Genomic DNA, 43833 nt, shown 5'->3' on the forward strand with positions numbered 1-43833 from the left:
TAAGGCATCGGTTTTTGGTACCGTGTATCGCTGGTTCGAATCCAGCTATCCCAGCTGATGAAAGTCGGTGAGCGAGTACGCTTGCTGGCTTTTTTGTTGCCTTTAAAACGACTGTCAAAAATTGTTGACACAAAAAGTAAGCAACGTTATTATAATATTCGGTGAAAAATGATTGGGATATGGCCAAGTGGTAAGGCATCGGTTTTTGGTACCGTGTATCGCTGGTTCGAATCCAGCTATCCCAGCTACTGAGGGCGGTGTACAGCAATGTATGCCGCCTTTTTTGTTAAATAACCGTAAATCCTTGCCAAGTTGAGTATGTTAAACTAATAGCTAGAGTAAAGGGATATAGATAAGGATATGGGTATGCTAAGCAATTATGATTTGAAGATGCGCGCGCGGTCGCGTGTTAAAGGACCGACCTTTGGCGTTTCGCTGAAAATATCATTGATTTTGATTTTGTGGCAAATTGTCTCAACATTCTGGGACGGTCAACGCACACCGGATCCAAGTTCTTTGGGCTTTGGTGAGTCGGTTCAGTATTTGTTCGGGATGTTCACAACAAGCATGGTGAGCGAAATCATCTTTGGTGTCTTTGGGCTAGGCACGGTGTGGGCATTTGTTGAATGGCGTCGATCGCAAGAAGCACCAGCAAATCCTGTACAAGCGAGTTTGAAGTTCTGGGGCCGTGAGACATTGGTTGACGTGGTTGTGTTGTATGGCCTACGTTTCTTGTTCACAGTATTGTGGACCTTCTTGTTGATTGTGCCGGGAATTATTAAGTCATTTGCTTACTCGCAAGCGGGCTTGATTTTCGCAGAAGACGTAAAAAACGGTGCTAAAATCACGAGCTTGTCAGAATATTTGACACGCTCACAAAACTTGATGCAAGGCTACAAGGGACGCTTTTTCTGGCTACAATTGAGCTTTATCGGTTGGTGGATTTTGGTTGCGCTGACCTTTGGGATTGCCGCAATCTACGTGATTCCATATTATAACGCAACGATGGCGGAATTCTACATAGAAGTGGTTCGCGAACGTCGTTATGGTGCGCGTCGCCCAGTCGGTGACACCGAAATGCCAGCTGACGAGAATGATGAACTATAATAGATAGCAACAAAAGGTTAGGGTTTACTCTAGCCTTTTATTATTGAGATTAAAGCGAGATTGAGACAATGAAGACGTTAGATGTACGAGGGTTGTATGAGCAGCTCTATAATCAAATGGGGCCCCAACGCTGGTGGCCGGCTGAACGCTGGATGGAAACAATTGTCGGCAGTATTTTAATTCAAAATGCGTCAGCCAAGACCGTCGATCCAGTCATTGAGAAGGTTGGACGTGAAACCGGCTTTGATCCACAAGTCCTGATCGGCTTATCACAAGAAGAGCTAGAACAACTCATTTTTGAAGCGGGCCTTTATCGTAGCAAGGCAAAGTATTTGCGAGCGTCATTAGAATTCTTTGGTCAATTTGATTTTGACTTGGCGCCATTGCAAGCATTGGACACTGCTGAACTACGCAAACGCATTCGCGCTGTGAATGGGATTGGTAATGAGACAGCGGATGTGTGGTTGGTATACATATTTGGTCGAGCCCAATTTATTGCGGATTCCTATTCACGTCGGTTAATGAACTTCTTAGGTGGTCCTGAAAAGTTGACCTATGAAAAGGTCCAAAAAGTCGTGATGAATAATTCTGATTTCACACCAGATGAAGCGCGTGAGTTTCATGCTCTGATTGACGAATTCGGTAAGTTGTACCTCCATAATCGCGACCAATTCTTAACGAGTTGGCTTCGTGATGCCAATTTCAATGAACATATTTTGAATCAATTTTAGTAAAGGAGCTCTTGATGGCTAAGAAAGTCGCTGCCTATAAGAAAATCCGACCACCGCGTGTGCGAGTTGGTCGTAATAATGATGCTGGTTATGCCATTCGGGTCGATGTGACGGATACACGGGCAGATATTTATCAGCTTTACACTCACCCGAAAGCGGATCAAAGGGTTCAAATCGACTTTTTCGACCATCAAGAAGTGGCCAGTCGGCGGATTTGGCAACAATTTATCCAGCAAAATGCGGCCCGGGTAACGGAACCAGATGTTGATTTGGTAAGCGTGCAATCTGCCCGACATTCGGGTAGTGTGTATGTGAGTTTTGTGCAGCATGCAAAGCCGGCCTACCAGACCCTCCGCATTGCGCATCATTTAGGGCCAAATTGGCAAAAACTGCCCGTTATTCAAACCCGATTTTTGCAACAAGCGACTGAAGCCGGTGATTGGGTACGCAAAGTGGTGGCTGGTCAATCATTCACACCATTTACGTTTGAAATGTACACCTGGTTACGCTGGTGGTCGCAACCTGGTCTGATGCAAACCCTCGAAAAGCACGGTAAGCATTGGCTTGTTGCCAAGGAGGATCAGCACGACGGTGTATCGGCTGAACAAGTTAATGTTGCGTCGCAGTTACAGCATGGTGCGCTAGTGGTACCACGTGGCGAACAAATGGTTGTTAGCGATACGGGGATTGCGGTGATGAATTATTTCGCCCGTTACTATGAAGCGCAGTTTGTGAAGGCGTACGGCGCTGAAAGTATTTGGCATGCTGATGCGCTGCTTGAGTCAGCTTCAGCGGACACGTTAGGACAGTTTAGTACTGCCAAGGTGAAAAAGCGCCAGTCTGTGAAGATTTCAAACCGTATACCGAAAGATTATCGTGGGGATCGTTGGGGATGACAAACGCTGAATTACAACAACTTGTTGAAACGTTATCGTTGGCTGATTTTGTCCGGCCGTTCCAACACCAAGCGACCTTTAACCGGCGCCTGCGGACAACCGGTGGTCGCTATGTGTTACAAACGCACAATTTGGAAATTAATCCCTTGATGATTGAAGAGTTTAACGAAGCAACGTTGATTGGCGTCATTAAGCATGAGTTAGTGCACTACCATAACCATATCCAAGGGCTACCTTATCAACATAAGGACCGTTATTTTCAAAACGAGTTACAACGAATTGCTGGGTTGAAATATGCACCGGCTACGTCGAAAGCCAAAGTGCGCCAACAAACGAAACATTTATGGGTTTATACCTGCAAAAATGGTCATGAAATTTACCGCCAACGCCGGATTAACGAATTACGATATGTCTGCGGGATTTGTGGTGCCCCAATTCGACTCACTGGTGAACTAAAACGTGACGTCTAACTGTTGCAAAAAGTTTCAAGCCTAAAGGAAACCCTAAAAGCAAGTAATATCGCTTGCTTGTAGCTAGAGAGTAACGTTATTATAGAACTTAGTTTTAATAAGTGAACTGAATGTAGGAAGAGAAGAAAAATGGGGCAAAATTCTGCAGGAAAGCGACGATATATTACAGGTTTTGATGGCTTACGTGCTATCGCTGTAATTGGGGTTATCGTATTTCACCTTTGGCCTAACCGCCTAACGGGCGGTTGGCTAGGGGTGCCGTTGTTTTTTGTGTTATCCGGGTATCTAATTACGGATTTGTTAATCCAAGAATATGATCGCAACGGACGAATTGACTTGATTGGGTTTTATCGACGCCGAATCAAGCGACTATACCCAGCATTGGTGGTGATGTTATTTGCCACAGCGACGATGATTGGGCTATTCGCACGCGATTTACTTTATAATTTACGCGCAATTATTAGCAGCAATATGCTGTACATATATAATATTTGGGCGACGAAGCACGGTGAGTCATATTTCGATTCATGGGGTGGTGCTTCGCCATTTACCCACTTATGGTCATTATCAATTGAAGGGCAATTCTACTTCATTTGGCCAATTATCGTCTTTATCGTGTTGGCATTGCGCATTAAGCGAACGAAGGTATCGATTGCAATTTTGGTTGTTGCCATGTTATCGGCGATTTGGATGGGAATTATGTATGATCCAGCCGATATTAATCGCGCTTATTACGGGACGGACACGCGTATTTTCGCGGTACTGTTTGGAACGGCCTTGGCGTTTACGTGGCCCTCAAATCGGATGAAAATGTCGTTGTCACCACGTGTGAAACGCAACCTGGACATGTTAGGTATCGGTAGTTTGGTACTAACGATTATTGGGTTCTTTTGGCTTAATGGTCAGTGGTCAGCAACGTACATGGGCTTGATGTTTGTCTTTACAGCAGTCATTGCTGGCTTAATTGCGATTACGTCGCACCCGGCATCATTCCTGAGCCACGCCTTGGATAACAAGGTGCTGAATTATCTAGGAACGCGTTCATATAGTATTTATTTGTATCAGTTGCCAGTCTTTGTGTTCTTCGACAAGTTTACGCATCATAACGATTCATTCATCGTGAACTTGTTGAAGATTGCGGTCGTTTTAGGAATTTCAGAATTGAGCTATAGCTATGTCGAAAACGTTTTCCGTCGTTTCAAGAAGCCAGCTATGCAACCGGGCGTAATGCTGAAGGCACGTTTCTTTGCGAGTCGCCAAGCGAAAATTATGGCAACTGTCGCAGCAGTGTTCTTATTGGGAACTGTTAATGCGTTGGCTGCCAAGCAATCAGCAAAGCCGCGCCCTGAGACGCAATTACAAAAGCGTCTTCACGCTAATGCATCAGAGATTAGTACGAAAAATAAGCGTGCACTTGCGGCTGCAAAGGCATCAAATGCAAAGAAGAAGTCGGCTAAGAAGAGTTCCGTCGCGGCAAAGCCGGTTGACCCCGCCTTGTTAAGCAAGTACGGTCTAACCAAGGACCAACTTGGCAAGATTAGTGGTAACGCGGTAACAGCAGTTGGTGATTCAGTCATGGTTGACGTCGCGCCAGATTTGCAAGAATTAATGCCGAATACGGTGGCCGATGCTGCAGTTGGTCGTCAAGCCTACTCAGTGCCAGGTATCTTGCAATCATATGCTGGTCGTGGTGTCTTAGCACCGAACGTCATCATTTCGATTGGTACGAACGGTACGATTGGTGAAGACGTCTTTAAGCAAATCATGAATACAGTCGGTGACCGCCAAGTTTACTGGGTTAATGGTTATGCACATCGTTCATGGGTTGTGACAAACAACCAATTTCTCAATAGTCAGGCCAGTCAGTACCCAAATCTGCACATTGTGGATTGGTATGATGCTGTTAAGGACCACGGTGATTGGTTGGGCGACGATCATGTCCACCCAAATCCAAATGGTTCGGTACAATACGCAGCTGAGATTGCTAAGGCAATGGCTGATAGTAAGAAATAATCAAGAAAACGTCTTTAGCAGGCGTTTTTTTGTTGTCAAAAAAGTAAGTCCGTGTTATTATTAACTGGTTAATTAACCGGTAAAGGAATGTGGCGACATGGCAACAGAGGAATATGCAGAACAGTTAGATCATTTTTTAAATGATGTCCGAGTGATGGCAGAAAACCAACGTGAAATCCTGTTGGGTGAGTCAAATTCGGCCATTACAACAACGCAAGGTCACGTCTTGATGCTGCTTGCTCAGAATGGCCCACAAACGAATTCAGAGTTAGCCCGCGCGTTGGGTGTATCTGGTGCAGCAATTACGAAGGCGATGAAGGGCCTGACTGGTGAAGACGATCCGATGGTCAACACCATTCCAGATCCCGATGATGGACGTGTGAGTCGCTGGTCGTTAACGGGCCTCGGCATCTCGATGGCTTCAGCCCACGCACAACGTCACCGTGAGACATTAGCGGAATATCAAAATGTCTTTGCGGTCTTTACTGAATCTGATCAAACGGCGATTAGTCATTTTTTGACGCTGGTCGCTGATCGATTGCATGGGGACACAGACGACTGATAATTACTGGTGGTTAAGATAACTTCAAGCTTGCGTAATTATGGTGAAATAGCGAGTTAATTGACTTGAGAGGAAGTGAGTTGGTTGGTAGACAACCAACTTAACGGAGGACATAGACATGAAGAAACAGAACCGTCGCTGGGTATTGGCAATCCCGGCCGTTGCCGTTGTAGCGATGATTGGTGGTGTGATTTATCAAGCCGCTACGAAGAATGCCACTGATTGTCAGTCCGGCAAAATTAAAGTTGTCGCAAGTTTAGATAGTTATGGTGAAATCGCAAAGGCGGTTTTAGGTAACCAAGGTTCTGTGACCAGTGTGATGGATGATCCAGATATGGATCCACACGAATTTGAGCCCACGACATCAGACGCTAAGCTATATCAACAGGCCAATGTCATCATCTCGAATGGTGGCGGTTTTGATAATTGGAGCTTGAACTTTGCAAAGCAAAATAAAGACGCCAAAGCGGTGTCATTAGCTAGGTTGTATCACTATACTGATGGCGGTCACGACCATGATGACGACGCAATTGGTAACGAACACTTCTGGTATAAGACAGATGCGGCTGAGCAGCTATCAAAGCAATTGGTTAAGACATATACGCAGTTGGAACCAAGTAAAAAAGCTTACTTCCAATCCAATGCGGCTAAATACATGGCCAGCTTAACCGACTTGCAGGCTATGCAAAAGCAAGTAGAGGCTGATTTAAAGGGTAAGGCCGTGATGGCAACGGAGCCGGTGTTTGATAATACGTTAATTGATTTGGGGGCCACGGTCTTGAATCAATCATTTTCAAAGGCGGTTGATGAACACCAAGATCCGACACCCACGGACATCCGCGCCTGGAATAGTGCGATTGATGATGGCAAGGTGGCGGTGGTGATTTACAACCCACAATCAACGGGTAAGCTAGCAAAACAAGCCATGCAATATGCTAAGAATCACAACGTGCCGGTTGTGCAAGCGACTGAAACACGACCAAAGGGTGATACGTATGCAGAGTGGCAATATAAGCAATTGAAAGCATTGGACGAGGCATTAAAGTCATGACAATTTTAACTGGTTCAGGGGTAGGCATTCAGTTTGGGGAGCGGTGGTTATACCAAGATGTCGCATTTAAACTTGAAAAAGGTCGCGTGATCGCACTAATTGGGGATAATGGTGTTGGTAAAACGACGTTACTACGTGCCATCTTAGGCCAGTTAGAGCTAACTGTCGGTGAATTAAACTGGCAAATTGACGCCAAAAACCGCATGATTAGCTATGTACCGCAGTATCGACCAGATATGCAGGCGTTTCCGTTGAAAGTAATTGATTTTGTATCGTTGAGTTTCGACAAAGGGATTTTGCCCTGGTTGAAGACAACTGAAAAAGAACGCCTCCAGCATGTGCTATCCGATACGCATTTAACAAAAATCGCGAATGCGCGGATTGACACGGCATCAGGTGGTGAACGCCAACGTGCGTATTTAGCACAAGCGTTGGTACAAAACCCAAACGTGCTCATTTTGGACGAAGCCACGGCCAATTTAGATAATGTGGCGAAGTATGAATTGATGGATGTGGTGCGCGATTATCGTGACCATCATGATTTGACGACCATCATGGTCAGCCACGACTTGGATATCATTAGTAAATATGCGGATGACTATTTGTTGTTGACACCAAATGGGAGTGAGTTTGGTCGGATTGACCAACTGGATATGACAAAACTGAAAGCAGGTAATCAAAATCATGCTTAATTATCCATTTATGCAAAACGCCTTTGTTGCGGGGACGTTGATTGCCATTGTTAGTGGCTTTGTTGGCACGTTTGTGGTTGCGCGCCGGATGTCGTTTTTAACCCACACGTTGAGTGAAATCGGGTTTGCGGGGGCGTCATTCGCGCTATATATGAGTTGGTCACCTTTGGTGGGGATGCTCCTGTTCTCGGTTGGGGCCTCAATGACTATTGGTGAAATGGGCGTCAAAGAAAGTCGGTCTGAATCGCTCATTTCAGCGGTGAGCGCGATTGCGATTGGACTAGGAATTGCTTTCCTGGCCTTATCGAAGAAGAACGCCACTGCTGCAACGGGGATTCTGTTTGGGTCGATTTTCAGCATCAGTCGCACGGATGTGATTGAAGTGGTAGTGCTAGCAATCTTGGTTTTGTTAATCGGGTTAGCAATGTTTCGGCCGCTACGCCACTTCGCGTTCGACTACAGCACGGCGCTATTTAGTTTGAAGCATATCCGTTTTATTGAAGTGGCCTTCTTGGCGTTGATGGCAACAACGGTGGCGGTTTCTGCCCAAGTGGTTGGATCATTATTGATTTTCATCTTGATGATTCTACCGGCCAGCTCAGCAATGCGCTGGGGGAGGACCGTTTGGCAAATTATTGGCCTCGCTGTTTTGTTTGCCGTGGTGGGGGTCTGGGTAGCACTTGTGCTGTCATACACGCTTAACCTACCCGTCTCGTTTTTCATTGCTATTATTGAAGCTGGCATTTATTTTGTCAGCTTGATTGGTAAGAAATAAGCGCTAATAGTTAAAAAGAGTGAGACAAATGACGTTATATTAAGGAATCATCCTTTCGGAAAATATTTAAAAGCCACCAATCTGCCGATTTTATATCGGGAGATTGGTGGCTTTTGTGATTGAGGCAGAGACTTCCGTTTTGGGGTGATTGTTCAGTTAAGTACGTATATAGGCAGCGGCGAATTTTGCAATGAGCCAATAAAAATTCCAATCCGGAAAACCCACCACCAAAAATATTCACATTTTCTGTATAATGGAGAATGACATTAAATTGAAGAAAAGGAAACGTAAATAAATATGCTAACTGTTTCAAATGTATCAGTATCATTTACTGGTAAGAAGCTATACGATGACGTTAACTTGAAGTTCACGCCTGGTAACACATACGGTGTTATCGGTGCCAACGGAGCAGGTAAATCAACGTTCTTGAAGGTCTTGGAAGGTAAGCTACAACCGACGACTGGAACGGTCTCAATGGAGGCTAACGAACGTATGTCATCATTGGTACAAGACCACTTTGCCTATGACGCATTCACGGTCTTGGACACTGTTATGCAAGGACACAAGGAATTGTATGACGTGAAGAACCAAATGGACGAAATCTACACGCACGACCCATTTACTGATGAAGACGGTATCAAGGTTGGTGAGTTGTCAGCTCGTTTCGAAGAATTGGACGGTTGGTCAGCTGAAACTGAAGCGGCCCAATTGTTGCAAGGCTTGGGAATTTCAGAAGATCAACACTACATGATGATGTCTGACTTGCCCGAAGTAACGAAGGTTAAGGTTTTGTTGGCCCAAGCTTTGTTTGGTAACCCAGATATCTTGATCCTCGACGAGCCTACCAACGGTTTGGACACGAAGACGATTGCTTGGTTGGAAGACTTCTTGGCTGACTACCAAAACATCGTGATCGTTGTTTCCCACGACCGTCACTTCTTGAACGCCGTTTCAACGATGATTTTGGACGTTGACTTCGGTAAGATCAAGTTGTTCGTTGGTAATTACGACTTCTGGAAGGAATCTTCAGAATTGGCCCAACGTTTGCAATCACAAGCAAATGCTAAGAAGGAAGAGCAAATCAAGGAATTGCAAGACTTTATCGCCCGATTCTCAGCAAACGCCTCAAAGTCAAAGCAAGCCACTTCACGTAAGAAGCAATTGGAGAAAATCACGCTTGATGATATCCAACCTTCAACGCGTAAGTACCCATACATCAACTTTGAAATTCAACGTGAAATCGGAAACGATATGTTGCGCGTTGAAAACTTATCAAAGACAGTTGACGGGGTGAAGTTGTTGGACAATGTGTCATTTACGGTACGTCCTAACGAAAAGGCCCTTGTGATGGCTGAAAACGACGTTGCCGCAACGGCATTGTTGGACATCATCGCCGGTAACGACGAACCTGATGAAGGTACGGTTACTTGGGGTGTCACGACGTCTCACGATTACTTGGCTAAGGATATGAATGTTAACTTCCCTAAGCCAGAAATGCCAATCTTGGACTACTTGCGTGACTTTGCTTCTAAGGAAGAAAGCGACAACACGTTCTTGCGTGGTTTGTTGGGACGTATGTTGTTTAAGGGTGAAGACGCTGAAAAGACGTTGGATGTTTTGTCTGGAGGAGAAAAGGTCCGCGTTATGTTGTCTAAGTTGATGTTGACGAAGCCAAACGTATTGGTTTTGGACGACCCAACGAACCACTTGGACTTGGAGTCAATCACGTCATTGAACGATGGCTTGATTAACTTCAAGGGTGGTATCATCTTCACGTCTCACGACCACACGTTTGCACAAACGATTGCGGATCACATTATCGTGGTTTCAGATCAAGGTGCCATCGATCGTGCCGAGACGACTTACGACGAGTTTATGGCGCACCCAGAAGTGCAAAAGCAACTTGCTGAAAAGAATATTACATTGTAATTAATGATAAAAGAGACGGACTGCTATGGCGGTACGTCTCTTTTTCATTACAAACCTGCACTAATTTCATGAATTTTCACACTTTACACAAAAAGTCTCTATACTATGAATTAATAAGGTTAAAAGAACGAGGGGGATGTCAGTAGTCATGCAAGATTTGACGCAGGGGAACCCAGCAAAGTTGATTATGATGTTTACCATTCCGTTGGTGATTGGGTATTTGGTACAACAGCTATACAACATCTCTGACACATTGGTTGTTGGACAAACGCTGGGGGTAAAGTCACTGGCCGCCGTGGGTGCGACGGGCAGTATTCAGTTTTTGGTAATGGGATTTGTACAGGGGTTTAGTTCGGGGATGTCGATTATCACCGCCCAACGTTTTGGCGCCCACAATATGAATGGTGTCCGCCAATCGTATGCAACAAGTATTATTGCCGGGGTTATCATGTCGGTTATTTTGACGGCCTTGAGCTTGGCATTTATTAATCCGTTGTTGCGCTTGATGCAAACACCTGTCGAGATTTTTGTCGAAGCACGCGTGTTTATTGCAATTATCTTAGCCGGTACGATTGCGACGATGGGCTACAATATTATCTCAAACGCGATGCGTGCGGTTGGTGATAGTAAGGCGCCACTGTACTATCTGATTGTCGGGATGATTTTCAATATCACGGTTGAATTGATTCTGATTCTGAAGTTCGGTTGGGGTGTCGAAGGAGCGGCCTTTGCGACGGTGATGGCACAATTTGTCTCAATTGTGGCTTCGCATTGGCACATTAGTCGGTATACTGACACGTTGCACCTGACTTGGGCGGACTTCAAGCTACCAAAGGGTGAATTGCGTCAGCACATGTTCGCCGGCGTGCCAATGGGCTTCCAACAATCAATTATTGCTATCGGGTCAGTGACGTTAGCTGCTGCTGTGAATACATTGGGAACGGACGCTGTTGCTGCCAATACAGCGGCCTCTAAAGTCGATCAAATCATCATCATGGTGGTGATGTCATTTGGTGTGACAATGGCCACATATACCGCGCAAAACTTTGGTGCTGGTCAATATGGCCGTATTCTGCAGGGTGTGAAGGTGGCGTTGGCCATGGGAATGATTGTTGGAACGATTCTAGGAATCTTAGAAATCGCCTTCGGTCGCGATTTGGTCACGTTGTTCGTTGGTCAGGGCCAACATGAAGTTATGGATTTGGCGCAATTGTACTTCTGGGCAAATGGACTACTATACGCTATCTTGGCAACACTGTTTGTACTCCGTTACACATTGCAAGGCTTGGGCGATGTTAAGACGCCGACCCTTGCCGGTGTCGGTGAAATGGTCGTTCGTTCAGTCGCTGCCTTTTCATTGGTCGTTTGGTTTGGTTTCTTCGGAGCCAGCCTAGCCAACCCACTAGCTTGGATTGGGTCATTGGTTTTCTTGGTCCCAGCCTGGATTAAGGTTGTCCGCCAATTAAAGCAAAAAATCGCAACGGCAGAAGTTGCACCTGAAGCGATACCAGAATTAGATTAAGTAAATCAAATTAAAGAGGTCAGAACTCGCGCGGTTCTGACCTCTTTTTCATGTGTATGAGAATCTAACTAACAAAGAATATCCTCACCCCATGCTTCGTCACAAAGCGACGACTCGTACAAAATGATTAAGACGGCCGCTTAAAATGATTGGCCAGTGAGTCCTGTAATCGCGTCTCCAAACGACGCCCACACTCGCTCCAAACCAGGATGAACCAAGTGATAATTAGGCCGATGGTTAAGACTAAGGAACAAATCTCAGCTGCCATCTTTGGCATCCCTATGCTTTCAAGAACCAGCAAAACCAGTAAAAAAATAAATGGTCCTGCGACAACTAATCCTAGGGTCATGGCTAGGGTGTCTTCCTTAGACTTGCGAATAGCAACGGCTTCCTCTTGGCCCGCAATGACCAAGTCAATTAATTCATCCTTAGTCGCGATTTCCAAATACTTGCGCTCGTAAGCTGAAAAAATTTGTTCGAAGGCCATTGCTTCTTCGATGTGATCGCCAATTCCATAGGGGGCAATCGTTTCAGCAAATACCGTGCGGCTCAGGTTAAATAATTGTTCGAGACCGAAGTCTTGTGTGCCGTCTTCAAAATAGAATGTTAACGTTGTTGTTTGTTTATTAACCAGATAGTACATAACCGAAACCCTCCTATATAAGTATGACTCATGTTAATGTACATCAATTATCTTATTGTTACAAAATTGTTTCAAATAATCTGCTCATAAGGCGTTTGCTTTGACAGTGGAAACAAAAAGAGCTACCGATAGTAGCTCTTTTTGTGTTAATTGACGCGATAGTTAGATGAATCGCGAATGATAATGTCACTATCATAGCGGACGTTTTCCACGGGATGTCCCTTGATTAGCTCAAGGAGCATCCGTCCGGCATCACGCCCCATCTTACCTTGTGGGTGACGCGCGGTTGTTAGACTTGGCGTCATGTAGTGAGACATCGCATAATCGTCAAATCCAACAATCGCAATATCCTCCGGTACCCGCAAACCAAGTGACTTCACCAAATCAATCGTTTGAATGGCCAAGGCATCGTTGTACAAAGCCAAGGCGGTTGGTCGATCAGCAGCTTCCAAGTGTGTTTCAATCTTATTCAAGATTTGCGCATTGCTAGCCTCGTCGTTTGATTGATACATGATGATGTTACTGTGCAACGCAATCGCAGAGTGTTGCTGGTACGCCTTGTAGAAACCTTGCATACGGTGCGCACCCTGGACGTCATCAACCTTGAACACGCCCAAAATGCGTTCGTGGCCTTGTGCGATTAAGTGATTAATCAAATCAGCTTCTGAATTGATATCGTCCACCTCTAAGTAGGGAAAGTCGAAATGTTCATAAGTTGAATTGATAAAGACGGTTGGAATGCCAAGTTCGCGAATTTGATCATATAAATCTTTATTGGCGTTTGGCAAAGCGGACATGGTTGGTTCGATAATCAACCCGTTAACGTCTGTTTCAATCATTCGCATCAGGCTTTGGCGCTCACGTTCATAAGTGTTGTGCGTATTACTAATGAAGAGCGAGTAGCCTTCATCTGAAATCACGCGGTCGATGCCGCTGATAATCTCAGGGAAGATATAGTCGGCTAGGTGGGTTGTAATCACCCCGATGACCTTATTGTCAGAAGTTGTTGCCGGCGCTTTATTCCAATCATCAACATACATACCACCACCTTGAACGCGGTAGAGGAAATGTTCTTGTTCTAAATCACTGGTTGCACGACGGACGGTATAGCGACTGACGCCATATTGTTCGGTTAAGTTAGCTTCGGTTGGTAATTTGTCGCCAATGGCGTATTTACCAGAAAGTATATCATCTCGAAGCCCTTTCTTAACGATATCGTATTTCGTATCCATATTAGACCCAATCTCTTTGTCGTGTTTATTTACGATATTCATTATACAAGTAATTGTCCGTTTGTGTTAGACAAAACCGTGAATTGTTATGAAAAGCAGATATAAACAAGCAATAACCAATTATTGTCCGTACAAATTTAAACGCATCCGGGACAGTAGATGATAATCACTAGTGAAAGGGTTATTCTGGTACAAAATAGGCCTTCAATTATACGTAAAGTCTATAAATAGGCGTTTTTTAACTAAAAAACCGTATTATTAATTTGCGATAAATGTATCAAAGTTTAAGAAAATGTGACTTGGACGTTAACTGAATGTTTTTGGGGTTGTAATTTGTCCGTACAAGTGCTTTAATAATACTCGTAAAAGAAAGAAAACGCTTTCAAGGAATTTTAGGAGTTTAATAGATATGACAGTTCGCTACGAAAACCCGGTGATCATCCAACGTGCTGATCCATATATCTACAAGCACACGGATGGTTATTACTACTTTGTTGCTTCGGTACCGGCTTACAACTTAATTGAGTTGCGTCGTGCGAAGACGATTGATGGTTTGGTTCACGCAATGCCACGCACAATCTGGCGTAAGCACGATTCAGGTACCGGCGCACAAAGCGAATTGATTTGGGCACCAGAGTTACACTACACGGATGGTAAGTGGTATGTGTACTATGCTGCTTCACACACAACGGCATTTGATAAAAATGGGATGTTCCAACACCGGATGTTTGCTATCGAATGTGACGCAGAAGATCCAATGGAATCAGAAGACAACTGGGTTGAAAAGGGACAAATTGAAACGCACCTTGATTCATTTGCTCTGGATGCAACGTCATTTGAATTAAACGACAAGTTGTACTACATATGGGCGCAAAAGGACCCTGAAATTAAGGGCAACTCAAACTTGTACATCGCTGAAATGGAAAACCCATGGACGTTGAAGACGGCGCCGGTTATGTTGTCAAAGCCAGAATTTGATTGGGAAACTAAGATTTTCTGGGTGAATGAAGGACCAGCCATCTTGAAGCGTAACGGTAAGGTGTTCTTGACGTTCTCTGGTTCGGCCACTGATGAAAACTACGCGATGGGGATGTTGTGGATCGAAGATGACAAGAATGTCTTGAATGCTGCAAACTGGCACAAGCTGGACCACCCCGTTTTCCAATCAGATATGGCAAACGGTTTGTACGGTCCAGGTCATAACTCATTTACGGTTGCTGAAGATGGTGAAACAGATTTGTTGGTTTACCACGTCCGCAACTACTTGGATATCAAGGGTGATCCTTTGTACGATCCGAACCGCCACACGATGGTCCAACCATTCGAGTGGGACGATAACGGCTTCCCGGTATTTGGCAAGCCACAACCATTTACTTTTAACTAACGAATGAAAAACTCAGGGGGATTATCATGAGTCAAGTGGTTAAGGAAAGCAAGCATTTCTGGGGATTTGCGGCTTCGCACTTTAGTTACTTCTTTATTTGGGCAATTACGTATGGATTTTTGACACTTTGGTTGGGCCAACAAGCTGGTCTATCAGGTGCACAATCCGGGGTGGTCTTCTCATTGATGGCGGGTATGTCATTACTGTTCCAACCATTGTTCGGTATCATTTCTGACAAGTTGGTATTTAAAAAGACGCTGTTGATTACGATTGCGGTTGCCGGAATCTTCATTGGACCTTACTTCCAATGGGCCTTCATGCCAATTTTGGCTATCAGTCCAGTTTTGGCTTCAATTGTAACGGGTATTGTATTGGCGTTCATCTTGAACGGTGGTGTGTCAGTTATTGAGCAGTACGTACAACGTGCCTCGTTGGCGAACAAGTTCGAGTTTGGTCACTCACGTATGGGTGGATCAGTTGCAGGGGCCGTATCAGCTTTGGTAGCCGGTCGTTTGTTCTTGTGGCAACCAAACGCTATCTGGTGGGCCTGCTCGGCGTCAGCGGTTTTGCTGACGATGTTGTTGTTGTTCTCAACGAAGATTAACTTCTCAAATGCCGCTGCTGCAATGGGTAGCTCAAACGAAAAGTTGACGAAGAAGGATGTCTTCTCAATCTTTAAGTTGCGTAACTTCTGGATTTTGGCTTTGTTCTACATGGGAGCCTCAGCTGTGTTCGATGTGTTCGACCAACAATTTATCGTATTCTTCAAGACGTTCTTTGAGACTGACTCACAAGGAACAATCATGTACTCATACATGAACTCAGCGCAAACAGTCATTGAATTGTGCTTGATGATTCCAATGCCATTCATCATCAACAAGATTGGTGCCCGTAATGGATTGTTGATTTACGGATTCTTGACGTTCGTACGTATCTTTGGATCAGCTATGGCACCATCATGGGAGTGGATTGTTTTCTTCCGTTTGCTAGCTGGTTTCGAAATGCCATTGTTGTTGGTTTCAATCATGAAGTACATCTCAGGTGCCTTCGACATCCGTTTGTACGCAACGGTTTACGCCTTGGCATCTAACTTTGCTAAGCAAATCTCAGTCTTTATCTTCTCAACAGTTGCCGGATCAATGTATGACAAAGTTGGCTACCAATCAACGTACTTGATGATGTCAGCCGTGGTTATGGTCATCACATTGGTAGCCGTATTCTTTTTGGAACGCGAGAAGAAGGTTAACCCAGTCGAAGAGGCGGCAGGTGGCCCGGTGGAACAGGTAACTGAATCCCATGCCTAACATCAATTAACCCTTAAAAATTGTGAGAGATTTTTTAGGCTAATAATTCCAAAATTTTCCCAGTAAGTCCAGCGAGGCTTGCTGGGATTTTTGGTTTGCTGTCATGGACGGTTATCAAAGTCTCTATATCCATGCTGATCAAACAAACAGAGAATATCTCGGCTGCTGGTGTGGTGGTCGGAGTCGTACCCCAACCACCACACCTCGTCGCAACGCTACGACACACAAAAAATAACATTTGTACGTAAAATTAAAACAGACTATACATTTGTCCGGAATTAAATGAATGCCCGTTAATAGGCGTTTCGGCCGACTATTCCTGGAAAACTAACGTGAATTAACTGTTATTTATATGTCTAAATTTTGAATTTTTCGAATCATCTCTTGATTTGTCCGGACAATTGATTTAATATAATTCATGTAAACGATTACAAAACGCAAAATGATTCTCGTTTGAGGGGAAACGGAATAATGAATAAAGAAGAAATTCAAAACGAAATTATGAACGGTCAAGCCGCTTTGGGAATTGAGTTTGGTTCAACTCGTATCAAGGCTGTCTTGGTTGCCACAGACTTCTCAACAATTGCTGTTGGAAGTCATGAATGGGAAAACAAGCTTGAAAATGGCGTGTGGACGTACTCACTAGAAGATATCTGGTCAGGTGTCCAAGATGCTTACCGCGATATGGCGGATCAAGTTAACATCGAACATGGCACAGTTATTCGTAACTTGTCATCAATTGGTTTCGCAGCGATGATGCACGGTTACATGGCCTTTGATAAGGGTGGTAACTTGTTGGTGCCTTTCCGAACTTGGCGTAACGCCATCACGGGTCAAGCCGCTAGCCAATTGACAGAGTTGTTCGACTTTAACATTCCACAACGTTGGAGTATCGCTCACTTGTTCCAAGCCATCTTGAACCAAGAGGCGCACGTGAAGGATATCGACTTTATGACGACGTTGGCTGGTTACGTGCACTGGCAAATAACTGGTGAAAAAGTGTTGGGTGTCGGGGATGCTTCAGGGGTCTTCCCAATCGATTCAAACACGGTCGATTACGACGAGGGCATGTTGAACAAGTTCAACGAGTTGAAGTCAGCCCAACAATATCACTGGACGTTACGTGACATTTTGCCAACGGTTAAGTCAGCTGGTGAAGAAGCGGGTCGCTTAACGGACGAAGGTGCTAAGCTGCTGGACCCAAGTGGTTTGCTGGTTGGTGGTGCGGTTGCCGCAGCACCTGAAGGAGACGCTGGAACAGGCATGGTTGCGACGAACTCAGTTAAGCAACGTACGGCTAACGTATCAGCTGGTACATCAGCCTTTGCCATGATTGTCTTGGAAAAGGCTTTGTCACAAGCCCACGAAGACATCGATATGGTGACGACGCCTGATGGTTCAGCGGTTGCCATGGTTCACGCCAATAACAGCTCATCAGAAATTAATGCTTGGGCTCGGATGTTTAAGCAATTCGCACAAGCTATTGGTGCTGAACTTAGCGCGAATGACTTGTACCGTGCCTTGTTCCGTTCCGTTTTGGATGCCCGCCCAGACGCGGGTGGCTTGCTAAGCTACGGTTACCACTCAGGTGAAAATATCACGGGTGTTAACGAAGGTCGTCCATTGTTTGTTCGCACGCCAAATGCGGAATTCAACTTGCCTAACTTGATGCGCATGCACCTATATTCAGCATTCGGTGCCGTTAAGATCGGGTTGGACATTTTGAAGCAAGAAGACGTTGTGATGGACTCAGTTGTTGCCCAAGGTGGTATTTTCAACACACCAGTCGTTGGTCAAAAGATTTTGGCTGCAGTTATGGACGCCCCTGTGACGTTGATGACGAACGCTGGTGAAGGTGGCCCTTGGGGAATGGCAATCTTGTCACAATATGTGACGATGCGCGAAGCTGGTGAGTCATTGGCAGACTTCTTGGAAAACCGCGTCTTCGCGAACCAAGACAGTACAACGATGGCGCCTGATCCAGTTGACGTCGCTGGTTTTGAAGAGTTTATGGTTCGCTACAAGGACGGTATCGCGATCGAAAAGGCCGCCATTGATGCCATCTCAGACGAACCGGTGGTTGCAACAGTAGAGGAGGATGAAATTCATGTTGGAGAACTTGAAGCAGCGCGTGTATGAGGCAAATATGGCTTTGCCAAAGCACGATTTGATTAAGTTTACTTGGGGAAATGTTTCAGAAATTGATCGCGAAAGTGGTTTGTTCGTGATTAAGCCTTCTGGGGTTGATTATGATGATTTGACGCCAGATGACATGGTTGTCGTTGATTTGGACGGGAATGTCGTTGAAGGAGATTTGAACCCTTCAAGCGATACGGACACACACCGTGTCTTGTACAAGGAATTCCCAGATATCGGCGGTATTGTGCACACGCACTCACCATGGGCTGTTTCATTTGCGCAAGCTGGCGTGGATATTCCAGCAGCTGGTACAACACACGCGGATACGTTCTACGGTGATATTCCGGCCACGTCACTAATGACGGAAGCTGAAATCAATGGGGCCTACGAGTTGGAGACGGGAAATGTCATTGTGAAGACATTTGAAGACCGTTTCATCGACCCTAATGAAGTACCGGCGGTTTTGGTACAAGATCACGGCCCATTTGTTTGGGGACCAAATGCCGAGAAGGCAGTTTATAACTCAGTTGTGTTAGAGGAAGTTGCACAAATGACCTACCACACAATGATGTTGAACCCACACAACGTGCACATGTCACAAACGTTGTTGGACAAGCACTACTTGCGTAAGCACGGTGCGAACGCCTATTACGGTCAAAAGAAGACAGAAGTTACTAACTAACATTCGGGAAATTACTTAAGGGGAATAATGATTATGTTTAACACTAGCAATTATAAGTTCTGGTTTATCACGGGTTCACAATTCTTGTACGGACCTGAGACATTGCAAGAAGTTGAAGCGAACGCGAAGAAGATTGTCGATGGCTTGAACGGATCAGGTGTCTTGCCATACCCCGTTGAATTCAAGTTGGTGGCAACGACATCAGAAAATATTGCAGCTGCCATGAAGGAAGCTAACTTCGACGATTCGGTTGCCGGTGTGATTACGTGGATGCACACGTTCTCACCAGCTAAGAACTGGATCCGCGGTACGCAATTGTTGCAAAAGCCATTGTTGCACTTGGCAACGCAGTTCTTGAACAACTTGCCTTACGACACGATTGACTTCGACTACATGAACACGAACCAATCAGCCCACGGCGACCGCGAATACGCCTTCATCAATGCTCGTTTGGGTATTAACAACAAGATCATCTCAGGTCACTGGGCTGACCAAGAAGTGCAAGAAGCCGTTGCTAACTGGATGGACGTAGCAGTTGCCTACAACGAATCATTCAAGATTAAGGTTGTGACATTCGGTGATAAGATGCGCAACGTGGCCGTTACTGACGGGGACAAGGTTGAAGCGCAAATCAAGTTCGGTTGGACGGTTGATTACTGGGCTGTTGGTGATTTGGTTGAGGCGGTTAATGCCGTTAACCCTGATGATATCGATGCTAAGTACGCTGAATTGGAAAAGGAATACGACTTCGTTATCGGCGACAACATACCAGAAAAGTTTGAGCACAACGTGAAGTATCAATTGCGTGAGTACTTCGGTATCAAGCACTTCATGGACAAGAACGGTTACACGGCCTTCACGACCAACTTCGAAGACTTGTTTGGTTTGGAGCAATTGCCAGGTTTGGCCGCACAATTGTTGATGGCTGAAGGTTACGGATTTGCTGGTGAAGGTGACTGGAAGACGGCTGCCTTGGTACGTTTGATGAAGATCATGGCTCATAACGAGTCAACGGTCTTCATGGAAGACTACACATTGGACTTCCGTAAGGGTCACGAAGCGATCTTGGGCTCACACATGTTGGAAGTTGACCCAACAATCGCCTCAGACAAACCACGTGTTGAAGTTCACCCACTGGGAATCGGTGGTAAGGCTGATCCTGCCCGTTTGGTATTCACTGGTATGGAAGGTGACGGAATTGACGCCACGATGGCTGACTACGGTAACGAGTTCAAGTTGATGTCATATGATGTAACTGGTAACAAGCCAGAAGCTGAAATGCCTCACTTGCCGGTGGCTAAGCAATTGTGGACGCCTAAGCAAGGTTTGAACAAGGGTGCTGTCGGTTGGATGTCAGTTGGTGGTGGTCACCACACGGTTTTGTCATTCAAGATTACAGCTGAGCAATTGCAAGACTTGTCAAACATGTTCAAGTTGACTTACGTTGACATCAAGGACTAATTATTTAAACACAAACCCAAAACGTTTTAACTTAACAAATTAACGAATACTCTCAAAATATATCTCGAAAATAACTTAAAAATCTCAAAAGCAGAAGCGACGTCCCCAAAGGCGTCGCTTTTGTGTTGGTGATGATGTATAAGTCATGGAAAAGTTATATTTGTGCGGACAAAATCGGGTAAAATGAACAGCGGAGGGATTTAACATGTCTGATTTAACAACAAAGGTAACCCTTGTTGATGGCCATGAGATGCCGTTGCAAGGACTCGGATTATATAAGGTCACAAGCCAAGCGGAGCTAACGGGTGTTGTACAGTCAGCTTGGGAGAGCGGCTACCGTTTATTTGATACGGCACAGATGTACAAGAACGAGGGGATGTTGGGGGTTGCAATTAAGGAGCTCTCATTGCCACGTGACGATATGTTTGTGACGACAAAGGTCGCAGAAGCTAATCAGGGTTACGATGCAACGTTGGCCTCTGTGGAAGCCTCATTGCGCGAGCTAGATATGGACTACGTTGACTTGCTATTAGTTCACTGGCCATTGCACCAACACTTCTTTGAGACGTGGCGTGCTTTTGAACGTTTGAAGGACGAACGGCTAGTGAAGTCAATCGGTACGTCAAATTACGGCATGGTACATTTGCAATATTTGGCAACTAAGGCTAATGAGCAGCCGGTGGTTAACCAGGTCGAGAACCACCCACATTTGACGCAGGACGCCTTGTTTCAGTATCACCAAGATAATCACATTGTGACGCAAGCATGGGCGCCATTGGGTCGCGGATCGGTTTTGGCAGAGCCTGTGATTGTTGAAATTGCGGCGAAGTACCAAAAGTCACCAGCGCAAGTTGTTTTGCGCTGGCACGTCCAACGTGGCACAAGCATTATTCCAAAATCATCACGTCCTGAGCGAGTGGTTGAAAACGGGAATGTTTATGACTTCGCACTAACTGACGAAGAAATGGCACTGATTACCGGCTTGAATAAGTTCGAGCGTATCAGCCAAGAACCAGAGCAGGTTTACGAGCGTGGGGCTCAGTATCCACACTAAAGTAGTTTATTAATTTTTTTTAGGCAGGTTTGTTTATATACGAACCTGCCTTTTTCGCGCCTAATCTCAAGTTAAACAAATAGAGAACCTCTCGACTGCTGGCGTGGTGGCGACTTGCAATGAACAATTAAACGACCTACCAAAACTAAATCCAACGACTTTGCGACATTTTGTGTCCCTCGTTTCGTTAGTATAGGTGTCAGCAAATAACGCTGATAACTCAGAACGAGTCGAAGTGGCCATGGGTACTCAAAATCAAAATGCGGGGGACAGAAAAAATGTCAGAAAATCAAGTAATGGAAGTTGTAAAGGTACGTTTCACGGGAAATCACCCCGCCAACGACAAGATGATCACCCGGACGTTCTACGTCAAGCCAGGGACAGCGGAGGCGCAACTGCGTCAGCTCGCCAAGGTTGTCGAAGTCTTGGGTGTGGAATCAGCTGTGACGGAAATCAAGGTCGTCGCCGCCAAGAACGTGCCGGTTGTTGCGTAATTCAAAACGAGGAGGAATTTTAACATGAAGACATTAGATTTGGTATTTGCAGCTAAGAACACGGACAAGCCAGGGGCTAAGGTACACTGGAAGTTGAAGGACGTTGACGAGAATTTGGCACCAGCCGCGGTTGAACAAGCCATGCGTGACTTGGCCAGCTTTGATTTCTTGGTCGACGCTAAGGGCGTGCAACGCTTTGGTGACTCAATCGGGGCAGCTTATGTCTTAACCACTAAAAGTCCACTATTCTAAACGAATTTCAAACGGTCATCCAGGAATGGATGACCGTTTTTTTGACCATTTGCGATTAAAAATAGCAGAATAAGTGAATTCGGTTGCAAGCGCTTTCAAAACAAGCGTTATAGTTTATGTGGAGGTTGGTTGTATCGATTAAATTTGGGTTCATAGCAACAAGGATGGGTAGTGTCAGCGATTTTGCTGGGAGCTATCATCGGTGCAGCTGTTTTTTGACCATCATCAGATAAGTACGGTCGTCGTAAGTTGGTGATGGTTTCATCACTTATCTTTATCGTTGGAGTGTTGGGATCAGCCGCCGTTCATAACTTTTAGTTGTTGGCCTACTTTTCTAACTACGCGTTGTCAGGCTTTGACCTTGGTTGGCGCTGGATGTTGGGATTGGCCGCTGTCCCATCAATTTTGATGTTCTTTGGTGGTATCACACTGCCAGAATCACCACGTTACTTGGTTCGTAAGGGTCAAGAAAACGAAGCTTTGGCTGTTTTGACAAAGTTGCAAGACAATTCAGAAGCCGCTAAGGATGAATTGGCTGACATTAAGTTGCAAGCCTCGATGGCTAACGGTGGTTTCAAGGAATTGTTTGGTTTGATGGCCCGTCCGGTCTTGGCCATGGCTATGGGGTTGGCAATCTTCCAACAAGTTATGGGATGTAACACGGTTTTGTACTATGCCCCCAACCATCTTTACTGATGTTGGATTTGGTGTCATTGCCGCTTCGATTACCCATATGGGAATCGGAGTCTTTAACGTTATCGTGACGTGGGTTGCCATGAAGATGATGGACAAGGTTGATCGTAAGAAGATGTTGATTTAGGGTGCCTGGGGGAATGGGTATTTCACTCTTCACCATGTCATTCTCAATGCACTTCTCAGGTCAATCACAAGCTGCAGCTTACATCTGCGCGATTGCGTTGACGATTTACATTGCTTTCTTCTCAGAAACTTGGGGACCGGTTATGTGGGTGATGATCGGTTAGTTATTCTCATTGAACAGTCATGGTTTGGGTAACTCATTCGGAACCGTTGTTAACAGGGGTGCTAACGCCATTGTTTCATTGACATTCCCACCATTGTTGAACTACTTCGGTACGGGTTTATTGTTCATCGGTTATGCCGTACCATGTATCGCAGCCATCTGGTTCGTCAAGCACTTCACGATTGGGACGCGTAACCAAACGTTGGAGCAAGTCGAAGCTGACTTGTGGTCACGTGCCCACGCAAAGGGTTGACGCGAAGACGAAGCAAACATTACAGAACACACTGCACGCTAAGTGTTGTGCAAAGAGAGAACTTAAGGCCCACTATTCAATTAGCGGCCTTTTTCTGTATACAGAAAATTTTTCTGAAACCTGTAATCGTTGTAATACCTGCATTTGCGCCTGCTTTTGTCCGTGATAAATATACAAAAACAAAGAAATTCATTGCATAAAATTACATGAATTGGTAATATCTATTCATCGAGTACGAAACAAAGGAGTAGCAAGATGGCGATTATGACGATTAAGAATTTGCACAAAGCGTATGGGGATAAAACCATCTTGCGCAATATCAACGCAACGGTTGAAGAGGGTGATGTGATTGCCTTGCTCGGACCTTCTGGAACTGGTAAGTCAACATTGCTACGTGGGTTAAACATGTTAGAACAACCAACGTCTGGTGAAGTTATTTTTGAAGGGCAAGATATTACGCAAGCCTCAGAAAGTGAATTAGATAAGATTCGCCAGGATATGGGGATGGTATTCCAGAGTTTTAATCTGTTCCCAAATATGTCGGTGATTGAGAATGTCAAAATCGCCTTGGTTAAGGTCAAGGGCGTGGCTGATGCTGAAGCAACACAGACGGCTGAAAAGTTTTTGGCGAAGGTTGGCTTGGCTGACAAAGCGACGGCATATCCAGCATCCTTGTCTGGTGGGCAACAACAGCGTGTGGCGATTGCCCGTGCTTTGGCGATGAACCCAAAGATTATGTTGTTTGACGAACCAACCTCAGCGTTGGATCCAGAAATGGTTGGTGAAGTATTGAAGACGATGCGTGAATTAGCACAGGAAGGCATGACGATGTTAGTCGTTACGCACGAAATGGGCTTTGCACGTGAAGTGGCATCAAAGATTTGGTTTATGGCCGATGGTGACATGATCCAATATGATACCCCGGAGGCGTTCTTTGAGCACCCGGATTCAGACCGGACGCAAAGCTTCTTAGCGAAGATGTTGTAAAAATGAGGGTTATTATATGCAAAAATGGGTAACGAAAATCATGGCCGCGGTCATGACAATGATGATGTTGGTTGGCATGGTCACACCAGCGAGTGCGGCACGAACCGATCCCGTCCTAGCGAAAATTGAAAAAAATGGCAAGCTGGTTGTTGGTACGTCAGCTGATTATGCGCCATACGAGTTCCACTCGACTGTTAATGGTAAAGATAAGATTGTCGGGTTCGACATTTCGGTTGCCAATGAAATCGCCAAGCGTTTGGGCGTGAAGTTGGTCATTCAAGAAATGAGTTTTGATGCTTTGTTGGGGGCTGTAATGACAGGTAAGGTTGATATGGTCGTGGCCGGGATGACGGCAACACCTGAGCGTGAACAAGAAGCAGCATTTTCGGAGCCATACTTCGTTGATAAGAACGTGGTGATGACGCTGAAGAAGAATGCCAACAAGTTGAAGAATTTAAACGATTTGAAGAAGGCTACGTTGGCGGCACAATTGTCATCGATTCAAGAAGACGCTGCTAAGAAAGTGGACGCAAAGAAAGTTGTGTCATTAAAGAAGGTTAACGACGCCGTGACGCAGTTGACGCAAGGTAAAATTGACGGTGTCGTTGTACCGGATACGACAGCTGCAAGCTACATGGGTGACAGTACGCAATTCGCCGTTGCGAAGGCGACTTTGCCAGGTGAGACGAATGGTTCTTCAGTCGTGATGGCCAAGAATGCGACGGTGCTGCAAAGCAAGGTTAATAATATCTTGGAAAAGCATGTTGTCGGTGCGCCATTGGACAAGTGGCATGATGAAGCGGTTGCGTTGATGAACCACAAGGAATCATTCTTTGAAAAGTATTATCCTTACTTTGTTAAGGGAACCATTAACACGGTTGGTTTGGCTATTATCGGTGTGTTCTTTGGGATTGTTTTGGGGATTTTGTTGGCGTTGATGAAGCTTTCAAGCGTTAAGCCATTAAAGTGGTTCGCAGTCGCCTACATCGAAGCTGTTCGTGGTGTGCCATTGTTGATTCAGGTGTTCATTGTTTACTTTGGTACGCAAGTCATCGGCTTGAACGTTTCAAGTTTCATGGCCGGTGCCATTGCGATGTTCTTGAACTCTGCTGCATATGTTGCTGAAATTATTCGCTCAGGAATTCAAGCCGTACCCGCTGGGCAAACAGAAGCTGCGCGTTCGCTAGGTTTCACGAAAATGCAAACCATGCGATACATGGTGTTGCCACAAGCGATCAAGAATATCTTGCCAGCCTTGGGTAATGAATTTGTGACGGTTATCAAGGAAGGTTCAGTGGTTTCCGTTATCGGTGTTGGTGAATTGACATTCCAGACGTCAGTTGTGCAAGGTGCGTCATTCAAGCCATTCATTCCGTTGATTATTTCAGCAGCAATTTACTTTATTTTGACATTTGGTATTAGTCGTTTGTTGGGTCGCTTCGAGAAGAAGATGCAACAGTCAGATCGTAAGTTAATCTAATGTAACACCACAATTCCTTTTTCAGGGAACTGTGGTGTTTTTCGATTTACAATGAAACTTAATTAACGGGAGGTGACGAATGATGAAGAAAGTAGCGGTTTTGTCGGATGTACATGGTAATGTGACGGCGCTTGAGTCAGCCATTGCAGATGCGCAAGCGGCGGGGGCAGATGAGTATTGGTTCTTAGGGGACCTGTTCATGCCAGGACCAGGCACACACGATATTGTCGAGATGTTGCGTAATATTAATGTTGCAGTCTGGCTACGTGGTAATTGGGATGATTTCCTATTCGCAGCCTTGGAACGTACGGTTGACTATAACAAGCCAACGCGTGTTTACACGGCATGCTTGGCAGCTTACGTGATGCAAAACATGCCACGTGAGGACTGTGACTTCATCATGGCGTTGCCGGTTGCGGATACCCACAATGTAGAGGACTTGGCCTTTACGCTATCGCACAATTTGCCGCAGAAGAATTCTGGCCATGAATTGCTACCAACGAGTGATCAGTATTATTTCGATGCTCTGTTCATGTGGCGTGACGCGGACGTAGCGATTTATGGACACACGCACCAAATGATTTACCGCACGGCATCGGATGGACGCGCCATTTTGAACCCGGGTTCAGTCGGTAGTCCGTTCTCATTAAAACGCAAGATGTGTCAGAACCGCGATGCCCGATACTTAATGTTGGCCGTCGATGGCACCCACTTCGCCTCGGATTTTCGTTCGATTCCGTATGATCAAGCGACTGAAATACAACTGGCGATGGAACGTACCCTCCCTTATCTGGAGTTGTACCAAAGCTTGGTTTATGAAGGCTTAGGTTACGTCCACGATGCCGGTACCGTTGGGGAGGTGAACCGTCGCTTTGGTTATGTGCAAGAAACCAAAGACTTACTTAGCGAGTTACGACAGGTATATCACTAGGCATCTGCGATATAATTGAAGTACTGAATATTGACGATAGGAGGGCGTGCCAAATGGATGCGACGCGCTATACAGATTATGAACAATTAGTCCGCATGTTAAATGACGCGGAAATCGTGCCAATCGTGTCGGGTGGCTTTGCTCTCGAAATTTTGTCGGGGTACGACTTAGATAGTAAGATTGCCCCATTAATTATTGAAGATGACTTTTGGGATGATGAACCATTAATTGATTCCATTATGCAGGCGGCCAAGTTTGAACGGCTTGATGTACCTGAATTGGTGTACAGCAATTTTGATAATACGTTATCAGTAGCTTACATGCCCCAAAGTGCAGTGGAACCGTTGATCGGCCACAAACTGCCAGGTCAATTTATCTTTACGCACACTGAACCAGAGTTCCGCGTGTTGACGACTTATGACCTATATAACTTATTCGGTCATTTGATTGGTGATCCAGATCGTAGTGAGAAGTTGCGTCATAGTGATGCACAAAAGTTGCGTTTCATGAAGCAATTGGGTTACATTTTTGATCGTTTCCCAATGCGTCAAATGAATGCAACGCACCCGTTGATTGATGTACATTTCGAGTTCCTGACAGATAAGGACTTTGATAAGGGTGATCAGTTGATTCGCAAAGCCTTCGATGATGCGAATTACAGTACCGGCGAGGAAGAAAAACTAGTCCGACGGTTGCGTGCTGGCCAACCATTTGGCAAGCGCCCAATTGAAATCGTGGCGAAGCGTGGAGACGAAGTTCTAGGTTATGTGATGGTGTCAGGTGCGACCGTGTCTGATAATCGCACGGGTTCATCGATTGGTGTTGTCGGCCCAGTTGTCGTTGACCCGTTGTACCGGGGCCGGGGGATTGGTTGGCGGTTGACGCAAAATGCCGAAATCGCCGCGCGTTACGATGGCTACGGTGTCTTGGCGGCGATTGGCTGGCCAGGCTACTGGAACCAGTTTGGTTATATCCGCTCATCGGAGTTTGGGGTTACGCCAGCGTTTGAAATTACGCCTGAATTCTTCATGGTGAAGGAACTTTATCCATCTGTTTTATTGCGGACGAATGGTATTCTCCGTTTCCCTGATGAATGGCAATACGATCAAGAATAGTTTTAGATGAAGTGGCTGGGACAGAAGACTCTGTCTCAGTCTCAAAAGCCGCCAATATCCCGATTTAAAATCGGAAGATTGGCGGCTCTTAAGCGTGTTCCGAAAGGCTGAACCTTTAATATAACGCCATTTGACCCACTCTCTTTTTTCGCATAATCCACAAGTTTTCAAGACAATTGGACAATATTTTTCGGCACGATAATAGTACAATGAATAAAGATTAAATTGAGGTGAACTTGATGGAACCACTATTAACAGGATTAGCCCTTGAATAAGGATATGATGGCCGCGCCTAAGGAAACAGTTAGCAAGAAGTATGGTTGGGACTGTGGCGTCGTTAACCGCCAAGCAATCGTTGATGCAACGATGTCAGTGTTGGAACGAATGGATGAGTTGGCTGCATTAATTGATGTCCGTGACAATGAATTGTATGAAGCCGACCGCGTCCGTATCTTGTCATTAGCAACGAGCCTAGGATTGGTGACACAGTTGCTGAATTGTCAGCTCGTTTGACGGAATTCCGTATGCGCCTGATGTTTGCACCGTTGAAGTTCTATGAAGGCAATCGTGAGATGTTGAAGTTGGTCGCTGAAAACATTGTTGATTCATATGATGTTGTATCAGAGGATCCCGTGATCGAAACGGCTTTGTAAGATTTGCGCGAACAAACAAGTGAAGAACCAACGGCTGAAGGTTATGAAAAGATGATTAAGTCATTCATTCGCTTTGTGTCAAAGTTCCGTGAGTCAAACGTGATGATGTTGGGGCAATTGATGCAATCAATGCATCGTGAAGCCGAGGTGTTTGGCTTCAGTACTGACCCAGAAATCGTGACGTTCTTCCAACAACTCGATATTGTGGTTGCGGGTGCGATTCGACCTGATGAATTCATGCCCATCACTGAAATGTTGAATGATTTTGAGCCAACGATTACGTCACGCTTGGTTGAATTGGCGCCGCTTGAAACATTGCACCAGTTCACAGTCAACGTGATTGCCGGTGTGCAACAAACGCGTCAAGAGGGCATGTCATTCGGTGTAGAAGCGGACGAAAAACTGGACAAAGCGTCAGATGAGCTAAATCATGGTATGCTAGAGCGTGAGCAGTGCCGTATGATCCTCCGAGGCATTCGAGAATTACACGTACAAGCTTAATCTAAGGAAAAGCGAGTCCTTGCCATGGTGCAAATTATTGTGAGTCTAGTCGGCCTGTTTGTGGCTGCATCATTAATTGTGGTTGGTAAGGACATTCGGCGACCAATTCTAACGATTGCCGGTGTCCTCGTGGCTGTTGCGGCAGTGTTATATTGGTTGCATTAAGCAAAAAATATTGTTAGTGCTGATATAATCGTCTTAAAATTTGGTGTTTAAATGGGGAATACGTATGGAATGGATCTGGACAACGCAGGAACAGAATCGCATCTCAGTCTTTCGATATATGGTGCGCAATCGCTTCACCAGACTAACGGACTTGATGGCTGAATTTCAATTTTCACGCTATATGGTGGTTTCAATCATTGAACAGCTGAATGAAGATATTGCCGTCTTGACGGGTGAGACAGATATCCTGGTGATTGAAAAAGGCAACGTCATTATCTTCGATGCGCCACTAAATGTCTTGCCAGTTGATGAATTGAAACATTATTACCTCTCGCAATCGACACGGGCGCAGATCATTATGCACCTAGTCGCTGAAAATTTTGACTCTTGGGAAGACTTGGCGTTTGAGTTGAACGTATCAACGCCGACTATCTATAAAGAGCGGGCTATTGTTGTTGAACACTTGGCGGAACAAGGCATTACCTTGAATAAAACCCATCAATTGGTTGGCCAGGAAGAAAATATCCGTTTTCTACGGCTCACATTGTTAACCATTTACAATGGGCAACGCACTGAAGAAATTCCAGACCGCGTAAAACGGGTTGTGAATTATTATATTGCTAGCTTTATTACGCCCGAATTTGGTGATTTACGTGAATCGCAACGTTGTATCATTTGGCATATGGCGGCGATTTGGACGATCCGCTTCACACACCAACATTTTGTGACCGCTGCGTATACCGACCAATATTTAGTGCCAACGCCTGAGATGTCACCCCAAAGCCAACGTGTCGTTCAGGCAGTTAAACAATTGATGGGGCGTAGCGGCTTACTGTCGGCGGAAGCGTTAGACAACGAAGCGCGATTTATTGTCCTGATTTTACACAGCTTAGGGCTTTTTGCTACGACGCAGACCCATCAAGATGTGACGGACCATGTGATGCAGTGGTGGCAAGATTTCGATGATAGTGTGCAGGCGAGTTATCAGTGCATCTTTTATCGGCCACTACACGGGATAGAGTCACGACGCCTCACGTACACAGTTGGTGATAGTTTAATGCGCTTCTTGATTTACCCGTACGGGCTTGGTGATGGCACATATGATATGCAACATTTCGCTGAGTTTTCGAACCGTTATCCGTTATCGACTGAATTGGGTACGGAAATTGTGCGGCGGTTTGCGGCCCAGCGACAGGTAAGCGCTGACAAACTGAAGACGGTTCTGTTAACGAACTTGGTAGCCGGCATTGCGACGACGAGTACGTTCTTTATCGATGTACCGAAAGTGCATGTTGCACTTGATTTTGGTGATCGTGTGAATTTCGAGCGGTTGCTCCTTGATCAATTTGGGGAGGTCGCGCGGACGACCATTCAAATTTCGAACCGGCTTACGGCGCACACCGACATTTTGCTGACTGACGTGCCCCGCGATAGCCAGGGACATGAGGCCGTTTATATTTGGCGTGGCATTGAGTCGCGGGCTTATATTGGCCGGATTTTGGACGAGATTAACCATATTGGCATGGTGAAGTTCAACGAATGGCGTCGAAAACAAGTAAATCTAACTGAATGAGACAAGTCTCATGATAACGGTTGCGTATGTTGTCATGAGGCTTTTTTTGTACATATACGGCCTGGTAAAACAGCCGACTTTATATTTTTTCGTTGTTTTTTTTAAAGGCATTTTATTAACCAAGCTACCTAAACGTGGCAGGATATAACTCGTTTACTTTTGGTTTACGGAAAAGGAGGTTTCCGAATGATTTCGAGAAAAAATTTAATCACGCGTAGCCACTTTGCAATTTTCGGTTTCACCACCGCACTTATTTTATTCATTTGGTTGGCAGGGCTAACCTCTGGTGTTGTCCAAATGGCGACTGTACTACTCGTGATTTTAGGAATTGCGACGGGGTTGATGTTGCCGAGCATCCTCACAACTTGGTTAGCCATACTCTTTTTAGTGATTAGTGTCATGGTATTGCTATTGGGCACTTTCGTGATGGATGTGACCGCCAAGCTTTTTCTGATTGTTGCGTTTCCGGGGGCTATTTTCCTAACGAGTAGCTTACGGACCATCGGTGGGAGCTTTGGATGGTTAGCGGAAAATGAGCACAATATTGCCGCGTTTACGAAAAATTACCACCCGGGCTTAAACCTGCAACGCTCGTATAATGCGCACAAAATTTTTGCAAAGGCCGTGACCCGATTCGACGGTGAACCTGGCTTAGCCGATATGTCACTTGATGTGACCGGCATTCATTGGGCTCATAGTGAACAGTACCAGCAGTTTAATCCAGAACAATACAACGATGTGTTAGCGCAAGCCGCCAATGTCTTGAAAGAGCGCCGTTTGCCATCTGAATTCCTCTACATTTTAGATGATGACATGTTGCTGATTTTGTCGTTTAGATTACCGCGTGAAACGTATGACTATTTGACGGCTGTGACGAAGATTGATTTAGCCTCGATTCGAGTCGGCGATTTCCGCCCGCAGTTCCAGTGGGGCCACAAATATATTACGACTGAAAATATACAGGACTATCAAACACTAGACGACGCCATTAAGCATATTCGCCGTGATATGGAAACGGATTTAGTGACGGAGTACATGAAGAAAGGAACGTTAGATGATTAATGTATTTTACTGGTTAGCCATGTTTGTTAGTGGCGCCTTCTTAGTATTAGCTTTTGTGTTATTTGTCATGGAGTGGACAATTTATTCACGAGTTGAAGCAACCATGTACAAGTTGTGGGAGCAGCGGGGTACCAACTAATGGTGCATCAAGTGTTATTAATCATCACGTTGGTATCAATTTGGCTATCTCTCACAATGTCGATGGTCACGTTGTTCGGTGCCATTCATTTTTGGTTGAAGAATAGTACCAAAGAGGTGGCGATTACCCCATTGAGCCGTTATCCGACGATTTCAATTGTGGTGCCGGCACATAATGAAGACGTCGTTATAGCTCAGACGATGTCAGCTATATTGAACCTCAATTACCCCGCTGACAAAGTGGAATTACTGCTTTATTCAGATAACTCTGATGATCATACCGCTGACGAAATGCGACGTGTTCAGCAATTACCAGCGTATCGTGACCGCAATATTGTGATTGTGGAACGAACGGGTAAAGGTGGTAAGGCGGGTGTCCTCAATGATTCATTAGAAATTGCGACGGGTGAATATATCGCCGTGTATGATGCGGATGCGATGCCCGAGCGGAATGCGTTGTATTTCTTGGTGCGCAAAGCCCTTGAAGATCCGGAACGCCACGTGGCGGTCTTTGGCCGCAACAAGACCCGTAATGCGGAACAAAACTTGTTAACCCGCTTTATTAATCAGGAAATCGTCGTGACGCAACGGGTGCAACACATTGCAATCTGGCATCTATTCAAGATTGGCCGAATTCCAGGTACGAATTTCATCATTCGCAAAGATTACGTCACCGAAATCGGAGGATGGCGTGATGGTGCGTTGACCGAAGATACCGATATCTCATTCAAGATTATGCAAAGCGGCAAGTTGATTGCATTGGCTTACACTTCAGAGGCGTTCCAGCAAGAACCCGAACACATTAAGGACTATTATTACCAGCGCTTGCGTTGGGCAAAAGGCAATTACCAGGTTGTGATCAATAACATCAAACATTTGTTTGATCGGAGTAACTGGCGCGTCAAAATTGAAACGTTTTATTACGCCGCAACCTTCTTCTGGTTTAATGCCGCGATTTTGTTGTCAGACATTCTCTTTGTGGTAAACGTTGCGTTCTATATTGCTCGTCTGTTTAATCCAGCCATTACGATTCCCTTTACGTTCGGCACGAATAATGTGCTCCTAGCGCAAGTGTTGTTGGTGAACTGGGTATTAATGATTCTGTTGTATATGCTCCAGATTAACATTGCCATGGCGACGCAGTTTGGTCAGGCAACGACGAAGCAAATTTGGTTGTCGTTCCTGTCGTATTTCACATATACCCAACTGTTTATGGCCGTGTCTGTTCACGCGGTGTTGCAGGTGATGGGTGATGCGTTGTTCCACCGTAATGGTAATGTTTGGGTGAAAACAAAGCGTTTTAACGATTAGCGAGGAGACCATGGTTTTAAATAAAAAAATTTGGGTGGCCGGTGGCTTGATTATCGTGGCTTTCACAGCAATCCTGGTGTACGCCCGTTTACATAATGAACAATCAGTCACTGCCAATACGTATCAAACGTGGCAAAAGACGTTCGTGACGCGACAATCATCCCAAGCAACGTACGTAAATACTGGAGCTGGCGATAAAAAGATGGCGCTGTCAGAAGCGCAAGGTTTGGGCATGCTGATTACAGCGCAAGCCGGGCGCAAAGGCTGGGCGAGTCAGACGGACTTTGATCACTTGCTGGCCTACTACCAACAAAATCGGTTGATTGTGGATGAACAACAAACGCACTTAATGAATTGGCGGCAGCGCGATGTTAAGGGTGCGTGGCGCACCGACGAACATAGTGCCACGGATGGGGATTTGTATACCGCTTACGCCTTACAGGTGGCCGCATCGGTTTGGCCAAAGCAAGCAACAACCTATAATACATTGGCCAAAGCAATCGCGGCGGATATTCTGCGTTACGAGTACAACGACCAGCAACACATGCTGACTGTTGGTGATTGGGCAACGGTTGATACGGCAGCTTACCGGGTGATGCGGACGTCTGACGTGATGCCAAGCGTGTTCGCATCGTTGGCCAAGTTAACGCATGATCAACGGTGGGGGCAAGTTTCTGACAGCATGTTGACTAAGTTAGCCACGTTAAGCAAGCAACATAAAACGGGCTTAGTCCCTGACTTTGCGGTCGTCACCAAGCAAGGTGTTCGTGCCGCTAAAGCCAAGGAAGTTGCGACGAAACAAGATGGCCACTATGCCTATAATGCGGCACGCGTGCCGATGATGTTGGCAGATAGTTTTGATCAACGTGCTGTGCAAATTAACCGTCGTTTGATGCACTTCTTTGATCAACAAACGCAAATATTAGCAGGTTATACCGTAACGGGTAAGGCGTTGTATAAATATGAATCAAATGTCTTTAGCGCCCCAATCTTTTATGCAGCACAGTCAGATACTGACCGCTATGGCGCACTTTATAAAACCAGCGCGACAATTTATAACCGCTCAGTTGCGCAACAACCTTACTATGATGCAACGCTCACAGCATTAGTTGCTGTAGGAGGATTCAAAAATGATTAAAGTAATGACTGTCTTTGGGACACGACCAGAGGGGATTAAGATGGCTCCAGTGGTGAAGGCCTTGGAGGCTGACGAACAGGTGACCCCGGTAACGGTGGTGACTGGGCAACACCGTGAAATGCTGCAACAAGTGCTGGATATTTTTGATGTGACACCTGACTATGACTTGGCTATTATGGAACCGAATCAAAGCTTAGCGAAGATTACGAGTAAAGTACTGATGGGGATGGATGATATTCTGACCACGGAGCAACCGGATATTGTGTTGGTCCATGGTGATACGAGTACTACGTTGGCCACAAGTATGAGTGCCTTCTACCATCAAATTCCAGTTGGTCACGTGGAAGCTGGTTTGCGAACATGGCAAAAGTACTCACCATTCCCAGAAGAAATGAACCGCCAGTTGACGGATCGAATTGCAGATGTCTACTTTGCCCCAACGCCACTGAGCGCGAATAACTTGGCGCGCGAAGGCGTCGATGCTGATTGTATTTTTACAACGGGTAACACGGCGATTGATGCGTTGCAGTACACGTTGCAACAAGATTATCATCACGAGGTACTGCAACAGGTTGATCCCAACCACAAGATGATTTTGCTGACGATGCACCGCCGTGAAAACCAAGGCACACCGATGGCAAATGTTTTCCGCGCGGTCCGTGATATTGTGGCGGATAACCCTGATGTTGAAGTGGTGTATCCGGTACACTTGAGTCCAGCGGTGCAAAAAAAAGCACGTGAGATTTTGGCCGACGTTGACCGGGTACATTTGATTGATCCGCTTGACGTGGTGGACTTCCATAACCTGGCGGCCCGTAGTTACCTCATCATGACGGATTCAGGTGGCGTGCAAGAAGAGGCACCGTCATTGAATGTGCCCGTGTTAGTGTTGCGTGATACGACTGAACGGCCTGAAGGGGTTGATGCTGGGACGTTACGTTTGACTGGGACTGACTATGACACCGTCAAGACAACAGTCGAAGAACTATTACATAACAAAACAGCCTATCAAGAGATGGCTGATAATTTGAATCCGTATGGGGATGGTCACACAGCTGACCGTATCACGCGGATTATTAAAGATTTTATTCAATAACTAGAAAAACCGCCGATTCATTGAACGACGGTTTTTTTGCATGTTTAGTGATTGAGGCTGTTAGAGTGCGCGAATAAAGCGTATATTATATAGTTATCGGTTATAGATTGGAGAGTTGAAAATGGCAAAGAAAGAACGCATTAAGAAGATTTTGGTCGAACAAATCTTGGATAAAGCGAAGATTCCATATGAAAGTATTGTTTTTGCAGGCGGCATGAATCGCAACCAGGCAGAATTAGATAAATATGACCTGACGGATCATGATATTTATAAGACGTTGGCGTTGACAGGTAACGTTACCGGACCTGTCATCGGAATTGTGCCAATGGATGCTCACATAGACGAAAAGAAGTTTGCGGTCGTATCTGGTAACAAGAAAGTCACGATGATTCCAACGAAGGATTTGCAAAAGACGACGGGTTACATTCACGGTGCCAATAACCCAGTGGGGATTTGGCAAAACAAGAAGTTCCCCATTTATTTTGATAACATCGCCAAGGAAGCCGGTACGATTACCTTGTCAGCTGGTGAAGTTGGCCGTTCAATTCGGGTTGATGCCGAGCAATTGGCCGAATTTGTGCACGCCCAATTTGCGGACATCAGTACGGACGCTTAAGTATGAGTTGGACCATTCTCTGGCAGTCGTGGTTATTCATTGTTGGCATCTTTTTCGTTTTGCCACTCGTGGGTAGTGCGTTGATTTCAGTGATTACCACCCGAACCAACCAACATTTGAGGCGGACGTTCGGTCTGAATGCACCGCTGATTTTTGGCTGGTTTGGCGTCATAGTTCATGAAATAACGCACGCCTTCGTGGCGTTAATTTTTGGCCACCACGTGGATAAGATTCAGTTACTCCAGAATCCGTTTAAAGACGGTAATGAGAACCGAATGGGTTACGTGTCCCATGCCTGGCGTCCGGATAATAAATACCAGCAAGCCGGCAATTTCTTTATCGGCATTGCGCCAATCTTTGGTATCGCAGCAGCGAGTTGGGGTGTTACCAAATTGGTGTGGCCCCAGTTATTGTTAAGTTATTACACAGGTGAAAGCGTGATGACTAATACAGCTTGGTGGCAGGTTGCGGTTTGGGCATATTTGATTTTGAATTTGAGCCTCGCTTTGAATTTAAGTGGGGCGGACTGGCAAAACACCAAGAGCGGCGTAATTTGGTATTTGATTTTTTTGACCATTGTTGGGGTGATTACGGGGCTAACGATTTCGGATGCCTTTATGATTTGGGAGACGGTTGGCCGTCCGGTTGCTTGCTTCTTCGGTGGCCTGTTGGGTGGTAGTTTTGTGTTGTATTTGCTAACGGCGTTAATTGGTCGTCGTTAAACAAGTGGGGGAGTAATATTTTGACAGCAGTAGAAGAACAACAATTAGACGCGATGACGGCTTTTATGCAGGCTGTGTTAGGCGAGGATGACACTGGGCATGACACGAGCCATATTGATCGGGTTGTTGCGTTAACAAAGCACATTTTAGCAACAGAACCAACGGCTGATGCGTTTATTGCGATTGCAGCGGCAACGCTGCATGATACGTATGATGACAAATTATTTAAAGATGTCACAAGCGCCAAGCAAGTAGTTGCCACAATGTTAGGGGATAATGGGGTTAATGAGGCCAAGCAGGCTGAAATTTTTCAAATTATTGATAATATGTCGTGGAGTAAGCAACAGTTTGGTAACCCAGAGCCGTTGTCATTATCAGGACAAATCGTTCAGGATGCCGATCGCTTAGACGCGATTGGGGCAGTGGCAACGGCCCGCGCTATCCAATACGGTTCGGTAAAGCGCCGCACGTTGTACGACCCAGCGATTAAGCCACAGATTTTTACATCCAAGGCTGATTACCGGGCAGCAAATGACGAAACGACGATGAATCATTTTTATGAGAAGTTGTTCTTACTAAAGGATTATTTGAACACACGAGAGGGAAAGCGAATTGGGATGAATCGGGATCGTGCGATGCATGATTTCGTTGTCCAATTTGAGGCTGAATGGGCTGGAACAGATTATCTAGACTAGGAGGCATACATGAGCGGAATTTCTAAGAAAGAGCGCGGTGTGTTAATTATTTTGATTGCAGGGGTCTTCTTGGGCTTCTTGAATCAAACGTTAATGAACACAGCCTTGCCACAAGTCATGGCAGACTTTCATATTTCAACGGACTTGGGTCAATGGATGACCAATGGTTATATGTTGGTAAACGGTGTGATGGTGCCACTGACAGCGTATTTAATTCAACGATTAAAAACGCGAACATTATATTTAAGTGCCGTTGCAGTCTTTGCAGCGGGGACGATTATTGCGGGACTTGCGCCAACTTACCCAATCTTGATTTTGGGTCGTATGGTGCAGGCTGCCGGTGCCGGAGTGTTTGGACCACTGATGAACGTGGTGGTGATGAACTTATTTGCGGCTGACCGTCGTGGTGAAGCAATGGGGATTATTGGGTTGGCGTTGAATTTTGCCCCAACGATTGGACCAACGTTATCTGGACTTGTGGTATCAAGCCACTCATGGCGTTGGTTGTTCTTGGGGATTGCCCCATTGATTATTTTGGATTTGATTTTGGCGTCGATTTTCTTGAAGAATATCGGTGAACAAAAGTTCTTGAAGTTTAACTTCTTGGGGATGGTGCTTTCAAGTATCGGACTGGGTAGTTTACTGTACGGGTTCTCAAATGCCGGAACCGGTAACTGGCTGAGTCCGGATGTGTGGGCGTTCTTGTTGATTGGTATTGTGGTAACGACGGTGTTCGTTTACCAACAAACTCATTCAAAGATCCCGTTGTTGAACTTTGATGTGTTCAAGTACCACAACTTTACGATGGCCACGTTGATTAACGTGGTTTTGATGGCCGCTTTGTATGGCGGGGCATTGATGTTGCCGCTCTACATGCAAACGGTGCGTGGCCAATCCGCTTTTATTTCTGGGTTGGTTTTGCTACCAGGGGCGTTGATTACGGCGTTCCTGTCACCAACGTCAGGTAAGTGGTACGACGAATTCGGTGTGAAGCGTTTGGCACCAATTGGCCTAGGCTTTGTGGTGATCGGAACTATTATCTTGGCGACGTTGCAATTGGATTCACCAATCTGGTTGCCAGCGGTTGGACAATTTGTCCGCCAACTTGGTTTAGTCATGGTAACGATGCCAATTCAAACTGAGGCCTTTAATTCATTGCCATTGGAAATTGTGCCAGATGGTTCAGCAATGTATACGACAATCCGTCAGGTGGCGGCTTCGTTTGGAACAGCAGCATTGATTACGGTTTATAGCTTGACGTCCGTGTCAGCACCTGCCAAGACAGCGCAAGCTACTGCTGACCTGATGGGTATACACATGGCATTCTGGATTGCGACCGGGCTAGTGGTGCTCGCGCTGGGGTTGACGCAACTCTTCAAAAAGCGTGATATCTAAATATATCTTGTAAAAGTGACTGATTGTGGTCGCTTTTTTATATACGTGTATTTTATCAGTCTTATTTTGTTCGATAACTCACCCAAGACCGTTACGAGTTCAGTCATCCTAAAAGACACACCCTTTAGGGATAAGTATCGTTGAAAATAACGACATTATCTAACACGAGGGAGTGTTTGGGAATGAAAGGATATGGAAACGCACATTTGATATCTTGGGTGCGGTGTTTTTACTAACGTTGGCTTGTGTACCAATGTTAGTTGTGGTCTTGTTGATCAAACTTGAATCACCAGGACCAATTTTGTTTAAACAATTGCGAGTGGGACGACATTCAAAACCATTCTATTTGTATAAGTTCGGTCAATGCGGGTTGATACGCCGGAAGTGGCGTTGAATGACTTGCATGGCCATAACTATGTCACATTTATTGGCCGAATTATGCGTGAAACATCGGTTAATGAGTTGTCACAGCTGTTCAATGTTTCAAAGGGTCAAATGAGTTTTATTGGGCCACGTCCAGTGATCGTAGCAGAAGAAGAAGAGTTGGTCTCGGAACGTTGTAATCGCAAGGCGGACCGATGCTTACCAGGGATTTCAGGCTGGGCGCAAGTCAACGGACGAGATCGGGTAACGATTTTGAAAAAGGCCATGTATGATGCGGAATATGCGTTAGACATTAACTTGTGGCGTGACATTAAAATTCTATTTTTAACAATTTGGAATATCTTGTTCGCCCGTGGAGCTGTTGAAGAAAAAATCCAGTAAATATCTTAAAAGTGGTCCAACCAAATGTTTTGGTTGGGCCACTTTTGTGTTAAGATAAAGTCCGAAATAAAGTAGGAGGCAGATTGATGCCGGAGGAAGTCCTTTATGTGAAGGTGTTGGGTGATTTGAAGGTCCGCATTTATAGTGGTGAATTCCCCAATTTAAAGCTGCCAGATGAGCGATCGTTGGCATCATCATACGAAGTGTCACGTAGCTCAATTAAACGTGCGCTGAACGTTTTAGCCCAACAAGGGATTATTTTTAAAAAGCGTGGATCAGGTACGTTTGTAAACCCGCTGTATTTAAAGAACCAATCGATGTTTCACTCGATTGGTAACAATCTAGGTGTGTCTGATTCCTATCGTTTTAACGGTGAGTCACCGGCTATCGAACTGTTGTCGTTCGAGACGGAACAAGCTGACGAAGAAACCCGCTTGGCATTATTCCTAGAAGATGAGGAAGAAGTTTACCGAATTAAGCGTCTCCGTAAGTTACAGAATCAGGCATTTATGATCGAAAACGCGTTGGTACCGGTAAAGTTGTTACCAGCGTTGACGGCGGAAGATCTCGGCCATTCAATGTTCCACTACGCTGAAGAGACAACTAAAAAAGCAGTTACGAAGTCATTTATGACCGTGACCGTTGAACCATCTAGTGAGGATGATCGTGACCACTTAGCCCTGTCTGAGGTTGAACCTGTTGGTGTCATGGCTGGTATTTACTTCTTGGACGACGGGACGCCGTTTGAAGTTGGTTCAATGCGTGTGCACTATAAGTACATGCGTTACAACAGTTTCGTCAGCTTAGACGGCGAATAGGGCGAAATTCACAATTTGTTAAAAATGGCGCAAATGCGATGGAACTGGCATTTGCGGGTGGAAAATAAGAAAAGCACAAAATTGGACCGCACCAATTTTGTGCTTTTTATTGTACGTAAATTTGAAATCTGTTATTATAGTATTTGTAATCCAGAAGATAACTTCTGCGATTGAACCTTTCTCAAAATTATAAGGAGATTTAATCAAAATGGCAGTAGATTTTGATTCAAAGGAATATCTTGCTAAGGTTGATGCTTGGTGGCGTGCTACCAACTACCTTTCAGCAGGTATGATCTTTTTGAAGAGCAACCCATTGTTCTCAGTAACTAACACACCAATTACGGCGGACGACGTTAAGGTTAAGCCTATCGGTCACTGGGGGACTATCTCAGGACAAACTTTCCTTTACGCTCACGCAAACCGTTTGATCAACAAGTACGATTTGGACATGTTCTACATCGGTGGCCCTGGTCACGGTGGACAAGTTATGGTTACGAACTCATACTTGGACGGTTCATATACTGAAAACTACCCTGAGATCACTCAAGATGTTGAAGGTATGTCACGTTTGTTCAAGCGTTTCTCATTCCCTGGTGGAATCGGATCACACATGACTGCACAAACGCCAGGTTCTTTGCACGAAGGTGGAGAGCTTGGATACTCATTGTCACACGCAACTGGTGCCGTTTTGGATAACCCAAACCAAATCGCATTTACTGTTATCGGTGACGGTGAAGTTGAAACTGGTCCTTCAATGACTGCATGGCACTCAATCAAGTTCTTGAACCCTAAGAACGACGGTGCTGTTTTGCCAATCTTGGACTTGAACGGATTTAAGATTTCAAACCCAACGATCTTCTCACGTATGAGCGATGAAGAGATCACGAAGTTCTTCGAAGGTTTGGGATGGTCACCACGTTTCATCGAAAACGATGACATCCACGATTACACGGCATACCACGAGCTTACTGCTAAGGTTATGGACCAAGCAATCGAAGACATCCAAGCAATCCAAAAGGACGCCCGTGAAAACGGTCGTTACGCAGACGGCGAGATCGCAGCATGGCCTGTAATCATTGCTCGCTTGCCAAAGGGTTGGGGTGGTCCTACTCACGACCAATCAGGAATGCCAATCGAAGATTCATTCCGTGCCCACCAAGTGCCACTTCCTTTGGCACAAAAGAAGTTGGCTACGTTGCCACAATTCGAAGAGTGGATGAACTCATACAAGCCAGAAGAGTTGTTTAACGCTGATGGTTCATTGAAGGCTGAATTGGCTGAAATGGCACCTAAGGGTGACAAGCGTATGGCTTCAAATCCTCTTGCAAACGGTGGACGTGCTCGCGGCGAAAAGGCTGAAGATTTGGCATTGCCAGACTGGAAGTCATATGCTAACGACATCAACGAGTCAAACCGTGGAACTGAATTGGCTGACTCAAAGCGCAACATGGATATGAACGTGTTGTCAGGATTCTTCGCTGAAATCTCAAAGATGAACCCAACGTCATTCCGTATCTTCGGACCTGACGAGACGATGTCAAACCGTCTATGGGACATGTTCGAAGTAACGAACCGTCAATGGATGGAAGAAGTTAAGGAGCCAAACGACCAATACGAAGCCCACGAAGGACGTATCTTGGACGCTCAATTGTCAGAGCACCAAGCTGAAGGTTGGTTGGAAGCTTACACGTTGACTGGTCGTGTTGGTGTATTCGCATCATATGAGTCATTCCTACGTGTAGTTGATTCAATGATTACACAACACTTCAAGTGGTTGCGTCACGCCTCAGAGCAATCATGGCGTAACGATTACCCATCATTGAACTTGATCTCAACTTCAACTGTATTCCAACAAGACCACAACGGTTACACTCACCAAGATCCTGGTATGTTGACGCACTTGGCTGAAAAGAAGTCTGACTTCGTTCGCCAATACTTGCCAGCCGATGCTAACTCATTGTTGGCTGTGTTCGGTCGTGCATTTACTGAGCGTCACAAGGTTAACCACGTTGTTGCATCAAAGCAACCACGTCAACAATGGTTCTCAGTTGCTGAAGCTGAAGAATTGGCAACTGAAGGTTTGAAGGCTATTGACTGGGCTTCAACTGTTGCTGAAGGCGAAGAAGCTGATATCGTATTCGCATCTGCTGGTGTTGAGCCAACTATCGAAACTTTGGCAGCTTTGAACTTGGTTAATGCTGCATTCCCAGCCGTTAAGATGCGTTATGTAAACGTTGTTGAATTGCACCGTTTGCAAAACAAGAGCGGTGAGATGAACCACGAGCGCGCTTTGTCAGATGACAAGTTCAACGCTTTGTTCGGTGAGTCAGGAACGCCAGTTGTCTTCGGATTCCACGGATACGAAGACTTGATCGAGTCAATCTTCTACGAGCGTCAACACTTGGGCTTGCACGTACACGGTTACCGTGAAGATGGTGACATCACTACGACTTACGACATGCGTGTATACTCAAAGTTGGATCGCTTCAACCAAGCTAAGGATGCTGTTGCCGTATTGAAGGCTAACGGTGTTGTTGAAGCTGCTGAAGCTGATGCATTTGACAAGAAGATGGATGACATCTTGGCAAAGCACTTCGAAGTTACTCGTAACGAAGGTCGCGACATCGAAGAGTTCACTGACTGGAAGTGGACTGCTTTGAAGAAGTAATCTACTGCCGTACGATTAATTCTAAAAGTAAATAAAACTAAAGCTGGCTTCGGTCGGCTGCGGTAATTAAAGACCGCTACTAATTCTGTATGGAGTTAGTAGCGGTCTTTTTTGGCTCTTTGTCAAATGGTGTTGGTCGGAGAAAATTTTGACTAAAATCGTCGATTATTGAGTTTTTATAATCTGGATTGTGTGGATGATTGGCAACATCCAGTCGCCCACACAACCCAGATTTTTTCTTTTTAAGCGGGAATGGTTCGTGGGTGAACCAATTGTGTGCGGATGCGAAGGAAGAAGTTGAGACGACTGCGGTAACTGTAGGCTTTCCAACACACCGTCTAAATTCTTGCTGAATGTTGATATTGCAGTGTCCATG

At 45.4% G+C, this 43833-nt stretch carries 42 protein-coding genes, 1 tRNA gene and 2 pseudogenes; 42 read left to right on the forward strand and 3 right to left on the reverse strand.

What is annotated here, in order from left to right; genetic code table 11:
- The first annotated feature begins 173 nt into the window (after positions 1-173).
- The 12 genes from EST42_RS09215 to EST42_RS09270 all read left to right on the forward strand — a co-directional run bounded on the left by EST42_RS09215 (position 174) and on the right by EST42_RS09270 (position 11748).
- Positions 174-245, forward strand: a tRNA-Gln gene (locus EST42_RS09215).
- Between the two features lie 121 nt (positions 246-366).
- Positions 367-1107 carry a DUF975 family protein gene (locus tag EST42_RS09220; RefSeq protein ID WP_245150458.1) on the forward strand — a complete coding sequence of 247 codons (741 nt, stop codon included), beginning with the start codon at positions 367-369 and terminating at the stop codon, positions 1105-1107.
- 68 nt (positions 1108-1175) lie between these two features.
- Positions 1176-1838, forward strand: coding sequence for an endonuclease III domain-containing protein (locus tag EST42_RS09225; RefSeq protein WP_134645154.1), 663 nt, complete (start codon positions 1176-1178; stop codon positions 1836-1838).
- A 14-nt stretch (positions 1839-1852) separates the two neighbouring features.
- Positions 1853-2734, forward strand: coding sequence for a hypothetical protein (locus tag EST42_RS09230; protein ID WP_134645155.1), 882 nt, complete (start codon positions 1853-1855; stop codon positions 2732-2734).
- Positions 2731-3204: a SprT family protein gene (locus EST42_RS09235; protein ID WP_134645156.1), complete on the forward strand. Its 474-nt coding sequence runs from the start codon at positions 2731-2733 to the stop codon at positions 3202-3204. Before EST42_RS09230 ends, EST42_RS09235 begins: the two co-directional genes overlap by 4 nt.
- 129 nt (positions 3205-3333) lie before the next feature.
- Entirely contained in the window at positions 3334-5217 is a 1884-nt protein-coding gene (locus EST42_RS09240) for an acyltransferase family protein (RefSeq protein WP_134645157.1), read from the forward strand.
- Positions 5218-5314: 97 nt separating this feature from the next.
- Complete coding sequence (locus tag EST42_RS09245) at positions 5315-5779, forward strand: MarR family transcriptional regulator (RefSeq protein WP_134645158.1); 465 nt, start codon at positions 5315-5317, stop codon at positions 5777-5779.
- A gap of 118 nt (positions 5780-5897) precedes the next feature.
- The gene (locus EST42_RS09250; protein ID WP_134645159.1) at positions 5898-6830 is read left to right on the forward strand and encodes a metal ABC transporter solute-binding protein, Zn/Mn family; all 933 of its coding nucleotides are present in this window, start codon (positions 5898-5900) and stop codon (positions 6828-6830) included.
- Positions 6827-7522 carry a metal ABC transporter ATP-binding protein gene (locus tag EST42_RS09255; RefSeq protein WP_134645160.1) on the forward strand — a complete coding sequence of 232 codons (696 nt, stop codon included), beginning with the start codon at positions 6827-6829 and terminating at the stop codon, positions 7520-7522. Before EST42_RS09250 ends, EST42_RS09255 begins: the two co-directional genes overlap by 4 nt.
- Positions 7515-8297, forward strand: a complete 783-nt coding sequence (locus EST42_RS09260) for a metal ABC transporter permease (protein ID WP_134645161.1) — start codon at positions 7515-7517, stop codon at positions 8295-8297. Before EST42_RS09255 ends, EST42_RS09260 begins: the two co-directional genes overlap by 8 nt.
- A gap of 297 nt (positions 8298-8594) precedes the next feature.
- A complete protein-coding gene (locus EST42_RS09265; protein ID WP_010374977.1) occupies positions 8595-10226 on the forward strand; it encodes an ABC-F family ATP-binding cassette domain-containing protein in 1632 nt (543 codons plus the stop codon).
- A gap of 148 nt (positions 10227-10374) precedes the next feature.
- Positions 10375-11748: an MATE family efflux transporter gene (locus tag EST42_RS09270; protein ID WP_134645184.1), complete on the forward strand. Its 1374-nt coding sequence runs from the start codon at positions 10375-10377 to the stop codon at positions 11746-11748.
- 127 nt (positions 11749-11875) lie between these two features.
- Here EST42_RS09270 and EST42_RS09275 read toward each other — a convergent pair whose 3' ends face one another.
- A complete protein-coding gene (locus EST42_RS09275; protein ID WP_134645162.1) occupies positions 11876-12391 on the reverse strand; it encodes a hypothetical protein in 516 nt (171 codons plus the stop codon).
- A 146-nt stretch (positions 12392-12537) separates the two neighbouring features.
- Positions 12538-13623, reverse strand: coding sequence for a GntR family transcriptional regulator (locus EST42_RS09280; protein ID WP_134645163.1), 1086 nt, complete (start codon positions 13621-13623; stop codon positions 12538-12540).
- Positions 13624-14032: 409 nt separating this feature from the next.
- On the opposite strand from EST42_RS09280, the gene EST42_RS09285 reads away from it, so the two are divergent.
- From EST42_RS09285 to EST42_RS09410, 30 genes and pseudogenes are all read left to right on the forward strand, one after another.
- Positions 14033-15007: a glycoside hydrolase family 43 protein gene (locus EST42_RS09285; protein ID WP_134645164.1), complete on the forward strand. Its 975-nt coding sequence runs from the start codon at positions 14033-14035 to the stop codon at positions 15005-15007.
- 26 nt (positions 15008-15033) lie between these two features.
- Positions 15034-16311, forward strand: a complete 1278-nt coding sequence (locus tag EST42_RS09290; protein WP_134645165.1) for an oligosaccharide MFS transporter — start codon at positions 15034-15036, stop codon at positions 16309-16311.
- Positions 16312-16782: 471 nt separating this feature from the next.
- Entirely contained in the window at positions 16783-18450 is a 1668-nt protein-coding gene (locus tag EST42_RS09295; protein WP_134645166.1) for a xylulokinase, read from the forward strand.
- The gene (locus tag EST42_RS09300; RefSeq protein ID WP_134645167.1) at positions 18419-19132 is read left to right on the forward strand and encodes an L-ribulose-5-phosphate 4-epimerase; all 714 of its coding nucleotides are present in this window, start codon (positions 18419-18421) and stop codon (positions 19130-19132) included. Before EST42_RS09295 ends, EST42_RS09300 begins: the two co-directional genes overlap by 32 nt.
- A gap of 33 nt (positions 19133-19165) precedes the next feature.
- Complete coding sequence (araA, locus tag EST42_RS09305; RefSeq protein WP_134645168.1) at positions 19166-20593, forward strand: L-arabinose isomerase; 1428 nt, start codon at positions 19166-19168, stop codon at positions 20591-20593.
- Positions 20594-20798: 205 nt separating this feature from the next.
- Complete coding sequence (locus tag EST42_RS09310; RefSeq protein ID WP_134645169.1) at positions 20799-21647, forward strand: aldo/keto reductase; 849 nt, start codon at positions 20799-20801, stop codon at positions 21645-21647.
- A 278-nt stretch (positions 21648-21925) separates the two neighbouring features.
- Entirely contained in the window at positions 21926-22141 is a 216-nt protein-coding gene (locus EST42_RS09315) for a hypothetical protein (RefSeq protein ID WP_134645170.1), read from the forward strand.
- A 24-nt stretch (positions 22142-22165) separates the two neighbouring features.
- Positions 22166-22393 carry a DUF2922 family protein gene (locus tag EST42_RS09320; protein WP_134645171.1) on the forward strand — a complete coding sequence of 76 codons (228 nt, stop codon included), beginning with the start codon at positions 22166-22168 and terminating at the stop codon, positions 22391-22393.
- Between the two features lie 171 nt (positions 22394-22564).
- Positions 22565-23628, forward strand: a pseudogene (locus EST42_RS09325) (MFS transporter).
- 255 nt (positions 23629-23883) lie between these two features.
- Positions 23884-24615 carry an amino acid ABC transporter ATP-binding protein gene (locus EST42_RS09330; RefSeq protein WP_134645172.1) on the forward strand — a complete coding sequence of 244 codons (732 nt, stop codon included), beginning with the start codon at positions 23884-23886 and terminating at the stop codon, positions 24613-24615.
- Between the two features lie 16 nt (positions 24616-24631).
- Positions 24632-26095: an ABC transporter substrate-binding protein/permease gene (locus tag EST42_RS09335; protein ID WP_134645173.1), complete on the forward strand. Its 1464-nt coding sequence runs from the start codon at positions 24632-24634 to the stop codon at positions 26093-26095.
- A 79-nt stretch (positions 26096-26174) separates the two neighbouring features.
- The gene (locus tag EST42_RS09340) at positions 26175-27026 is read left to right on the forward strand and encodes a metallophosphoesterase family protein (RefSeq protein ID WP_245150459.1); all 852 of its coding nucleotides are present in this window, start codon (positions 26175-26177) and stop codon (positions 27024-27026) included.
- A gap of 53 nt (positions 27027-27079) precedes the next feature.
- Complete coding sequence (locus EST42_RS09345) at positions 27080-28141, forward strand: GNAT family N-acetyltransferase (protein ID WP_134645174.1); 1062 nt, start codon at positions 27080-27082, stop codon at positions 28139-28141.
- Positions 28142-28408: 267 nt separating this feature from the next.
- Complete coding sequence (locus EST42_RS11240; protein ID WP_245150460.1) at positions 28409-28654, forward strand: hypothetical protein; 246 nt, start codon at positions 28409-28411, stop codon at positions 28652-28654.
- On the forward strand, positions 28639-28794 hold the full coding sequence (locus EST42_RS11245) for a hypothetical protein (protein ID WP_245150461.1): 156 nt from the start codon (positions 28639-28641) through the stop codon (positions 28792-28794). Before EST42_RS11240 ends, EST42_RS11245 begins: the two co-directional genes overlap by 16 nt.
- Positions 28795-28797: 3 nt before the next feature.
- Positions 28798-29295: a hypothetical protein gene (locus tag EST42_RS11250; RefSeq protein ID WP_245150462.1), complete on the forward strand. Its 498-nt coding sequence runs from the start codon at positions 28798-28800 to the stop codon at positions 29293-29295.
- Between the two features lie 24 nt (positions 29296-29319).
- The gene (locus EST42_RS10640) at positions 29320-29460 is read left to right on the forward strand and encodes a hypothetical protein (protein WP_167711222.1); all 141 of its coding nucleotides are present in this window, start codon (positions 29320-29322) and stop codon (positions 29458-29460) included.
- A gap of 64 nt (positions 29461-29524) precedes the next feature.
- Entirely contained in the window at positions 29525-31033 is a 1509-nt protein-coding gene (locus tag EST42_RS09355) for a helix-turn-helix domain-containing protein (RefSeq protein WP_134645175.1), read from the forward strand.
- A 186-nt stretch (positions 31034-31219) separates the two neighbouring features.
- Entirely contained in the window at positions 31220-32095 is an 876-nt protein-coding gene (locus tag EST42_RS09360; protein ID WP_134645176.1) for a hypothetical protein, read from the forward strand.
- Positions 32088-32234 (forward strand): hypothetical protein, encoded by a 147-nt coding sequence (locus tag EST42_RS10645; RefSeq protein WP_167711224.1) that lies wholly within the window; start codon positions 32088-32090, stop codon positions 32232-32234. Before EST42_RS09360 ends, EST42_RS10645 begins: the two co-directional genes overlap by 8 nt.
- Positions 32234-33544 carry a glycosyltransferase family 2 protein gene (locus EST42_RS09365; protein WP_209019489.1) on the forward strand — a complete coding sequence of 437 codons (1311 nt, stop codon included), beginning with the start codon at positions 32234-32236 and terminating at the stop codon, positions 33542-33544. Before EST42_RS10645 ends, EST42_RS09365 begins: the two co-directional genes overlap by 1 nt.
- Positions 33545-33554: 10 nt before the next feature.
- A complete protein-coding gene (locus tag EST42_RS09370) occupies positions 33555-34682 on the forward strand; it encodes a glycosyl hydrolase family 8 (RefSeq protein WP_134645177.1) in 1128 nt (375 codons plus the stop codon).
- The gene (gene wecB, locus EST42_RS09375; RefSeq protein WP_134645178.1) at positions 34675-35778 is read left to right on the forward strand and encodes a non-hydrolyzing UDP-N-acetylglucosamine 2-epimerase; all 1104 of its coding nucleotides are present in this window, start codon (positions 34675-34677) and stop codon (positions 35776-35778) included. Before EST42_RS09370 ends, wecB begins: the two co-directional genes overlap by 8 nt.
- 121 nt (positions 35779-35899) lie before the next feature.
- On the forward strand, positions 35900-36394 hold the full coding sequence (locus EST42_RS09380; protein ID WP_134645179.1) for a YbaK/EbsC family protein: 495 nt from the start codon (positions 35900-35902) through the stop codon (positions 36392-36394).
- A 2-nt stretch (positions 36395-36396) separates the two neighbouring features.
- On the forward strand, positions 36397-37116 hold the full coding sequence (locus tag EST42_RS09385) for a hypothetical protein (RefSeq protein WP_134645180.1): 720 nt from the start codon (positions 36397-36399) through the stop codon (positions 37114-37116).
- Positions 37117-37136: 20 nt separating this feature from the next.
- Positions 37137-37811: an HD domain-containing protein gene (locus tag EST42_RS09390; RefSeq protein WP_245150463.1), complete on the forward strand. Its 675-nt coding sequence runs from the start codon at positions 37137-37139 to the stop codon at positions 37809-37811.
- 9 nt (positions 37812-37820) lie between these two features.
- Positions 37821-39206: an MDR family MFS transporter gene (locus EST42_RS09395; RefSeq protein WP_134645181.1), complete on the forward strand. Its 1386-nt coding sequence runs from the start codon at positions 37821-37823 to the stop codon at positions 39204-39206.
- Positions 39207-39459: 253 nt separating this feature from the next.
- Positions 39460-39971 (forward strand): annotated as a pseudogene (locus EST42_RS09400) (sugar transferase).
- Positions 39972-40057: 86 nt separating this feature from the next.
- Entirely contained in the window at positions 40058-40789 is a 732-nt protein-coding gene (locus EST42_RS09405; protein WP_134645182.1) for a GntR family transcriptional regulator, read from the forward strand.
- A 208-nt stretch (positions 40790-40997) separates the two neighbouring features.
- Positions 40998-43457: a phosphoketolase family protein gene (locus EST42_RS09410; RefSeq protein ID WP_134645183.1), complete on the forward strand. Its 2460-nt coding sequence runs from the start codon at positions 40998-41000 to the stop codon at positions 43455-43457.
- Between the two features lie 79 nt (positions 43458-43536).
- Here the strand turns inward: EST42_RS09410 and EST42_RS10745 are convergent.
- Positions 43537-43833, reverse strand: a 297-nt coding sequence (locus EST42_RS10745) for a hypothetical protein (RefSeq protein ID WP_209019490.1), incomplete at its 5' end; no start/stop codon positions are given.

This window comes from Weissella cibaria (assembly GCF_004521965.1).
Taxonomy (GTDB): Bacteria; Bacillota; Bacilli; order Lactobacillales; family Lactobacillaceae; genus Weissella; species Weissella cibaria_A.

Bases quoted from the DNA above. Each gene is read 5' to 3' on its own strand.
- EST42_RS09220 (WP_245150458.1), top strand. From the start codon at position 367: ATGCTAAGCAATTATGATTTGAAGATGCGCGCGCGGTCGCGTGTTAAA.
- EST42_RS09225 (WP_134645154.1), top strand. From the start codon at position 1,176: ATGAAGACGTTAGATGTACGAGGGTTGTATGAGCAGCTCTATAATCAA.
- EST42_RS09230 (WP_134645155.1), top strand. From the start codon at position 1,853: ATGGCTAAGAAAGTCGCTGCCTATAAGAAAATCCGACCACCGCGTGTG.
- EST42_RS09235 (WP_134645156.1), top strand. From the start codon at position 2,731: ATGACAAACGCTGAATTACAACAACTTGTTGAAACGTTATCGTTGGCT.
- EST42_RS09240 (WP_134645157.1), top strand. From the start codon at position 3,334: ATGGGGCAAAATTCTGCAGGAAAGCGACGATATATTACAGGTTTTGAT.
- EST42_RS09245 (WP_134645158.1), top strand. From the start codon at position 5,315: ATGGCAACAGAGGAATATGCAGAACAGTTAGATCATTTTTTAAATGAT.
- EST42_RS09250 (WP_134645159.1), top strand. From the start codon at position 5,898: ATGAAGAAACAGAACCGTCGCTGGGTATTGGCAATCCCGGCCGTTGCC.
- EST42_RS09255 (WP_134645160.1), top strand. From the start codon at position 6,827: ATGACAATTTTAACTGGTTCAGGGGTAGGCATTCAGTTTGGGGAGCGG.
- EST42_RS09260 (WP_134645161.1), top strand. From the start codon at position 7,515: ATGCTTAATTATCCATTTATGCAAAACGCCTTTGTTGCGGGGACGTTG.
- EST42_RS09265 (WP_010374977.1), top strand. From the start codon at position 8,595: ATGCTAACTGTTTCAAATGTATCAGTATCATTTACTGGTAAGAAGCTA.
- EST42_RS09270 (WP_134645184.1), top strand. From the start codon at position 10,375: ATGCAAGATTTGACGCAGGGGAACCCAGCAAAGTTGATTATGATGTTT.
- EST42_RS09275 (WP_134645162.1), bottom strand. From the start codon at position 12,391: ATGTACTATCTGGTTAATAAACAAACAACAACGTTAACATTCTATTTT.
- EST42_RS09280 (WP_134645163.1), bottom strand. From the start codon at position 13,623: ATGGATACGAAATACGATATCGTTAAGAAAGGGCTTCGAGATGATATA.
- EST42_RS09285 (WP_134645164.1), top strand. From the start codon at position 14,033: ATGACAGTTCGCTACGAAAACCCGGTGATCATCCAACGTGCTGATCCA.
- EST42_RS09290 (WP_134645165.1), top strand. From the start codon at position 15,034: ATGAGTCAAGTGGTTAAGGAAAGCAAGCATTTCTGGGGATTTGCGGCT.
- EST42_RS09295 (WP_134645166.1), top strand. From the start codon at position 16,783: ATGAATAAAGAAGAAATTCAAAACGAAATTATGAACGGTCAAGCCGCT.
- EST42_RS09300 (WP_134645167.1), top strand. From the start codon at position 18,419: ATGTTGGAGAACTTGAAGCAGCGCGTGTATGAGGCAAATATGGCTTTG.
- araA (WP_134645168.1), top strand. From the start codon at position 19,166: ATGTTTAACACTAGCAATTATAAGTTCTGGTTTATCACGGGTTCACAA.
- EST42_RS09310 (WP_134645169.1), top strand. From the start codon at position 20,799: ATGTCTGATTTAACAACAAAGGTAACCCTTGTTGATGGCCATGAGATG.
- EST42_RS09315 (WP_134645170.1), top strand. From the start codon at position 21,926: ATGTCAGAAAATCAAGTAATGGAAGTTGTAAAGGTACGTTTCACGGGA.
- EST42_RS09320 (WP_134645171.1), top strand. From the start codon at position 22,166: ATGAAGACATTAGATTTGGTATTTGCAGCTAAGAACACGGACAAGCCA.
- EST42_RS09330 (WP_134645172.1), top strand. From the start codon at position 23,884: ATGGCGATTATGACGATTAAGAATTTGCACAAAGCGTATGGGGATAAA.
- EST42_RS09335 (WP_134645173.1), top strand. From the start codon at position 24,632: ATGCAAAAATGGGTAACGAAAATCATGGCCGCGGTCATGACAATGATG.
- EST42_RS09340 (WP_245150459.1), top strand. From the start codon at position 26,175: ATGATGAAGAAAGTAGCGGTTTTGTCGGATGTACATGGTAATGTGACG.
- EST42_RS09345 (WP_134645174.1), top strand. From the start codon at position 27,080: ATGGATGCGACGCGCTATACAGATTATGAACAATTAGTCCGCATGTTA.
- EST42_RS10640 (WP_167711222.1), top strand. From the start codon at position 29,320: ATGGTGCAAATTATTGTGAGTCTAGTCGGCCTGTTTGTGGCTGCATCA.
- EST42_RS09355 (WP_134645175.1), top strand. From the start codon at position 29,525: ATGGAATGGATCTGGACAACGCAGGAACAGAATCGCATCTCAGTCTTT.
- EST42_RS09360 (WP_134645176.1), top strand. From the start codon at position 31,220: ATGATTTCGAGAAAAAATTTAATCACGCGTAGCCACTTTGCAATTTTC.
- EST42_RS10645 (WP_167711224.1), top strand. From the start codon at position 32,088: ATGATTAATGTATTTTACTGGTTAGCCATGTTTGTTAGTGGCGCCTTC.
- EST42_RS09365 (WP_209019489.1), top strand. From the start codon at position 32,234: ATGGTGCATCAAGTGTTATTAATCATCACGTTGGTATCAATTTGGCTA.
- EST42_RS09370 (WP_134645177.1), top strand. From the start codon at position 33,555: ATGGTTTTAAATAAAAAAATTTGGGTGGCCGGTGGCTTGATTATCGTG.
- wecB (WP_134645178.1), top strand. From the start codon at position 34,675: ATGATTAAAGTAATGACTGTCTTTGGGACACGACCAGAGGGGATTAAG.
- EST42_RS09380 (WP_134645179.1), top strand. From the start codon at position 35,900: ATGGCAAAGAAAGAACGCATTAAGAAGATTTTGGTCGAACAAATCTTG.
- EST42_RS09385 (WP_134645180.1), top strand. From the start codon at position 36,397: ATGAGTTGGACCATTCTCTGGCAGTCGTGGTTATTCATTGTTGGCATC.
- EST42_RS09395 (WP_134645181.1), top strand. From the start codon at position 37,821: ATGAGCGGAATTTCTAAGAAAGAGCGCGGTGTGTTAATTATTTTGATT.
- EST42_RS09405 (WP_134645182.1), top strand. From the start codon at position 40,058: ATGCCGGAGGAAGTCCTTTATGTGAAGGTGTTGGGTGATTTGAAGGTC.
- EST42_RS09410 (WP_134645183.1), top strand. From the start codon at position 40,998: ATGGCAGTAGATTTTGATTCAAAGGAATATCTTGCTAAGGTTGATGCT.